At 43.3% G+C, this 56880-nt stretch carries 60 protein-coding genes, 6 tRNA genes, 4 rRNA genes and 1 riboswitch (2 of these 71 running past the window's edge); of the genes, 58 read left to right on the top strand and 12 right to left on the bottom strand.

Annotated features, from left to right (window positions below):
- Both cytR and priA read right to left on the bottom strand, forming a co-directional pair.
- Positions 1 to 217, bottom strand: partial view of a DNA-binding transcriptional regulator CytR gene (gene cytR, locus JI723_RS19265; RefSeq protein ID WP_140182916.1) — the 5' portion only. 812 nt of this gene lie to the left of the window's left edge; 217 of the gene's 1029 nt are visible here — the first part of the coding sequence; its start codon is at positions 215 to 217; its stop codon lies beyond the left edge, outside the window.
- 332 nt (positions 218 to 549) lie between these two features.
- Entirely contained in the window at positions 550 to 2748 is a 2199-nt protein-coding gene (gene priA / locus JI723_RS19260; protein ID WP_337979648.1) for a primosomal protein N', read from the bottom strand.
- A 353-nt stretch (positions 2749 to 3101) separates the two neighbouring features.
- On the opposite strand from priA, the gene rpmE reads away from it, so the two are divergent.
- Complete coding sequence (gene rpmE, locus JI723_RS19255) at positions 3102 to 3317, top strand: 50S ribosomal protein L31 (RefSeq protein ID WP_004265313.1); 216 nt, start codon at positions 3102 to 3104, stop codon at positions 3315 to 3317.
- A 232-nt stretch (positions 3318 to 3549) separates the two neighbouring features.
- Here rpmE and JI723_RS19250 read toward each other — a convergent pair whose 3' ends face one another.
- Positions 3550 to 4293, bottom strand: coding sequence for a hypothetical protein (locus JI723_RS19250; RefSeq protein ID WP_337979647.1), 744 nt, complete (start codon positions 4291 to 4293; stop codon positions 3550 to 3552).
- Positions 4294 to 4612: 319 nt separating this feature from the next.
- Positions 4613 to 4930, bottom strand: a complete 318-nt coding sequence (metJ, locus tag JI723_RS19245) for a met regulon transcriptional regulator MetJ (protein ID WP_004265315.1) — start codon at positions 4928 to 4930, stop codon at positions 4613 to 4615.
- Positions 4931 to 5244: 314 nt separating this feature from the next.
- On the opposite strand from metJ, the gene metB reads away from it, so the two are divergent.
- From metB to ppc, 3 genes are all read left to right on the top strand, one after another.
- Positions 5245 to 6405: a cystathionine gamma-synthase gene (metB, locus tag JI723_RS19240; protein ID WP_070927446.1), complete on the top strand. Its 1161-nt coding sequence runs from the start codon at positions 5245 to 5247 to the stop codon at positions 6403 to 6405.
- A gap of 11 nt (positions 6406 to 6416) precedes the next feature.
- Positions 6417 to 8858, top strand: a complete 2442-nt coding sequence (locus JI723_RS19235) for a bifunctional aspartate kinase/homoserine dehydrogenase II (RefSeq protein ID WP_337979646.1) — start codon at positions 6417 to 6419, stop codon at positions 8856 to 8858.
- Positions 8859 to 9246: 388 nt separating this feature from the next.
- A complete protein-coding gene (ppc, locus tag JI723_RS19230; RefSeq protein ID WP_272580753.1) occupies positions 9247 to 11886 on the top strand; it encodes a phosphoenolpyruvate carboxylase in 2640 nt (879 codons plus the stop codon).
- Between the two features lie 326 nt (positions 11887 to 12212).
- On the opposite strand, the gene metF is transcribed toward ppc, so the two are convergent.
- Together metF and argE are read right to left on the bottom strand one after the other, a co-directional pair.
- Positions 12213 to 13097 carry a methylenetetrahydrofolate reductase gene (metF, locus tag JI723_RS19225; RefSeq protein WP_070927454.1) on the bottom strand — a complete coding sequence of 295 codons (885 nt, stop codon included), beginning with the start codon at positions 13095 to 13097 and terminating at the stop codon, positions 12213 to 12215.
- 226 nt (positions 13098 to 13323) lie between these two features.
- Positions 13324 to 14478 carry an acetylornithine deacetylase gene (gene argE, locus JI723_RS19220; protein WP_140183097.1) on the bottom strand — a complete coding sequence of 385 codons (1155 nt, stop codon included), beginning with the start codon at positions 14476 to 14478 and terminating at the stop codon, positions 13324 to 13326.
- A gap of 102 nt (positions 14479 to 14580) precedes the next feature.
- On the opposite strand from argE, the gene argC reads away from it, so the two are divergent.
- From argC to argH, 4 genes are all read left to right on the top strand, one after another.
- Positions 14581 to 15585, top strand: coding sequence for an N-acetyl-gamma-glutamyl-phosphate reductase (argC, locus tag JI723_RS19215; protein WP_140183098.1), 1005 nt, complete (start codon positions 14581 to 14583; stop codon positions 15583 to 15585).
- Positions 15586 to 15623: 38 nt separating this feature from the next.
- A complete protein-coding gene (gene argB / locus JI723_RS19210; RefSeq protein ID WP_070927458.1) occupies positions 15624 to 16400 on the top strand; it encodes an acetylglutamate kinase in 777 nt (258 codons plus the stop codon).
- 78 nt (positions 16401 to 16478) lie between these two features.
- Entirely contained in the window at positions 16479 to 17699 is a 1221-nt protein-coding gene (locus JI723_RS19205; RefSeq protein ID WP_070927460.1) for an argininosuccinate synthase, read from the top strand.
- Between the two features lie 135 nt (positions 17700 to 17834).
- Positions 17835 to 19211: an argininosuccinate lyase gene (gene argH / locus JI723_RS19200; RefSeq protein WP_272580752.1), complete on the top strand. Its 1377-nt coding sequence runs from the start codon at positions 17835 to 17837 to the stop codon at positions 19209 to 19211.
- 169 nt (positions 19212 to 19380) lie between these two features.
- On the opposite strand, the gene JI723_RS19195 is transcribed toward argH, so the two are convergent.
- Positions 19381 to 19713 (bottom strand): fimbrial protein, encoded by a 333-nt coding sequence (locus tag JI723_RS19195; RefSeq protein ID WP_272580751.1) that lies wholly within the window; start codon positions 19711 to 19713, stop codon positions 19381 to 19383.
- Between the two features lie 797 nt (positions 19714 to 20510).
- On the opposite strand from JI723_RS19195, the gene oxyR reads away from it, so the two are divergent.
- Positions 20511 to 21416 (top strand): DNA-binding transcriptional regulator OxyR, encoded by a 906-nt coding sequence (oxyR, locus tag JI723_RS19190; RefSeq protein ID WP_070927466.1) that lies wholly within the window; start codon positions 20511 to 20513, stop codon positions 21414 to 21416.
- A gap of 57 nt (positions 21417 to 21473) precedes the next feature.
- Here the strand turns inward: oxyR and sthA are convergent, their stop codons facing one another.
- On the bottom strand, positions 21474 to 22871 hold the full coding sequence (gene sthA, locus JI723_RS19185) for a Si-specific NAD(P)(+) transhydrogenase (RefSeq protein ID WP_272580750.1): 1398 nt from the start codon (positions 22869 to 22871) through the stop codon (positions 21474 to 21476).
- A gap of 504 nt (positions 22872 to 23375) precedes the next feature.
- Between sthA and fabR the strand changes: the two genes are divergently transcribed.
- On the top strand, positions 23376 to 24032 hold the full coding sequence (gene fabR, locus JI723_RS19180) for an HTH-type transcriptional repressor FabR (protein WP_070927470.1): 657 nt from the start codon (positions 23376 to 23378) through the stop codon (positions 24030 to 24032).
- 15 nt (positions 24033 to 24047) lie between these two features.
- Positions 24048 to 24437 carry a YijD family membrane protein gene (locus JI723_RS19175; protein ID WP_140183100.1) on the top strand — a complete coding sequence of 130 codons (390 nt, stop codon included), beginning with the start codon at positions 24048 to 24050 and terminating at the stop codon, positions 24435 to 24437.
- A 131-nt stretch (positions 24438 to 24568) separates the two neighbouring features.
- On the opposite strand, the gene trmA is transcribed toward JI723_RS19175, so the two are convergent.
- Positions 24569 to 25666 (bottom strand): tRNA (uridine(54)-C5)-methyltransferase TrmA, encoded by a 1098-nt coding sequence (trmA, locus tag JI723_RS19170; RefSeq protein WP_272580749.1) that lies wholly within the window; start codon positions 25664 to 25666, stop codon positions 24569 to 24571.
- A 209-nt stretch (positions 25667 to 25875) separates the two neighbouring features.
- A riboswitch (cobalamin riboswitch) is annotated at positions 25876 to 25997 on the top strand.
- A 77-nt stretch (positions 25998 to 26074) separates the two neighbouring features.
- Here trmA and btuB point away from each other — a divergent pair.
- From btuB to birA, 10 genes are all read left to right on the top strand, one after another.
- Positions 26075 to 27955: a TonB-dependent vitamin B12 receptor BtuB gene (gene btuB / locus JI723_RS19165; protein WP_272580748.1), complete on the top strand. Its 1881-nt coding sequence runs from the start codon at positions 26075 to 26077 to the stop codon at positions 27953 to 27955.
- Positions 27900 to 28766: a glutamate racemase gene (gene murI / locus JI723_RS19160; RefSeq protein ID WP_337979978.1), complete on the top strand. Its 867-nt coding sequence runs from the start codon at positions 27900 to 27902 to the stop codon at positions 28764 to 28766. The genes btuB and murI overlap by 56 nt, the downstream gene beginning before the upstream one ends.
- A gap of 463 nt (positions 28767 to 29229) precedes the next feature.
- Positions 29230 to 30769: ribosomal RNA gene (locus tag JI723_RS19155) — 16S ribosomal RNA — on the top strand.
- 85 nt (positions 30770 to 30854) lie between these two features.
- Positions 30855 to 30930, top strand: a tRNA-Glu gene (locus tag JI723_RS19150).
- 356 nt (positions 30931 to 31286) lie between these two features.
- Positions 31287 to 34191, top strand: a 23S ribosomal RNA gene (locus JI723_RS19145).
- Positions 34192 to 34330: 139 nt separating this feature from the next.
- Positions 34331 to 34446, top strand: a 5S ribosomal RNA gene (rrf, locus tag JI723_RS19140).
- A 45-nt stretch (positions 34447 to 34491) separates the two neighbouring features.
- Positions 34492 to 34567, top strand: a tRNA-Thr gene (locus JI723_RS19135).
- 28 nt (positions 34568 to 34595) lie between these two features.
- Positions 34596 to 34711: ribosomal RNA gene (rrf, locus tag JI723_RS19130) — 5S ribosomal RNA — on the top strand.
- The 16S, 23S and 5S rRNA genes sit together here with 2 tRNA genes alongside, the layout of an rRNA operon.
- 180 nt (positions 34712 to 34891) lie before the next feature.
- Complete coding sequence (gene murB / locus JI723_RS19125) at positions 34892 to 35926, top strand: UDP-N-acetylmuramate dehydrogenase (RefSeq protein WP_272581403.1); 1035 nt, start codon at positions 34892 to 34894, stop codon at positions 35924 to 35926.
- Positions 35923 to 36897, top strand: a complete 975-nt coding sequence (birA, locus tag JI723_RS19120) for a bifunctional biotin--[acetyl-CoA-carboxylase] ligase/biotin operon repressor BirA (protein WP_070929312.1) — start codon at positions 35923 to 35925, stop codon at positions 36895 to 36897. Before murB ends, birA begins: the two co-directional genes overlap by 4 nt.
- Before the next feature lie 39 nt (positions 36898 to 36936).
- Here birA and coaA read toward each other — a convergent pair whose 3' ends face one another.
- On the bottom strand, positions 36937 to 37887 hold the full coding sequence (coaA, locus tag JI723_RS19115; RefSeq protein WP_070929311.1) for a type I pantothenate kinase: 951 nt from the start codon (positions 37885 to 37887) through the stop codon (positions 36937 to 36939).
- Between the two features lie 438 nt (positions 37888 to 38325).
- Here coaA and JI723_RS19110 point away from each other — a divergent pair.
- From JI723_RS19110 to JI723_RS18930, 37 genes are all read left to right on the top strand, one after another.
- Positions 38326 to 38401 (top strand) — tRNA-Thr (locus JI723_RS19110).
- Between the two features lie 16 nt (positions 38402 to 38417).
- Positions 38418 to 38502, top strand: a tRNA-Tyr gene (locus JI723_RS19105).
- 76 nt (positions 38503 to 38578) lie between these two features.
- Positions 38579 to 38653, top strand: a tRNA-Gly gene (locus JI723_RS19100).
- Between the two features lie 6 nt (positions 38654 to 38659).
- A tRNA-Thr gene (locus tag JI723_RS19095) sits at positions 38660 to 38735 on the top strand.
- A gap of 120 nt (positions 38736 to 38855) precedes the next feature.
- A complete protein-coding gene (tuf, locus tag JI723_RS19090; RefSeq protein WP_337979645.1) occupies positions 38856 to 40040 on the top strand; it encodes an elongation factor Tu in 1185 nt (394 codons plus the stop codon).
- 335 nt (positions 40041 to 40375) lie between these two features.
- On the top strand, positions 40376 to 40576 hold the full coding sequence (gene bfd / locus JI723_RS19085) for a bacterioferritin-associated ferredoxin (RefSeq protein WP_319069182.1): 201 nt from the start codon (positions 40376 to 40378) through the stop codon (positions 40574 to 40576).
- A gap of 128 nt (positions 40577 to 40704) precedes the next feature.
- The gene (bfr, locus tag JI723_RS19080) at positions 40705 to 41178 is read left to right on the top strand and encodes a bacterioferritin (RefSeq protein WP_140183080.1); all 474 of its coding nucleotides are present in this window, start codon (positions 40705 to 40707) and stop codon (positions 41176 to 41178) included.
- Between the two features lie 337 nt (positions 41179 to 41515).
- Positions 41516 to 41827, top strand: coding sequence for a 30S ribosomal protein S10 (rpsJ, locus tag JI723_RS19075; protein WP_001181005.1), 312 nt, complete (start codon positions 41516 to 41518; stop codon positions 41825 to 41827).
- A gap of 32 nt (positions 41828 to 41859) precedes the next feature.
- Positions 41860 to 42489 carry a 50S ribosomal protein L3 gene (gene rplC / locus JI723_RS19070; protein ID WP_070928795.1) on the top strand — a complete coding sequence of 210 codons (630 nt, stop codon included), beginning with the start codon at positions 41860 to 41862 and terminating at the stop codon, positions 42487 to 42489.
- A 16-nt stretch (positions 42490 to 42505) separates the two neighbouring features.
- Positions 42506 to 43111, top strand: a complete 606-nt coding sequence (gene rplD / locus JI723_RS19065; RefSeq protein ID WP_004926458.1) for a 50S ribosomal protein L4 — start codon at positions 42506 to 42508, stop codon at positions 43109 to 43111.
- Positions 43108 to 43410: a 50S ribosomal protein L23 gene (gene rplW / locus JI723_RS19060; protein WP_004926456.1), complete on the top strand. Its 303-nt coding sequence runs from the start codon at positions 43108 to 43110 to the stop codon at positions 43408 to 43410. Before rplD ends, rplW begins: the two co-directional genes overlap by 4 nt.
- A 19-nt stretch (positions 43411 to 43429) precedes the next feature.
- Positions 43430 to 44254 carry a 50S ribosomal protein L2 gene (gene rplB / locus JI723_RS19055; RefSeq protein ID WP_070928794.1) on the top strand — a complete coding sequence of 275 codons (825 nt, stop codon included), beginning with the start codon at positions 43430 to 43432 and terminating at the stop codon, positions 44252 to 44254.
- Between the two features lie 14 nt (positions 44255 to 44268).
- A complete protein-coding gene (rpsS, locus tag JI723_RS19050; RefSeq protein WP_004265426.1) occupies positions 44269 to 44547 on the top strand; it encodes a 30S ribosomal protein S19 in 279 nt (92 codons plus the stop codon).
- Between the two features lie 15 nt (positions 44548 to 44562).
- Complete coding sequence (gene rplV / locus JI723_RS19045; RefSeq protein WP_004265430.1) at positions 44563 to 44895, top strand: 50S ribosomal protein L22; 333 nt, start codon at positions 44563 to 44565, stop codon at positions 44893 to 44895.
- Positions 44896 to 44912: 17 nt separating this feature from the next.
- Positions 44913 to 45614 (top strand): 30S ribosomal protein S3, encoded by a 702-nt coding sequence (rpsC, locus tag JI723_RS19040; protein ID WP_004265433.1) that lies wholly within the window; start codon positions 44913 to 44915, stop codon positions 45612 to 45614.
- An 11-nt stretch (positions 45615 to 45625) separates the two neighbouring features.
- On the top strand, positions 45626 to 46036 hold the full coding sequence (gene rplP / locus JI723_RS19035) for a 50S ribosomal protein L16 (protein WP_004926449.1): 411 nt from the start codon (positions 45626 to 45628) through the stop codon (positions 46034 to 46036).
- Positions 46036 to 46227 (top strand): 50S ribosomal protein L29, encoded by a 192-nt coding sequence (gene rpmC, locus JI723_RS19030; protein ID WP_008913885.1) that lies wholly within the window; start codon positions 46036 to 46038, stop codon positions 46225 to 46227. Before rplP ends, rpmC begins: the two co-directional genes overlap by 1 nt.
- Positions 46227 to 46481 (top strand): 30S ribosomal protein S17, encoded by a 255-nt coding sequence (gene rpsQ / locus JI723_RS19025; RefSeq protein ID WP_070928793.1) that lies wholly within the window; start codon positions 46227 to 46229, stop codon positions 46479 to 46481. The genes rpmC and rpsQ overlap by 1 nt, the downstream gene beginning before the upstream one ends.
- A gap of 177 nt (positions 46482 to 46658) precedes the next feature.
- Positions 46659 to 47030 (top strand): 50S ribosomal protein L14, encoded by a 372-nt coding sequence (rplN, locus tag JI723_RS19020; protein ID WP_008913887.1) that lies wholly within the window; start codon positions 46659 to 46661, stop codon positions 47028 to 47030.
- An 11-nt stretch (positions 47031 to 47041) separates the two neighbouring features.
- The gene (rplX, locus tag JI723_RS19015) at positions 47042 to 47356 is read left to right on the top strand and encodes a 50S ribosomal protein L24 (RefSeq protein WP_070928792.1); all 315 of its coding nucleotides are present in this window, start codon (positions 47042 to 47044) and stop codon (positions 47354 to 47356) included.
- Between the two features lie 15 nt (positions 47357 to 47371).
- Entirely contained in the window at positions 47372 to 47911 is a 540-nt protein-coding gene (rplE, locus tag JI723_RS19010; RefSeq protein ID WP_070928791.1) for a 50S ribosomal protein L5, read from the top strand.
- A 12-nt stretch (positions 47912 to 47923) separates the two neighbouring features.
- Complete coding sequence (gene rpsN / locus JI723_RS19005; RefSeq protein WP_004926440.1) at positions 47924 to 48229, top strand: 30S ribosomal protein S14; 306 nt, start codon at positions 47924 to 47926, stop codon at positions 48227 to 48229.
- A 34-nt stretch (positions 48230 to 48263) separates the two neighbouring features.
- Complete coding sequence (gene rpsH, locus JI723_RS19000; protein WP_004907134.1) at positions 48264 to 48656, top strand: 30S ribosomal protein S8; 393 nt, start codon at positions 48264 to 48266, stop codon at positions 48654 to 48656.
- Positions 48657 to 48670: 14 nt separating this feature from the next.
- Complete coding sequence (rplF, locus tag JI723_RS18995; RefSeq protein WP_070928790.1) at positions 48671 to 49204, top strand: 50S ribosomal protein L6; 534 nt, start codon at positions 48671 to 48673, stop codon at positions 49202 to 49204.
- A 9-nt stretch (positions 49205 to 49213) separates the two neighbouring features.
- Entirely contained in the window at positions 49214 to 49567 is a 354-nt protein-coding gene (gene rplR, locus JI723_RS18990; protein ID WP_070928789.1) for a 50S ribosomal protein L18, read from the top strand.
- A gap of 14 nt (positions 49568 to 49581) precedes the next feature.
- The gene (gene rpsE / locus JI723_RS18985) at positions 49582 to 50082 is read left to right on the top strand and encodes a 30S ribosomal protein S5 (protein WP_004265471.1); all 501 of its coding nucleotides are present in this window, start codon (positions 49582 to 49584) and stop codon (positions 50080 to 50082) included.
- Positions 50083 to 50088: 6 nt separating this feature from the next.
- Positions 50089 to 50268, top strand: coding sequence for a 50S ribosomal protein L30 (gene rpmD, locus JI723_RS18980; protein WP_004926432.1), 180 nt, complete (start codon positions 50089 to 50091; stop codon positions 50266 to 50268).
- Positions 50269 to 50271: 3 nt separating this feature from the next.
- Entirely contained in the window at positions 50272 to 50706 is a 435-nt protein-coding gene (gene rplO / locus JI723_RS18975) for a 50S ribosomal protein L15 (protein ID WP_070928788.1), read from the top strand.
- Between the two features lie 7 nt (positions 50707 to 50713).
- Positions 50714 to 52039, top strand: a complete 1326-nt coding sequence (gene secY / locus JI723_RS18970; RefSeq protein WP_070928787.1) for a preprotein translocase subunit SecY — start codon at positions 50714 to 50716, stop codon at positions 52037 to 52039.
- A 47-nt stretch (positions 52040 to 52086) separates the two neighbouring features.
- Positions 52087 to 52203: a 50S ribosomal protein L36 gene (rpmJ, locus tag JI723_RS18965; RefSeq protein ID WP_004265484.1), complete on the top strand. Its 117-nt coding sequence runs from the start codon at positions 52087 to 52089 to the stop codon at positions 52201 to 52203.
- 145 nt (positions 52204 to 52348) lie between these two features.
- Positions 52349 to 52705: a 30S ribosomal protein S13 gene (gene rpsM, locus JI723_RS18960; RefSeq protein ID WP_004907144.1), complete on the top strand. Its 357-nt coding sequence runs from the start codon at positions 52349 to 52351 to the stop codon at positions 52703 to 52705.
- A 16-nt stretch (positions 52706 to 52721) separates the two neighbouring features.
- The gene (rpsK, locus tag JI723_RS18955) at positions 52722 to 53111 is read left to right on the top strand and encodes a 30S ribosomal protein S11 (RefSeq protein WP_002919257.1); all 390 of its coding nucleotides are present in this window, start codon (positions 52722 to 52724) and stop codon (positions 53109 to 53111) included.
- 37 nt (positions 53112 to 53148) lie between these two features.
- Entirely contained in the window at positions 53149 to 53769 is a 621-nt protein-coding gene (gene rpsD, locus JI723_RS18950; RefSeq protein ID WP_004265487.1) for a 30S ribosomal protein S4, read from the top strand.
- Positions 53770 to 53794: 25 nt separating this feature from the next.
- Positions 53795 to 54784: a DNA-directed RNA polymerase subunit alpha gene (locus JI723_RS18945; RefSeq protein WP_004926425.1), complete on the top strand. Its 990-nt coding sequence runs from the start codon at positions 53795 to 53797 to the stop codon at positions 54782 to 54784.
- A 37-nt stretch (positions 54785 to 54821) separates the two neighbouring features.
- Positions 54822 to 55208, top strand: a complete 387-nt coding sequence (gene rplQ / locus JI723_RS18940; protein WP_004907152.1) for a 50S ribosomal protein L17 — start codon at positions 54822 to 54824, stop codon at positions 55206 to 55208.
- Between the two features lie 140 nt (positions 55209 to 55348).
- Positions 55349 to 55765 carry a Zn(2+)-responsive transcriptional regulator gene (zntR, locus tag JI723_RS18935; protein WP_070928797.1) on the top strand — a complete coding sequence of 139 codons (417 nt, stop codon included), beginning with the start codon at positions 55349 to 55351 and terminating at the stop codon, positions 55763 to 55765.
- A 17-nt stretch (positions 55766 to 55782) separates the two neighbouring features.
- A complete protein-coding gene (locus JI723_RS18930; protein WP_070928785.1) occupies positions 55783 to 55983 on the top strand; it encodes an alternative ribosome-rescue factor A in 201 nt (66 codons plus the stop codon).
- A gap of 3 nt (positions 55984 to 55986) precedes the next feature.
- On the opposite strand, the gene mscL is transcribed toward JI723_RS18930, so the two are convergent.
- Entirely contained in the window at positions 55987 to 56397 is a 411-nt protein-coding gene (gene mscL, locus JI723_RS18925) for a large-conductance mechanosensitive channel protein MscL (RefSeq protein WP_070928784.1), read from the bottom strand.
- Positions 56398 to 56506: 109 nt separating this feature from the next.
- Positions 56507 to 56880, bottom strand: partial view of a Trk system potassium transporter TrkA gene (gene trkA, locus JI723_RS18920; protein WP_070928783.1) — the 3' end only. The gene runs 1003 nt beyond the window's last position; 374 of the gene's 1377 nt are visible here — the last part of the coding sequence; its start codon lies off the right edge, out of view; it ends in the stop codon at positions 56507 to 56509.

Raw genomic sequence — 56880 nt, 5'->3', positions numbered from 1 at the left:
TCGCCAAAATGGTTTTTGATTCATTGCGTTTATAGCTTCTTGCAAGGTTATGTGGATAGTAACCAACATCCATCACCGCCTGTTCCACTTTCTGGCGTGTCTGCAAGGAAACTTTTTCAGGGTTCATTAAAGTTCTGGAAACGGTTGCCGTTGATACGCCTGCTGCATTAGCAACATCTTTCATGGTTGCAGTACCATTTTGTTGTTTTTGTTCCACAACGCCTTCCTTACGTTAGTTAATCGTTTGCTTTTTTTGCATGGCGTAAAGACGTCATCGCATCAAGTTACGAGTTATTCTAATTGGTTTAATAATAATATCTGTTACCTAGTTTACATAAAAACTGTGACTTGAGTCATTTTTTAGAGCTGCTTCGCAAATATTGAAAATAATTCACAAGGCAACCGTTTTTAGCTTATTTAATGATAAATATTTGGCTCTATAGCGGTGAGTTGTTTGCGCTATTTGATTTAGTTACGATATTTTTACTCTCATAAAAAGAAATATGATACGTAAACATGTTTTGAGTGATTTATCTTTGATAGATAAGGCTAGCCATCAGTAGGATCGACATCAATATTCCATTTCACTTTGCGACTTTCTGGCTGGCTTTGTAGCTCAGGTAGAAGTTGCGCCGTAAATTTTTGCAAATAGCCACGAGAAGGGTGTTGTAGTAACAGTTGCCAGCGGAAGCGGCCACCGCGTTTAGCTTGAATTGCTGGAGCGGGTCCTAAGATCCATAATCGAGGATCACTTTGTGGGTGTTCAGAAATATAATGGCGTACTTTCTGTAGAAACTGCTTTGAATCTTGGTTGTTGTGATCTTCTGAACGGATCAAAATATGGCTAGAAAAAGGAGGAAGCATGGCAATTTGGCGTTCTTCCATCGCTTCTTTAGTGAATGCATCATAACCACTTTCTAATAATGTCTGTAGTAATGGATGTTCCGGATGGTGAGTTTGTAAAAACACCTCACCTTGCTTGCCCGCGCGGCCAGCTCGTCCAGACACTTGCACGTAAAGCTGAGCAAAGCGTTCAGCGGCTCTGAAATCACTCGAAAACAGCGCTCCATCAACATCAAGTAGCGCAACTAAGGTGACATCTGGAAAGTGGTGTCCTTTGGCCAACATCTGTGTGCCAATCAAAATACGTGCACCACCCGCATGGACTTCATTTAAATGTTGTTCTAATTCACCTTTACGGCTAGTGGTATCACGATCAATACGTGTTACCGGAACGTTAGGGAATAATTCAGTGATCCCTTCTTCGAGCTGTTCGGTTCCCATCCCCACAGGAACGAGGTGTGTGGAGCCACAATGTGGGCATTGTTTAGGAACCGGACGTTGGCTATCACAATGGTGGCAACGTAGCTGATGAAAGTTCTGATGCAAAGTATAGTAGTGATCGCAACGTTGGCATTCGGCTATCCAACCACATTCATGGCAAATCAGTGCAGGGGCATAGCCGCGACGGTTTAAAAATAAGATCACTTGGTTGTTTTGTGCTAAGTGCTCTTGAATATGTTTAACCAATAAATGTGATAAGCCAAACTTGAGTGGTTGGCCTTTAAGGTCGATAAGATGTTGAGTTGCAGGGCGTGCGTTTCCTGCGCGTAGTGTTAAGTTCAGTTGGCGATATTTCTTTTGCTGAACATTAAATAATGTTTCTAGAGAAGGCGTAGCCGTTCCCATAATAATAGGAATGTTTTCCTTTTTTGCACGGAAAACTGCGAGGTCGCGTGCATGGTAGCGCCAGCCATCCTGTTGCTTGTAGGAACTATCATGCTCTTCATCGATAATGATAATGCCCAAGCGAGAAAAGGGAGTAAATAGTGCAGAGCGTGTACCAATGACAATGGCATTCGAACCCTGTTTTGCGCGTAACCAGACAGCAAGGCGTTCGCTGTCATTTAGCCCTGAATGCAGCACATCAACAGGGGCGTTGAAACGTTCGCGAAAACGACTAATTGTTTGCGGTGTTAAACCGATTTCAGGCACTAAAACTAATGCCTGTTTACCTTGCGCTAAAATATTTTCTAATACACTGAGGTACACTTCGGTTTTACCAGAACCAGTGATACCCGCAAGGAGCCAAGGTGAAAAAGTATCATCTTCAGCACGGATGGCACCGACGGCGGTAGCTTGTTCGCTATTGAGGCGTAAGCGTTCTCCACTGACAGAAAATTGAGATTGCCATTTTTCTGCTATTGGCTGAACAGGGTACAGGTTAATGTAATCTTTCTTTTTCAGCGACTGAAGCGCGCTTTCGCTCAATTCCAGTTCATTGACTTGGTGGCGATAAATTGCACCACGACGCAATAAAGCCAGAGCTTGTTGCTGTTTTGGCGAACGTTTTAATTCGTTAAGATCGACACTTTCGCCAAGTGCAGTTACCTGCCATTGCCAAATTGGCGAAAACTCAGCGGCCTTGCCTTGACGTAATAGAATAGGTAACGCATGAAAGAGAACTTCACCAATGGGGTAGTGATAGTACTGCGCTGACCATAATAGCAATTGCCATAGGTCGTCAGGGAAGAGGGTTTCATTATCAAGCACAAGCTCAACGGATTTCAGTTGGTCTTCGGGGAGTTCGCTAGTATAGCTGTGGTTAACCACAATGCCTAGAGCTTGCCGTTTACCAAAAGGCACCATGACACGACCGCCAATTGGAGGGATCGGCATATTGTCATCTAAGCAATAATCAAAAGCGCGATTTAAAGGAACAGGTAAAGCCACCTGAACGACGATCATATCTAGTATTCCGTCTAGTTTTTGTGCGATAATAGTAAGATTGTCTGGTTAGAGTATCATAAAAAACTCTACTCTAAATAATTCGAGATGTAGATAAGCGACAAGTGAAAGACCAGTAAGACAGACGGGGAGCATAGACAAACTATGTGGCTCGGCTCGCTGAGGTTAGTCGATACCTCTGCATCTTAAAGTATGGCGAGTATATGCAGTTTTCATTGCGCGATAAACATATTTTCTGTATGATCCGCCGCCTTTGGTATCTAATTTTGCCAATAAACATTCTTAATCAACACGACGTGTGGTGTCCGGCGTTAGGGCTGGAATGGCGACACGGCCTTAATAGAGGTTCTCCCATGAAAAAAGGTATTCACCCTAAATACGAAGAAGTTACTGCTACTTGTTCTTGCGGTAATGTTATGAAAATCAATTCAACTGCGGGTCACTCACTGAACCTGGACGTTTGTGGTAACTGCCACCCGTTCTATACTGGTAAACAGCGTGACGTTGCGACTGGTGGTCGTGTTGATCGCTTTAACCAACGTTTCAGCATCCCAGGTTCTAAGAAGTAATAAAACCTACAGATGCAAAAAAGGGAAAATACGTTTTCCCTTTTTTTATGGAAGAAATAAACCGTTAGAGACGGTCACCCACACCAAACACATACCATTGTTTCTGCTCTTCGCGTTTGATTTTACCATGTCGATATCGGTTTTATCGGTCACTTGCCCACATCTAAATAGCGATAGCTGGAGCACAGTACAGATAGAAGCGCACTCTCTAAAGAATACGCATTAATCACATTTAGCGTTTTTTACATGGCGCTGGGGCATATTGTGCATTTGCGGGAAAAGGATTAGCTTCACAGTCAGGGAGCTGTTCACGAACTTCAAACATTGCAAAACCAATGACACCAATATTACGTTCATCACCTTGAATATTTTGATTTACATAAGAATTCTCAGGGGTAGCAAAGCGGAAAGCTGCGACGTGATCTTGGCTTTTACGGAATCCTTCAATGGTTACCTCACTCTTTGGGCGGATCAGATAACCACTATTTTGATATGAGCCTGCACGGCCATTGAGTACATCGATACCATCAACCGTTGTGACCACTTCATAAGTTCTATTTCTATCGGTATTGGCGATGGTTAATTGATAACGCTGTCCCTCTTTGGCGGGTAAAATATACTGGCCTTGATGATTACGGTAGGTTGGCATTTTATAGCCACGTTGGTCAGTGACTTTGATTTCCAATGGAGATAGTGCGATGTAATTCATGGTTTGAATGTGCGATGGTATTGATTCTCCGCGGTAATAGATAGTGGCAGTATCAAAAGGTGAGTTGGTTAAACGTGATGCATTCACGGTTGTTACAGCAGAATTAACATCTTCACCCCATTGAGTACCTAATTTTTTGGCTGAAGATTGAATATCAGCGGTTTCTCGGTACTTTTGTGAGTTTATGGCGGAATAGTTTGTGCATCCAGCGGTAATGAGTAACGCAGTACCAATTAGCCCCATCAAAGCCTGATTATATCGATTCATTACATTACCCTTCATGATTTTTGTTATTCGTTGTGAGTAGGAAATAATGCAGGGAGTGTAAAATTACGGATCGTGTAAAGCTTGAGGGAGATTCTGAATTGCGAATAATTCAGAGGAATCTAAACCGAAGTATATCTCCAAAACCCTTCAAGTTGCAGTGTTGGTTGACTGTACTCAGTTAGCCGGATCATAGAGTTTATCTATGCTCTTCGTCTACCTTCGTTTGTCGCCTAACTGCAACTCGAATTGTTTAGAGTGGAAAAAAACGCTACGTCATCAGTGAGTGGCGTAGTTGAAACCAGAGATGAAGTAGCAGCAATCAGTATTCCCAAGTTTCAGGGTCAATGCCGAGTTCGCGCATGATCTCTTTAGCGGCCTCTGGGATTTCATCATTACGCTCTTTGCGTAAATCCTCATCATTTGGCAGCGGCTGGCCAGTAAAGGCGTGCAAAAAAGCTTCACACAGTAATTCACTGTTGGTTGCATGACGTAAATTATTGATTTGTCTGCGGGTACGCTCATCAGTTAAAATTTTCAGTACCTTCAATGGAATTGATACTGTAATTTTTTTTACTTGCTCACTTTTTTTGCCATGCTCAGCATACGGACTGACATATTCACCGTTCCATTCAGCCATGAGTTACCTTGGTTATTTTCATTAATAATAAAAAATAATACATCAGTTATCTTTCAAATCACAAAATATTCATGGTCTAAGATATTTAACTGACATATAAGTTAAAATACTAGCAACATAAAACGTCATAATTTCTTTTTGAAATTAATGAGTTGATATGTTTTGCATAAATTACAATCAATTTACGCATAATCATTAAGGATGATTATTCCATTACTTGATATAAACGTAAAGAAGTTTAGCCGTCTAGATATGTTGACGTCTATACTTCTAGTGGGTATTATTTGGCTTACCGTCTATCAGGAGAAGCGTTTATGTCCCTTAAACCGTCGACTATCGCCATTCATAATGGGTTAAACGAAGATTCGCAGTTTGGCTGCGTTGTTCCGCCCATTTATTTATCCAGTACTTATAATTTTACTGAGTTTAATGAGCCTCGTGTTCATGATTATTCACGTCGGGGCAATCCTGGGCGTGATATCGTGCAAAGAACAATCGCACAGCTTGAAGGCGGTAGCGGAGCAGTGATGACAAACAGTGGGATGTCCGCGTTACATCTTTTATGTACTGTTTTTCTGCAACCAGGGGATCTACTTGTCGCTCCTCATGATTGTTACGGCGGAAGTTATCGTCTGTTTAATAGTCAGCATCAACGCGGTGCTTATCAAGTGCAATTTGTTGATCAAAATAACCAAACTCAATTACTCGCTGCCCTAGCTAAAAAACCTAAATTGGTGTTGATTGAAACGCCAAGTAATCCACTACTAACTATTTATGATATTGAAACAATTACAAAACTAGCTCACGATGCAGGGGCTTTAGTCATTGTTGATAACACTTTTTTAAGTCCTATATTGCAGCAACCGATTTCGTTAGGTGCTGATTTTGTTGTGCACTCTTGTACAAAATATCTTAATGGTCATTCAGATATTATTGCAGGAGCCGTTATTGCCAAAGAGGAAAAGTGGGCAATAGAATTAGCATGGTGGGCGAATAATATCGGTGTTACAGGGGGAGCCTTCGATAGCTATTTATTGCTCAGGGGGATCAGAACGTTATCACCACGCATAAAGCAGCAACAAAGTAATGCTCATGAGATAGTAAATTATCTTAAAACTCAGAAGTTAGTGAAGAAATTATATTATCCTGAATTAACAGAGCATGCAGGCCACAAGGTCGCCGTAAAACAGCAGAAAGGTTTTGGTGCAATGTTGAGCTTCGAATTTAATGGTGATGAATCACAGTTACGTCGTTTTCTAAGCTCACTCACACTTTTTACACTTGCGGAGTCATTAGGGGGCGTTGAAACCTTAATATCACATACTGCGACGATGACACATGCAGGAATGTCAGCGGAGGCACGAGCGGCGGCGGGTATTACTGATAGCTTATTACGGATTTCTGTCGGGATCGAAGATAGCCAAGATCTGATCGCGGATTTAGAAAATGCATTTAAAGTAGCAGCACAACGTTAGCGGAGTATTTGATGAGTGCACTGACAGCAGTTGAGGCGGGTCCACATCACCGCCAGTTACATAAATTTGGAGGGAGTAGTTTAGCTGATGCGAAATGTTATCAGCGGGTCGCCAATATTATGGCTAACTATAGCCAATCCGGTGACTTAATGGTGGTTTCAGCTGCGGGTAGTACAACAAATCAGTTAATTAATTGGCTAAAATTAAGTCAAAGTGATCGTATTTCTGCTCATCAAGTTCAGCAATACTTACGTCGTTACCAGCAAGATTTAATTAATGGGCTATTGCCAGAAGAGAAGGCCAGCAAACTAACTCGTTTATTTATCGAAGATTTAGAGCGCTTAAGTGCTTTACTGGATAAACCGATTAATGATGCTTCTTACGCCGAAGTCGTTGGTCACGGTGAAATATGGTCAGCACGCCTGATGTCTGAGGTGTTGCAAGAATCAGGCATGCAAAGTGTTTGGTTAGATGCTCGGGCGTTTTTGCGTGCAGAAAGAGCAGCTCAGCCGCAGGTTGATGAGCCACAATCACGCCAATTATTACAGCAAATTTTAGCGCAGTATCCTAAACATCGTTTGGTTGTGACAGGGTTTATTTCCCGTAACCAAGCGGGTGAAACGGTTCTTCTAGGGCGTAATGGTAGCGATTATTCGGCAACACAAGTCGGCGCATTAGCAGATGCTGAAAAAGTTACTATTTGGAGCGATGTAGCAGGGGTATATAGCGCTGACCCACGTAAAATTAAAGACGCCTGTTTATTGCCTTTATTGCGTTTAGATGAAGCCAGCGAACTCGCTCGTCTTGCTGCACCGGTACTACATACACGTACCTTACAACCCGTTTCTGTGAGTAATATCGACCTGCAATTAAGATGCAGCTATCAGCCTGAGCAAGGTTCAACAAAAATTGAACGTGTCTTAGCATCAGGAACTGGCGCAAAAATTGTGACGAGTCATGATGATGTATGTTTAATTGAACTCAGAATTGCACAAGGGCGTGATTTTAATCAGATCTATAAGGATATCGATTCACTATTGAAGCGTACTCAGCTACGTCCACTCGCGCATGGTATTCATCCTGATAGGAATTTACTGCAATTTTGTTATACCTCTGAAATTGTTGAAAGTGCCTTGAATATTTTAGAAGAAGCCGCGCTTCCGGGAACGTTATCACTACGTGAAGGTTTTTCATTGGTGGCATTAGTGGGGGCAGGGGTATGTAAAAACCCACTGCATAGTCATCGCTTCTACGCAGAATTGAAAGAGCAGCCTGTTGAATTTGTTTGGCATTCGGAAGATGGGATCAGCTTAGTTGCGGTATTGCGTTCAAACCAGACTGAACATTTAATTCAAGGCATGCATCAAAGTCTGTTCCGAGCCGAAAAACGTATTGGATTAGTTTTATTTGGTAAAGGCAATATAGGTGCTCGTTGGTTAGAGCTATTTGCCGCTGAACAACCGAATATTTCTGCGCGTAGTGATTTTGATTTTGTGCTTGCTGGTGTCGTTGATAGCCGCCGCAGTTTGCTTAATTACCAAGGTATTGATCCTAGTCGTGCCTTAGCCTTTTTCGATGATGATGCAATAGAACATCAGGACGATAATCTGTTTTTATGGATGCGCTCCCACCCATATGATGATCTCGTTGTGCTTGATGTAACAGCGAGCGTGGAGCTGGCGAATAGCTATATTGATTTTGCCAGTTATGGCTTCCATGTTATCAGCGCTAATAAAATTGCGGGGGCAGCAGAAACACAGCAGTATCGCCAAATTCGTGATGCATTCAGTAAAACTGGGCGTCATTGGTTGTATAACGCCACGGTAGGGGCAGGTTTACCAATCAATCATACTGTGCGTGATCTCAAAGAAAGTGGCGATGCTATTTTAGCCATCAGCGGTATTTTTTCCGGCACTTTGTCATGGCTTTTTTTACAGTTTGATGGCTCTGTACCTTTCAGCGAATTAGTTGAACAAGCATGGCAACAAGGTTTGACGGAACCTGATCCACGAATTGACCTCTCGGGGCAAGATGTCATGCGTAAATTGATTATTTTAGCTCGCGAAGCAGGTTATGAAATTGAACCTACGGATGTCCGTGTTGAATCATTGGTTCCTCCGCAAGCAGAAGCCGGCTCATTAGATGAGTTTTTTGAAAATAGCGCAGTGATTAATGAACAGATGCAACAACGCTTAGAAGCAGCCCAAGAAATGGGGATGGTTTTGCGCTATGTTGCGCGATTTGATGCGGTGAAAGGGCGTGCTCGTGTTGGTGTCGAAGCGGTTAAACCTGATCATCCTCTATCTTCATTACTACCGGGCGATAATGTTTTTGCCATCGAAAGTCGTTGGTACCGCGATAATCCATTAGTGATCCGCGGGCCCGGTGCGGGTCGTGATGTAACTGCGGGGGCTATCCAATCAGATCTTAATCGTCTTTCTCAGCTGCTATAACGTATTTTTAAGGTAGGTATTATTTTTTTAATGCCTACCTCCTTACAATTAATCCTATCTATTTTTGCGTTTTTGTTCTGATGATTTAATTCTTAAGCAATATTCATGTCTTAAAAGTGCTGAATCGACAATATATTGCGCTAAAGCAAGACATGAATAAGAAAAACTAATAAAAATATCGCTGTAATTAAATTTCAGAAAAATCCCCCAAATTGCTTTTTTTCTGATATCTATATAGAGGCAAGGGTAAAATTTGGTGGCTGCATCACAAAACTACAACTCCAGCGCAGCTTGCTGAAATTTAATTACAGGAAATTGGACGCAGTTGCTAACCGTTAACTAACCTAGAACGGACCGCATTCTGCCAGAAGCACAAGGTTAAAGTCTCATGAATCAGCAATATTCTGCAATGCGTAGTAATGTCAGTATGTTGGGTAAGCTACTCGGCGACACAATTAAGGAAGCTTTAGGTGAGGACATCCTCGATAAAGTGGAATCCATCCGTAAATTGTCAAAATCATCTCGTGCTGGTAATGAAGTACAGCGCCAAAAACTGTTAATGACATTACAAAACCTCTCTAATGATGAACTACTACCAGTTGCGAGGGCATTTAACCAGTTTTTAAACCTGACTAACGTTGCTGAGCAATATCACAGCATCTCACCACATGGTGAAGCAGCGAGTAATCCTGTTGCACTCAAAAACTTATTCAGCCGCTTAAAAGATAAAAGTTTTACTGATGGCGATATTCATAAAGCGGTTAACCAGCTCTCAATCGAATTGGTTTTAACGGCTCATCCCACAGAGATAGCACGTCGTACCCTGATCCATAAACTGGTTGAAGTAAATACCTGTTTATCACAACTCGATCATGATGATTTGGCCGATTACGAGCGCAACAATATCATGCGTCGCTTGCGTCAATTAGTCGCGCAATCGTGGCATACCGATGAAATTCGTAAAATTCGCCCAACGCCTATCGATGAAGCAAAATGGGGATTTGCAGTTGTAGAAAACTCATTGTGGGAAGCGGTACCTGCATTTTTACGTGAGTTTAATGAACAGCTTGAAGAATCTATCGGTACAGTGTTACCGGTTGAAGCCAACCCAATTCGCTTTACCTCATGGATGGGTGGGGATCGTGATGGCAACCCAAATGTAACTTCAGAAGTTACGCGTCATGTATTATTGCTCAGTCGTTGGAAAGCGGCGGATTTATTCTTAAAAGATATTCAAGTTCTGGTCTCCGAACTATCGATGACCGAAGCAACCCCAGAACTGCGTGCATTAGCAGGAGGTGATGATGTTGATGAGCCTTATCGACAAATAGCTAAAAACCTGCGAGGCCAGCTATTTTCCACTTTGGAATATTTAGAGCGCCGAGTCAAAGGTGAGCAAGTACTGCCACCTGCTGATTTATTGACCGACAATGCACAATTGTGGGAACCGTTGTACGCATGCTATCAATCACTCATGGCATGTGGGATGAGTATCATTGCGAATGGACAACTACTGGATACATTACGTCGTGTACGTAGCTTCGGTTTGCAACTCGTCCGTATCGATGTTCGCCAAGAAAGTACGCGTCATACGGAAGCTCTGTCTGAGTTAACACAGTATTTAGGTTTAGGTGACTATGCCACTTGGTCTGAAGAAGAGAAGCAAGACTTCTTATTAACGGAATTGCAATCGCGTCGTCCGTTGATCCCGCGTAGTTGGCAACCAAGTGCTGAAACAGCAGAAGTCTTCGAAACCTGTCGTGTGATTGCGGAATCTAAGAATGATTCTGTCGCGGCCTATGTCATTTCCATGGCAAAAGTGCCTTCTGATGTACTTGCGGTTAAGCTATTACTCAAAGAAGCCGGCGCTTCAGTGCGTTTACCTGTTGCACCACTATTTGAAACACTTGAAGACTTAAACAACGCTGAAAGCGTGATGAAAAAGCTGCTAAGTATCGAATGGTATCGTGAGCTAATTGATGATCGTCAGATGGTCATGATTGGTTATTCTGACTCAGCAAAAGATGCGGGGGTTATGGCTGCTTCTTGGGCACAATACCGCGCACAAGATGCTCTAATTAAGTTATGTGATAAAGAAGGCGTCACATTAACACTCTTCCATGGCCGTGGCGGCACAATTGGCCGAGGTGGTGCACCTGCTCATTCTGCACTGCTCTCTCAACCGCCGGGAAGCTTACGAGGTGGTTTACGTGTCACTGAACAAGGTGAGATGATCCGCTTTAAGTTTGGTTTACCACAGGTGGCGATCAGTAGCTTAGCGTTATACGCGAGTGCTATTTTAGAAGCGAACTTACTGCCACCACCTGAGCCAAAACAAGAGTGGAAATCTGTAATGGATTCTCTATCTGATGTTTCTTGTGCTATGTATCGTGACTATGTCCGCGAACAGCCTGACTTTGTGCCTTACTTCCGCGCTGCAACACCTGAGCTTGAATTAGGTAAATTACCACTAGGCTCACGTCCTGCAAAACGTCGCCCAACGGGGGGGGTTGAAACTTTACGTGCTATCCCATGGATTTTTGCGTGGACTCAGAACCGTTTAATGCTCCCTGCATGGTTAGGGGCAGGCGCTGCACTGAAGCATGTGATTGAACAAGAAGGCAAACAAGCTGTATTGGATGAAATGTGGCAGCAATGGCCTTTCTTCAACACACGTATTGCTATGTTAGAAATGGTGTATGCGAAAGCGGACTTATGGCTCGCTGAATATTACGACCACCGTTTGGTGGAAGAGCGCCTTTGGCCTCTTGGCTTGAAACTACGTGAACAGCTTTCTGAAGATATCAAAAGTGTGTTAGCTGTTTCGAAAGATGAGGCACTGATGGCTGATTTGCCATGGATTGCTGAATCAATTGCCTTACGTAATGTTTACACAGATCCATTAAACGTTTTACAGGCAGAATTACTACACCGCTCTCGCCAGCAAGAGCAGCCAGATCCGCGCGTTGAGCAAGCATTGATGGTGACCATTGCCGGTGTTGCCGCGGGTATGCGTAATACGGGTTAATATAATTATATCTATATAAAGATAAAGGCTACTATATTATTGGTAGCCTTTATTGCTTATAAATCAGTAAATTGATAATGATAAAAGTAATTAATCATCTAAAAATTGTTCTAGAGTTGTCGTGTTTTCACTATTCTTAAATTGTGTAATTATTGTTCTATAGATTTTAGCTTTGTTTCGACTTCGTTATAATTTTATATTTCAAATGGTTAGATTTTTTAGTTGCAGAACTAATCAAAGTAATAACTTGAATAATATAGAGTATTAGCTTAGGTGATGGAGTTAGGACCACATCAATTGCAGTCCTAATAAATGATCGGCGAGTCTTACGGTCTTACCCCTAACGTATGGCAAATAGCATAAGTTAGTTCAGAGCGGTTCAACGTATAAAAATGGAAATCCTTCACACCTTCTCGGCTTAAAATTTTCACCATATCCATCGCAATCGATGCACCAACTAAATTGCGGCTTTCGGGGTCATTATCTAACCCTTCATACATTTTGCTCATCCATGATGGAATACGTACGTTGGTGAGCTTGGCAAAACGCTCTAGCTGGCGGAAATTTGAAACAGGCAAAATACCCGGTACGATTTCCACATCAATGCCTGTTGCGACACAACGGTCGCGAAAGCGTAAATAGCTTTCAACATCAAAAAAGAATTGGGTGATCGCGCGGTTAGCACCTGCATCAATTTTCTTTTTTAAGCTAATTAAGTCTGCCTGAGCGCTTTTCGCTTCAGGATGGACTTCAGGGTAAGCAGCAACAGAAATATCAAAGTCGGCTTCGGTTTTCAGTAATTCGACTAAATCCGCTGCATACATATCGGGTTTGCTACTGTTATCGGGTAAATCACCACGCAGTGCCACGATTTGACGAATTCCACTATTCCAATAATCACGTGCGATCTCTTTTAATTCATCGCGTGATGCATCGATACAAGTCAAATGAGGAGCCGCGATGAGACCCGTTTTTTCTTTAATGTCTTTAATAATGCTATGGGTTCTATCACGTTCGCCTGAATTTGCGCCGTAGGTCACAGAGACAAACTTAGGTTTAAGATTCTTTAACCGATCAATCGATTTCCAGAGAGTTTGTTCCATCTCTTCAGTACGCGGCGGAAAAAATTCAAAGGAGACATTAATCTGCCCATCTAACTCTGCCAAATTTTGGTTTAGCGCCTCGCGCTGATTTGCGTGAAAAAAACTCATACCCTGCCTCTCGTGACATTAAGTCTTGCAATCGTAATTGTATCGATAGTTTATTATATCCATTTACGCGTCTATACGTTTAGACGTCTAAATAGAGATTACCGAATATTTAAATAGAGTCAACACTTAAATGAAATAGTCACAGTGAGAGTTTTTCAGAGGCAATAGGAAAAAAATTCAAGTTGAAGGAAGCGCAACAGCAAGATGTTATTGCGCTTATCAAATTTTATTCAGTCAGACAAAAATGTTCAATCAGCTGACCAATCAGTTGGCGGGTGGGTTCAATAAATGCGATATCGATAAACTCATCAGGCTGATGAGCTTGTTCAATTGAGCCGGGGCCAAGAACTAAAGTAGGGCAGAGCTCTTGAATAAAAGGGGCTTCCGTACAGTAATTAACAGTATCTGCTTTTTGACCGAGAAGTTGTTCAATCACAGCGACCATTTTATGATCAGTTGGGCATTCATAACCTGGGATAGGAGGATGCAGCGCTTCAATGTCTAAACGACCCGGCCATTTTGCTTTGACTGGTTCAAGGGTTTCATTCAATAGCTCATCGAGATCTTGTAAGGTTAGACCCGGTAAAGGACGAATATCCATGTGTAATTCACAGCAACCACAAATGCGGTTCGCGGCATCACCACCATGAATATGACCGAAATTCATCGTTGGGTAGGGGATCACGAACGCAGGGTTGTTATAACGTTCTTTTAATGTATTACGTAGCGTCATCAAATGGCTAATCGACTCATGCATTAATTCAATTGCATTAACACCTCGGGCTGGATCACTTGAGTGCCCCGACTGACCGGTAATACGAATGGCATTTGAAAGGTGTCCTTTATGCGCACGTATTGGCTGTAACGAGGTAGGTTCACCAATAATGGCAAAGTCAGGGCGTAGTTGAGTACTCGCCGCAAAATAACGTGCCCCCGCCATTGAGGTCTCTTCATCGGCAGTTGCAAGAATATGCAGCGGACGAGTAAATTTGCTCGTATCAATATCACGCAGCGCATCAACAATAAAAGCAAAAAAGCCTTTCATGTCGGCGGTACCTAAGCCATAGAGCTTACCGTCGTGTTCTGTTAATGCAAAAGGATCTTTACTCCAACGGCCTTCATCAAAGGGGACGGTATCTGTGTGGCCACACAACATTAGGCCACCACTGCCTTCACCAATTGATGCTAATAGATTGTATTTATCACGGGTATCCGGTACGGGTTGGATATTAACCGTAAATCCAAGTGTTTCTAGCCAGCCTCCCAGCAATTCAACCAGTGCTTTATTGCTCTGATCGAGTTGTGCATCAGTTGCACTGATGGATGGAGTGGCAATTAATTGACGATAAATCTCAATAAATGCAGGTAATTTAATATTCACTGTTGACAGCCTTTATCCATAATAGTATCAATATTCATGCACTTTATTTGAATAAAAATACACATTAAACTGTTTGGGTCACGAGTACAAGGTAGAAAGTATATGTTGAACACACTCATTATCGGGGCCAGTGGCTATACTGGAGCGGAATTAGCGGCTTATCTGCAACGTCATCCTGAAATAAATCTTCAAGGGTTGATGGTGTCAGCGCAGAGTGCTGATGCAGGTAAATGCTTCTCTGATTTACATCCCCAGTATAAAGGCATCATCGATATTCCAGTGCAACCATTGACCGATGTTGCAGCAGTAGCACAAGGCGTTGATGTCGTATTTCTTGCAACGGCTCATGAAGTGAGCCATGACATCGCCCCTCAATTTTTAGAAGCGGGTTGTGTCGTGTTTGATTTATCAGGCGCCTATCGTGTTCAAGATGCTGCTTTCTATCCACAATACTATGGTTTTGAACATACAAACAGTAAATGGTTAGATCAAGCCGTTTACGGCCTTGCAGAATGGCAGGCTGATAAAATTCGTCAAGCCCAGTTGATTGCGGTACCGGGGTGCTATCCAACTGTTTCTCAGTTAGCGCTTAAACCACTGATTGAGGCTAAATTACTTGATGAACAAATGTGGCCCGTCATTAATGCAACCAGTGGTGTTTCAGGTGCTGGGCGTAAAGCTTCCATGACTAATAGTTTTTGTGAGGTGAGTTTGCAGCCTTATGGCATTTTTACTCACCGTCACCAACCCGAAATTGCAACGCATTTAGGCCGTGAAGTCATTTTCACTCCACATTTAGGCAATTTTGCTCGCGGTATCCTTGCCACGATCACTTGCAAGGTGAAAGCAGGGGTAACTGATGAGCAAATTCGTCAAGTATTTAAAGATGCCTATCAAAGTAAACCGTTGGTGCGTTTATATGACAAAGGCGTTCCGGCACTAAAATCTGTGGTTGGTACACCATTTTGTGATATCGGCTTTGTGCTAAAAGGTGAACATCTGATATTAGTGGGTACAGAAGACAATTTATTAAAAGGCGCAGCTGCACAGGCAGTGCAATGCATGAATATTCGTTTCGATTTTAATGAAACACAATCATTATTTTAGTGCCATCACGGTCAATGAACTTATTAAGGATCAACCCCATGCAACCATTAGTGATTAAATTGGGTGGTGTATTACTCGACAGCGAAGAAGCGCTAGAGAGGCTGTTTACGGCATTGCAAACTTATCGTCAGTCACATCAAAGACCATTAGTCATTGTGCATGGTGGTGGCTGCTTAGTTGATGAATTAATGCAGAAATTGCAATTACCGGTAGTTAAAAAGCAAGGGCTACGCGTCACTCCAGCAGATCAAATTGACATCATTACTGGGGCATTAGCGGGGACTGCTAATAAAACATTATTGGCGTGGGCAACTAAATACCAGCTACAAGCGGTTGGTCTATCATTAGGTGATGGGCAAAGTGCGGTAGTGACTCAACTTAATGATGAACTAGGTCATGTTGGCAGTGCGAAACCGGGCAATGCGAAATTACTGCAATTACTATTAGATGCAGATTATTTACCAATTATCAGTTCAATTGGTGTGACATCGGATGGTTTATTAATGAACGTCAATGCAGACCAAGCGGCTACAGCGATTGCACAGGCATTGAATGCAGATTTAGTTCTATTGTCTGATGTGAGCGGCATTCTTGATGGTAAAGGCCAAAAAATTGATGAAATGACGACGGAGAAAGCTCAGAAATTAATTGAACAAGGCATTATTACCGACGGCATGATTGTAAAAGTCAATGCGGCACTTGATGCAGCAACCACCTTACAGCGACCCGTTGATATTGCGAGTTGGCGTCATGCGGAGCAATTACCCGCACTATTTAATGGTACCTCCATCGGAACTCGAATTTTAGCATCGTAAGTGAGATGCATGCGGTTAGCTTTGCTAATCAAATAAACAAATGAACTCTTAATTAAGCGGAATCGGGATAGATAAGTTATGAAAAAGGGCATCAAAAAAATTGTATTAGCGTACTCAGGTGGTTTAGATACATCAGCAATTATTCCATGGTTAAAAGAAAACTATGATGATTGTGAAGTAGTTGCATTCGTTGCTGATGTTGGGCAAGACAGAGAAGATCTGGTTGGTGTTGAACAAAAAGCGCTGCAATCAGGGGCATCTGAATGCTATGTCGTCGATCTGCGCGAAGAATTTATCAAAGAATATATTTACCCAGTATTAAAAACAGGCGCTCTTTATGAAGGTAGCTACCTATTAGGGACGTCAATGGCGCGCCCAATTATTGCTAAAGCGCAAGTTGAAATTGCATTGAAAGTGGGTGCTGATGCTGTTGCTCATGGCGCAACAGGTAAAGGCAACGACCAAGTTCGTTTTGAAAGTACATACACTGCGTTAGCACCTCAATTAAAAGTGGTTGCGCCATGGCGTGAGTGGGATTTACGTTCTCGTGAAGCGCTTCTTGATTACTTAAAAGAGCGTAATATCCCAACGACAGCAAGCCTTGAGAAAATTTATAGCCGTGATGAAAACGCATGGCACATCTCAACGGAAGGGGGTGTATTAGAAAGCACATGGAATGCGGCTAATCAGGACTGCTGGGTGTGGACGGTTGATCCAAAAGATGCACCAGATGAAGCTGAATTAGTCACCGTTGGTGTGAAACAAGGTGAAGTCGTTTCTGTTAATGGTAAAGCGCTGTCACCACTGGGTTGCCTTGAGACTCTGAACGTACTGGGTGCGAAGCATGGTGTGGGCCGTATTGATATTGTTGAAAACCGTTTAGTCGGCATGAAATCACGTGGTTGTTATGAAACCCCAGGGGGAACCATCATGATGGCTGCTCTGCGTGGCATTGAGCAGCTGGTTCTGGATCGCGATAGCTTTAAATGGCGTGAGCAATTAGGTCTAGAAATGTCTTATGTGGTTTATGACGGTCGTTGGTTTGCACCTTTACGTCAATCTCTACAAGCTGCGGCAGAATCTTTAGCGCAAGATGTGACGGGTGAAGTGGTATTGAAATTGTATAAAGGGCAAGTGACGGCAATTCAGAAGAAAGCGGATAAGAGCCTGTATTCTGAAGAGTTCGCTACATTCGGTGAAGATGAAGTTTATGATCACAGCCATGCTGGTGGTTTTATCCGTCTATATTCACTGTCTTCACGTATTCGTGCGTTGAAGGAACAGAATAAAGCGAAATAGTTTTAGTATTTTCCCGGCAGCGGTAGGCTGCCGGGTACGACATATATACTCTAAATAATTCAAGTTGCAGGTAGTCAACATCCCTGTAGCTTAATGGATGAAGAGTATATTTTATCAATCAGATAGGGATCAATTATGGCACTTTGGGGTGGACGTTTTAGTCAAGAAGCCGATCAGCGGTTTAAACAATTTAATGATTCATTGCGCTTTGATTATCGCTTAGCACAGCAAGACATTATTGGTTCGGTTGCATGGTCAAAAGCGTTGGTCACTGTTGGAGTGTTATCAGCGGCGGAGCAGCAATCTTTAGAACAGGCATTGAATGAATTATTGCAAGAAGTTCAAGATAACCCTGAAAGTATTCTGCAAAGTGACGCTGAAGATATTCATAGCTGGGTCGAAGGAAAACTGATTGATAAAGTCGGTGATTTAGGAAAAAAACTGCATACCGGCCGTAGTCGCAACGACCAAGTAGCAACCGATTTAAAACTGTGGTGTAAAGATCAGGTTGCTTTGTTATTAGAGGCGGTTTCGGAGCTGCAAAAAGCCTTGGTTATCACGGCTGAAAATAATCAAGATGCGGTGATGCCTGGATACACTCATTTGCAACGTGCACAGCCAGTCACTTTTGCACATTGGTGCTTAGCTTACAGTGAGATGCTTGCGCGTGATGAAAGCCGTTTAAAAGATACATTGAAACGTTTAGATGTGAGCCCATTAGGTTGTGGCGCATTAGCTGGCACTGCTTATGATATCGATCGCGAACAGCTAGCGGGTTGGTTAGGATTCTCTGCTGCTACGCGCAATAGTCTCGATACGGTATCCGATAGGGATCATGTCCTTGAACTATTATCTGATGCCAGTATTGGCATGGTGCATTTATCGCGTTTTGCTGAAGATTTAATCTTCTTTAACAGTGGCGAAGCAGCTTTTGTCGAATTATCAGATAAAGTCACCTCAGGCTCTTCATTGATGCCGCAAAAGAAAAACCCAGATGCCTTAGAATTGATCCGCGGTAAATGTGGACGTGTACAGGGTGCATTAACAGGCATGATGATGACCCTTAAAGGCCTACCACTGGCATACAATAAAGATATGCAAGAGGATAAAGAAGGCCTCTTTGATGCACTTGATACATGGTTAGATTGTATGCATATGGCAGTTTTAGTGCTTGATGGCATTCAAATTCGTCGTAGGCGTTGTGAAGATGCGGCAAAACAAGGTTATGCAAATGCGACAGAGCTCGCTGATTATCTTGTTGCAAAAGGTGTTCCATTCCGCGAGGCGCATCATATTGTTGGTGAAGCGGTGGTTGCAGCTATCGCTCAAGGTAAGGCACTAGAAGAGATGGCTTTGAGTGATTTGCAAAAATTCAGTGACACCATCCAATTGGATGTCTATGAAATTTTATCATTGCAATCATGCCTAGATAAACGGCTTGCAAAAGGTGGGGTTTCTAAGGGACAAGTCCAAAAGGCAATTACAGAAGCTAAAATTCGTTTAGGGTTATAATGTTATTTTGGCATTGAATAAGTTAAACATGGGGGGGGAGAGAATTCTGCCCCCAATTCCACGAGTATACGCGTTAACGTTTAAATATATTTCATTTTATCTGTTTTCCACAAGACAATCTCGCTGTTGATTTATAATGACTCATCACATTCTGCATTTTCAGTGTTTTTTAAAGGTATTCTACTGAGAGCATTGCTAAATTTTTTGCTTTGTTTATCCATTGAAATTGATAAATCCCTCTATTATTCTCAAGTTGTTGCCAGCCAGTTGGTTGACTCTTTTGGATATTATGAATATTTGACGTTTTTATGGTGCTTGTACCGCTATCAAAGCAATTCAAATTAGCGCCGTTATTAGCAACGTTATAGCTGCATGGAGGAAATACAATAGTCGCTTTAAATGTAATTTTTCCATGACCTGTATTTGCTTGTACGTTTGTAGAAAATAATGATGTTGTTAACAAAATAAATGACAAAGCGGAAATGGTTTTTTTCTTATTCATAATATTAGACCTATATATTTTTCTGTAATGGGGATTTGTATTATTCCTTCAGTATTTGACGAAATGGATTATATAGATATAAATTTATTTTGAGTGTTAACTAACTTTAAAAAGAAAATGTGAGTAAATATATTAAAGAAAGATTCGTTATGTTTGTATTTAAGCATTCCCTCTATTAAGCATTATTTGGATTATGGTTCTAAAAATAACGCTTACATATATGCCTATGGCGTTACATGTTGACATCAATATGCCTTTGGGTGGTTTTATTTGCTGTTATTTTCGAACCTCTATACGGCTTGTTTAATTCGTTTAGCTAGGGTGAATATAACTGTTGCCAATTTGTTTTTAATGAAAACTAATAAATCAATGAATAAGATAAACATAATTTATCTGAATGTTACATTGGTTTTTTCATTATTAAATTTAAACTATGTCCTATAGCCTCATTTGTTTATTTAGGAATTGGAAGATATTTTAATTATCGATAATATAAAAATATGTTTATGTTATCGATAAGTAGTTATTACTATTTAGATATAAATAAAAGATGCCGCGTGTTCTATGTGTATATTATTTTGCCATGAATTTTAATATATTCGCTATACTTCTTGTTACCGTACCTTTCACCAAGGTATGATGACTATGCTAATTCATATAAAAAGTAGGCCTATTGTCGACGTAACGTACTAATTACGAGGTAATTTCGAACATTTAACTCTAATTGATAGTTAAAAGCATCAGAAACCTGCTATACTGATTGGCAGTTTATATTAATAAAAGATAAGGGCTGCAAAATGAACATTCGCGATCTGGAATATCTAGTGGCATTGGCTGAACATAAACATTTTCGCCGTGCAGCTGACTCTTGCCACGTGAGCCAACCAACATTGAGTGGCCAAATACGTAAGCTAGAAGAAGAACTTGGCGTCATGTTGTTGGAAAGAACCAGTCGTAAAGTTTTATTCACTCAGCAAGGTTTATTGCTTGTTGAGCAAGCCAGAACGATTTTAAGAGAAATTAAAGTCTTACAAGAAATGGCTGCTTTACAAGGAGAGAGCATGTCGGGGCCTTTGCATATTGGTTTGATCCCAACAATTGCTCCATATTTACTGCCATTAATTATTCCTGAGTTACATAAATTATTTCCTAAACTGGAAATTTATTTACATGAAGCACAAACCCAACAGTTATTAGCTCAGCTTGATAGCGGTAAACTTGATTGCGCAATTTTGGCTCAAGTCAAAGAAACTGATCCTTTTATTGTTGTGCCATTATTTGAAGAGCCGATGAAACTTGCCATTTATGAAGGACACTCATGGCGTGATCGTAATACTATTGATATGAGCGAGTTATCGGGTGAAAAATTATTAATGTTGGAAGATGGGCATTGTCTGCGTGACCAAGCGATGGGCTTTTGCTTTCAAGCAGGCGCTAAAGAAGATACACATTTCCGTGCTACCAGCTTAGAAACATTGAGGAATATGGTTGCAGCAGGCAGTGGAATAACATTATTGCCTGATTTAGCTGTACCCAACGAGGCATGTCGTGACGGGGTATGCTACTTAAATTGTATCCATCCCGAGCCTAAGCGTACTGTCGTGCTTGTTTATCGCCCTGGCTCGCCTTTACGTGGCCGTTATGAGCAGCTAGCAGAAGCTATTTATAATCTAATGAATAGTTATTATAGAAAGAAAATGTAATTGGCTTGGCGTATTGACATATTGCTGGGAGATCCCCAGCAATATGGTAGTTGAAGTTTAGAAAAGACGATTTAAACCATTCAATGCAGCTACACGGAAGGCTTCCGCCATTGTCGGGTAGTTGAACGTAGTGTTCACAAAATACTCAATCGTATTTCCTTCCCCTTTTTGCTCCATAATAGCTTGCCCAATGTGAATAATTTCTGCGGCTCTTTCACCAAAGCAGTGAATACCCAAAATTTGCAAAGTTTCTCGATGGAATAGAATTTTCAAACTACCCACATTCATACCTGCAATTTGTGCGCGTGCTAAATGTTTAAATTGAGCACGGCCCACTTCGTATGGGATCTTCATTGCAGTTAATTGCTGTTCTGTTTTACCAACAGAGCTAATTTCAGGAATGGTATAAATGCCAGTTGGTATATCTTCAACGAGGTGAGCATTGCCTAAGCCTTCAGTGATTGCTCGCGCAGCGATGCGTCCTTGGTCATAAGCCGCAGAAGCAAGACTTGGATAGCCGATAACATCACCAACTGCATAAATATGTTCATTGGAAGTTCGGTAAGCTTTATCAACTTTGATCAGCCCACGGCCATCTGCTTCGATACCAACATTGGCTAAGCCGAGTGTATCAGTATTACCTGTTCGTCCGTTGGCATACAGCAAACAGTCAGCTTTCACCTTTTTACCTGATTTCAAGTGAACAATAACGCCATCAGGAACACCTTCAATTTTCTCATATTCTTCATTATGGCGAATAACGACACCACTATTCCAGAAGTGATAAGAAAGCGCATCTGACATTTCTTGATCTAAGAAAGCAAGTAGGTGATCACGTGTATTAATTAAATCAACTTTGACACCTAAGCCTCGAAAGATAGAGGCGTATTCACAACCGATCACGCCAGCACCATAGATAATTACATGGCGCGGTTCGTGAGTTAAATTCAGGATCGTGTCGCTGTTGTAGATACGTGAGTGATTGAAATCAACATCAGATGGGCAATAAGGACGAGAGCCTGTTGCGATCACGATATTGTCTGCACTAAGAACATCACAGCTACCATCGGCGTAGCGTACGCTAACATGTTTTTCATCAATGAATGTTGCTTCGCCAGAGAACATTTGGCAACCATTACGTTCATAAAAACCTTGGCGCATACGTGTTTGTTGACTAATGACACTTTCAGCATGCTGAAGAATTTCAGAGAACGAGGAACGTAAGGAGCGTGAATTATCACTGTAGAGTGGATTTTGGTTAAATTCGATAATTCGGCTAACGGCGTGGCGAAGTGCTTTTGAAGGGATAGTTCCCCAGTGGGTACAACCACCGCCTACACTGTTATAGCGTTCAATGACGGCGACGTTTTTCCCTTGTTTCACTAGCCCCATGGCGGCGCCTTCTCCGCCAGGTCCGGAACCAATGACAATTGCATCAAAATGGATGTGTTGCATGAGGTAAGACCTGCTCTAAAAACAAAATGACAACATGATGTTAGCATATCCGTCGATTATTTACTCGCTTTACCGCTCACCTTTGAAATTATGCTGATTTAAATGTTAAATAACTTTAAGTTTTTTGGGGACATGTCTTACAAATTCAACCGTAGTAAAACAAAACACAGTTAATTGATAAAAAAGTAAAAAATTGCCGAAAAATGATTTGGTCAAAGTCTGAAAAACAGTAATCTGTAGGTCAAATCGCCTTTTCACTCAAACAGGCTAATAAATTTCAGGTATGCTAAATGGTAGTGGAGCTGAAGTTTTATTATTTTGATATACTCGCCATATAATTCAAGTTGTAGTGCTTTTTGTGAAGATAGGGTGAACGGTGTTCACTCGCTACTGATTATAGCCTTATATATGATCCTAGCGATTCATTCACTGATCACGTAGCTGCACTTTGAATTATTTAGAGTGTATCAATGGCTGTTTAATGACATAGAAATCAGGATCACCGTGAGCAATATTATTGGCGTTAGAGCAAAACAGAAAGAAAAAACTCGTCGTTCGCTCATTGAAGCCGCATTTAGCCAATTAAGTGCAGAACGTAGTTTTACAAGCCTAAGCTTGCGTGAAGTTGCACGTGAGGCTGGTATCGCACCCACTTCATTTTATCGCCATTTCAAAGATGTTGATGAATTAGGGCTGACGATGGTTGATGAAAGTGGCTTGATGTTACGTCAACTCATGCGCCAAGCGCGTCAACGCATTGCAAAAGGCGGTAGTGTGATCCGCACATCAATCTCGACTTTTATGGAGTTTATAGGTAATAACCCTAATGCGTTTAGGTTATTATTACGTGAACGCTCTGGAACCTCTGCTGAGTTTCGTGCAGCGGTGGCACGGGAAATCCAACACTTTATCGCAGAACTTGCCGATTACCTTGAACAAGAAAGCCGTATGCCACGACATTTTACTGAGCTACAAGCAGAATCCATGGTCACTATCGTTTTTAGCGCAGGTGCTGAAGCTCTAGATATCGATGAGGAAAAAAGACAGCATCTGGAAGAACGGTTAGTGTTACAGCTACGTATGATCGCGAAAGGCGCATATTACTGGTACCGCCGTGAACAAGAAAAACAAAATCAAACTGACCCCGACCTCACTAAATAATATAAAGGAGAATCAATGACGGAACACAATCGCTATGAGAAAAGCACATTACTACTCGCACTAGTGGTTGGCTTATCGACTCACGGAACTTTCTCTGCTCTGTTTAACTCCTTAGTAGAGTTTTCTATATTTCCGATTATTACTTTAATATTAGCAGTTTATAGCCTACATCAGCGTTACTTACATCATGCAATGCCAATGGGGTTACCTAAATTTGTCGTGGGTAACTTCTTTTTAGGTTTATTTGCGTACGCTGCGATCCTGCGTGTGCAGCACCCAGAAGTGGGTTCTAACTTTATTCCTGCAACCATTATTGTTGCACTAGCTTTGTGGTTATATACAAGCTGGAAAACACGCAAAAAAGAACAGCAGGAACTGGCTGCTGAAAATGAAGCTGAAGTTTAATTTGGTTAAAAAATTAGCTTAATAGAGAACGCCGTAATGTAAAACATTGCGGCGTTTGTTTATCTATACTCGTTATATTTCACATGACTGCCTTACGACAGCTTGAATTTTTTAGAGTATAAATTAAACAATTAACGGCGAGTCAGTAAAACACCGCTTTCCATATGATGGGTGTAAGGAAATTGATCAAACAACGCTAGCTTTTTCACTACATGAGTTTCATTTAAAACAGCTAAATTGTCGCACAAGGTTTCTGGGTTGCAGGAAATATAGAGAATATTGTCATATTCTTGTACTAATTTGACCGTTTTGTCATCTAAACCACTGCGCGGAGGATCAACAAAAATTGTATTACATTGGTAATCTCTAATATTGATACCGTCAAGTCGTTTGAATTCACGTACACCGCGCATGGCTTGGGTAAAATCTTCAGCTGACATTCGGATAATTTGTACATTATTAATGTGGTTAGCTGCGATATTGTATTGCGCTGCTGTGACAGAAGGCTTGGCAATTTCAGTGGCAAGTACCCGTTCAAAGTTTTGCGCTAACGCTAATGAAAAATTACCATTACCACAATAAAGCTCTAGTAGATCACCCGTCGAATTTTTTGTCGCAGCAATAGCCCACTCTAGCATCTTAACGTTCACTTGTGCATTCGGTTGAGTAAAACTATTTTCTACTTGGCGATAAATCATATTGCGACCGTTTATTGTCAAACACTCATCAACATAATCATTATCTAACATAATTTTTGTTTTTGATGCACGGCCGATAAGCTGAAGATCGAAACCTTCATTAGTGAGTTTTTCTTTTAATTGCTTAGCTGCTTCAATCCATTCATCGCCTAATTTCTTATGATATAGCAAAGAAACGATAAGTTTATTGCTTAGTGTTGAAAGGTAATCAATCTGAAATAATTTATGGCGTAGCAGCTCATTTTCTTTTATTAGTGGCAAGATTTTTGCCATAACATGATTAATGAGCTGACTTGCGACAGGAAATTGATCAATTCGAATGCGCTCTTTTGTTTCTTTATCAAACATGATGTGAAACAGGTCATCACCGTCATGCCACACTCGAAACTCTGCACGCATTCGGTAATGGGATTTTGGCGATGAAAAAATTTCAGGTTCAGGTGCGTTAAAAGGAGCCATCATAGCCTTTAAACGATCAGTTTTTTCTGCGAGTTGCTGCTCGTAGTTTTCAATATGTAAGGAGTTTGACATGTTTGGCTCCATATACTCGTTATACTTCAAGTTGCAGGGTTGTTGACTACGCTACGCTCGCCGAGTCATAGAGTTTATCTATGCTCCTGGTCTATCTTCACTTGTCGCCTACCTGCACCTCGAATTATTTAGAGTATAAAATAGTAAAATTCAGATCAGGAGCGAAATTGTAGGGAATGCGCTGCAGATGTCCAGTTTTCATTATCCATCCGTAGACACCAATTGCGATTCCTCATAGGATAATATGTAGAGTGAACAGGGAATTTGGTGTGAGTCCAAAACTGACGCGCAACGGTAAAAGTCCGATACCTGTCCACAACCTTTACCTCGCTTTGTTGAATATTTGCGCGGATCTTATATTCAGCCTCGCGGAATTTTAATTTAATTGATTTTCCGGGTGTTATCATAATGAATAATAATAAGTTGCTGCCGTTTTCGGTTGCTGCTGTGGCAGTGTTGTGTGGTATTTCTTCTCTGGCAAATGCAAAAAATCAATCTGACGAAATGGTGGTGACAGCTAACCGTTTTGAACAACCAATTTCATCGATATTAGCGCCTGTAACTGTAGTCACACGTGAAGAAATTGATCATTGGCAATCTAATACCGTGGTCGATGTATTGAAACGACTACCCGGTGTTGATATCTCACAAAGTGGTGGTATGGGACAACAAAGTTCTTTATTTATCAGGGGAACAGAATCCCGCCATGTTTTGGTTTTAATTGATGGTGTACGGTTAAACCAAGCAGGAATATCTGGGTCATCTGATCTTAGCCAAATTCCTATCTCATTAGTCCAAAAAATTGAATATATTCGCGGTGCGAGATCTGCCGTTTATGGTTCAGATGCTGTTGGTGGTGTGGTGAATATTATTACTCGCCGTGATAATGATGGAACAACATTGAATGCTGGAGCCGGTTCATATGGTTATCAAAATTATAACGGTTCAACTCAACAGAAAATTGGCGACAATACAACTGTAACCGCAGCGGGTGCTTATACCCACACAACAGGGTTTGATGTAGAAGCTAGAGGGATGACTGGCATGCATCCACAGCCTGATAAAGATGGTTTTCTTAATAAAACATTATGGTTAGGAGTGGAGCATCAGTTTTCATCTGAGGTATTAGCTTACGCGCGTGCTTATGGTTACGATAATAGAGCAAACTATGATAGTTATGACGATGGGGTATCACTTGTTGATACGCGTAAGCTTTATAGCCGTACCTATGAAACCGGCGTAAAATATCAACAGGGTAATTACTCCAGCTCTTTAATGGGAAACTATAGTCGGGTGAAAGACTATAATTATGACCCGCGTCATGGACAATATAGTCAATTTTCCAGCTTAGATGAATCCCAGCAATATAATTTGCAATGGGGTAATAGCTATCGCTTAGATAAAGGAAATATTAGTGGTGGTGTTGATTATCAATATCAAAATATTGAACCAGGCACTGCTATGGCGAATAAAAAAGAATCGGTAAAGACAACAGGGTTATATTTAACCGGCCAATATGCTCCAATTAACTCTGTTACAGCTGAAGCAGCGGTACGCGCAGACCATCATTCTGAATTTGATTGGCACACGACATGGCAATCAGGACTCAGCTGGGAATTTTATGATGGATATAAAATTATTGGTTCTTATGCCACAGCGTATAAAGCACCTAATCTAGGGCAGTTGTATGCGAACTCCTCCTCGGAATGGGGAACGACACTTGGTAATCCAAATCTTAAACCAGAAAAAAGCCAACAATGGGAAATGGGTTTAGAAGGCGTAACGGGCCCACTATTATGGCAATTCAATGCTTATCATAATGATATTGATAATCTAATTACATATAAATATGGTTACCCAATTTCTACCTACGAAAATATAGATAAAGCGAAAATCAAAGGAATTGAATGGATTGGGGAAATAGAAACGGGCATTTTCCAACATCAGTTAACTTACCAATATATTGACCCTAGAAATAAAGATACGGATCAAGTTTTGCTAAGAAGAGCAAAGCAGCAAGTAAAATATCAGCTTGATTGGACTATGTATCAGATGAATATGGGAATTACTTATCAATATGTGGGACAGCGTTATGATGTTGATGCATTAGGAAATCGTTTAAAAGTAGGCGGATATAGCGTTTGGGATATCACAGCTGCATATCCGATCACTTCACATCTCACAATTCGTGGTAAAATAGCTAACATGTTCGATAAAGACTATGAGACCGCGTATGGTTATCGCACCGCTGGAAGAGAATATTTCCTTACTGGAAGCTACAACTTCTAATCACAATCTATCTATTCGCCCGACCATTCTTGTGTTCGACTCAGGAGTGGGCGGGTTATCTGTTTACCGTGAAGTTAAAAAATTACTTCCTAATGCTCACTATATATATGTATTCGATAATGAAGCATTTCCTTATGGTGAAAAAAGTGAAGAGTTTATTATCGACAGGGTGTATCAGATTGTAGATGCCGTGGCAAAGAAACATGCTTTGACGATCACCATCATTGCTTGTAATACGGCGAGTACGGTCGGTTTACCAAACTTAAGAGCCCATTTTTCCTTTCCAATTGTGGGGGTAGTGCCAGCGATTAAGCCTGCAACTAAGTTAACCCGAAATGGTGTCGTAGGGCTGTTGGCAACAAAAGGCACGGTGAATCGTGAGTATACAAAAGAGTTAATAGCGCGATTTGCAACGGATTGTAAGGTAATTTCACTTGGTTCATCAGATCTTGTACAACTAGCAGAAAGAAAACTCCATGGTGAAAAAATACCATTAACTGAAGTTGCAAATGCAGTGAAACCATGGCTAAGAATGCCGGAACCACCTGATACCGTAATTTTAGGGTGCACTCATTTCCCATTACTTGTTGAAGAACTTGAACAGGTGTTAGCGAGTGGGACAAGATTTATTGATTCAGGAGCTGCAATTGCAAGGCGTACAGTTTGGTTGATCAGCAATCAAGCAGACGAGACAACTTCAAGTGAAGAAAAAGACTTTGCATATTGCTTATTAATGAACGATGAAGCGCAAGCATTACAGCCAGTATTAGCTGGTGAAGGGTTTGATTCGCTGGAAAAACTAGCGATTTAACTCAAATTTGATGGAATGCTGAGCAAACAGAAAAAAAATGCAAAAAAGGGGTTGCGTGATTTTCCTGACTCCCTATAATGCGCCTCCACTGACCGACGATGAGCCGACACGAAATGTGATGGCAAGCCCAAAGGGGATAACCCAAAAGGCATTACGAAGGCAGCGAGAGATTCTGAAAAGAATAAGCGAAAAAAAAGCTTGACTCTCGATGAGGAAAGCGTATTATACGCCACCTCGCGACAACGACCTAAACGGTTAATATCGAAAAATAAAGTCGCAACGCTCTTTAACAATTTATCAGACAATCTGTGTGGGCACTCACAAGACACTATCAAAAAATATTTGATTTTAAAGTCTTGAAGAGTGACTAACACGTTAATTCATATACATATGAACTAATAGGTAATCTGGTTTCTTCGGAAATCAGGCGACAGTAAAACATTCTTTGAGCATCAAACACTTTTAATTGAAGAGTTTGATCATGGCTCAGATTGAACGCTGGCGGCAGGCCTAACACATGCAAGTCGAGCGGTAACAGGGGAAGCTTGCTTCCCGCTGACGAGCGGCGGACGGGTGAGTAATGTATGGGGATCTGCCCGATAGAGGGGGATAACTACTGGAAACGGTGGCTAATACCGCATAATCTCTTAGGAGCAAAGCAGGGGAACTTCGGTCCTTGCGCTATCGGATGAACCCATATGGGATTAGCTAGTAGGTGGGGTAATGGCTCACCTAGGCGACGATCCCTAGCTGGTCTGAGAGGATGATCAGCCACACTGGGACTGAGACACGGCCCAGACTCCTACGGGAGGCAGCAGTGGGGAATATTGCACAATGGGCGCAAGCCTGATGCAGCCATGCCGCGTGTATGAAGAAGGCCCTAGGGTTGTAAAGTACTTTCAGTCGGGAGGAAGGCGTTGATGCTAATATCATCAACGATTGACGTTACCGACAGAAGAAGCACCGGCTAACTCCGTGCCAGCAGCCGCGGTAATACGGAGGGTGCAAGCGTTAATCGGAATTACTGGGCGTAAAGCGCACGCAGGCGGTTGATTAAGTTAGATGTGAAATCCCCGGGCTTAACCTGGGAATGGCATCTAAGACTGGTCAGCTAGAGTCTTGTAGAGGGGGGTAGAATTCCATGTGTAGCGGTGAAATGCGTAGAGATGTGGAGGAATACCGGTGGCGAAGGCGGCCCCCTGGACAAAGACTGACGCTCAGGTGCGAAAGCGTGGGGAGCAAACAGGATTAGATACCCTGGTAGTCCACGCTGTAAACGATGTCGATTTGGAGGTTGTGCCCTTGAGGTGTGGCTTCCGGAGCTAACGCGTTAAATCGACCGCCTGGGGAGTACGGCCGCAAGGTTAAAACTCAAATGAATTGACGGGGGCCCGCACAAGCGGTGGAGCATGTGGTTTAATTCGATGCAACGCGAAGAACCTTACCTACTCTTGACATCCAGAGAACTTAGCAGAGATGCTTTGGTGCCTTCGGGAACTCTGAGACAGGTGCTGCATGGCTGTCGTCAGCTCGTGTTGTGAAATGTTGGGTTAAGTCCCGCAACGAGCGCAACCCTTATCCTTTGTTGCCAGCGATTCGGTCGGGAACTCAAAGGAGACTGCCGGTGATAAACCGGAGGAAGGTGGGGATGACGTCAAGTCATCATGGCCCTTACGAGTAGGGCTACACACGTGCTACAATGGCGTATACAAAGAGAAGCGACCTCGCGAGAGCAAGCGGAACTCATAAAGTACGTCGTAGTCCGGATTGGAGTCTGCAACTCGACTCCATGAAGTCGGAATCGCTAGTAATCGTAGATCAGAATGCTACGGTGAATACGTTCCCGGGCCTTGTACACACCGCCCGTCACACCATGGGAGTGGGTTGCAAAAGAAGTAGGTAGCTTAACCTTCGGGAGGGCGCTTACCACTTTGTGATTCATGACTGGGGTGAAGTCGTAACAAGGTAACCGTAGGGGAACCTGCGGTTGGATCACCTCCTTACCATTGAAGTGTTTTTGTGAAGTGCTCACACAGATTGTCTGATAGAAAGTAGAGCAGCAAGCGCGTCTGCGAAGCAGAGACTGATGTCCCCTTCGTCTAGAGGCCTAGGACACCGCCCTTTCACGGCGGTAACAGGGGTTCGAATCCCCTAGGGGACGCCAATGCGCCGGTCATCGAGTGAAAGGCGATACCCCAATAATGATTAAGCCCATTACAGTGTAGTGGGTTTAACAATTATGCTCTTTAACAATCTGGAACAAGCTGAAAATTGAAAACAACGCACATTGTTTATCGCTTAAACAATGTGAGAGTCTCTCAAAAATCTCAACGTGAAGGTTTTCTTCAAAACGAACCGCGAGTGGCATGAGCGAGCAGTGTGAAATTCAAGGCGGACAGCGCACAGCTAGCGCAGCGTACATAGGTACGTGAGCATAGCGAGCACTGCCCAACGCAGAAGTTCACCACGCACAGCCATGACGCCTAAGTTCGTCTGAAACGAAACACTTTCGGGTTGTGAGGTTAAGCGACTAAGCGTACACGGTGGATGCCTAGGCAATCAGAGGCGATGAAGGACGTGCTAATCTGCGATAAGCGTCGGTAAGGTGATATGAACCGTTATACCCGACGATTTCCGAATGGGGAAACCCAGTGCAATCCGTTGCACTATCGTTTGATGAATACATAGTCAAACGAAGCGAACCGGGGGAACTGAAACATCTCAGTACCCCGAGGAAAAGAAATCAACCGAGATTCCCCTAGTAGCGGCGAGCGAACGGGGAGCAGCCCAGAGTCTTAATCAGCATCAGCATCAGGAGAACGGTCTGGAAAGTCCGGCAGTAAAGGGTGATAGCCCCGTATCCGAAGGTGTTGGTGTTGTGAACTCGACGAGTAGGGCGGGACACGTGTTATCCTGTCTGAATATGGGGGGACCATCCTCCAAGGCTAAATACTCCTGATTGACCGATAGTGAACCAGTACCGTGAGGGAAAGGCGAAAAGAACCCCGGCGAGGGGAGTGAAATAGAACCTGAAACCGTGTACGTACAAGCAGTGGGAGCACCTTTGGGTGTGACTGCGTACCTTTTGTATAATGGGTCAGCGACTTATATTCTGTAGCAAGGTTAACCGTATAGGGGAGCCGTAGGGAAACCGAGTCTTAACTGGGCGAATGAGTTGCAGGGTATAGACCCGAAACCCGGTGATCTAGCCATGGGCAGGTTGAAGGTTGGGTAACACTAACTGGAGGACCGAACCGACTAATGTTGAAAAATTAGCGGATGACTTGTGGCTGGGGGTGAAAGGCCAATCAAACCGGGAGATAGCTGGTTCTCCCCGAAAGCTATTTAGGTAGCGCCTCGTGAACTCATCTTCGGGGGTAGAGCACTGTTTCGACTAGGGGGTCATCCCGACTTACCAACTCGATGCAAACTACGAATACCGAAGAATGTTATCACGGGAGACACACGGCGGGTGCTAACGTTCGTCGTGAAGAGGGAAACAACCCAGACCGCCAGCTAAGGTCCCAAAGTCATGGTTAAGTGGGAAACGAAGTGGGAAGGCTCAGACAGCCAGGATGTTGGCTTAGAAGCAGCCATCATTTAAAGAAAGCGTAATAGCTCACTGGTCGAGTCGGCCTGCGCGGAAGATGTAACGGGGCTAAACCATGCACCGAAGCTGCGGCAGCGACATTTAGATGTTGTTGGGTAGGGGAGCGTTCTGTAAGCCTGCGAAGGTGTACTGTGAGGTATGCTGGAGGTATCAGAAGTGCGAATGCTGACATAAGTAACGATAATGCGGGTGAAAAACCCGCACGCCGGAAGACCAAGGGTTCCTGTCCAACGTTAATCGGGGCAGGGTGAGTCGACCCCTAAGGCGAGGCAGAAATGCGTAGTCGATGGGAAACAGGTTAATATTCCTGTACTGGTGATAATTGCGATGGGGGGACGGAGAAGGCTAGGCTATCCGGGCGACGGTTGTCCCGGTTTAAGGATGTAGGCAGGTGAATTAGGCAAATCCGGTTCACTCCATGCTGAGGTCTGATGACGAATCACTACGGTGATGAAGTAGCTCATGCCCCGCTTCCAGGAAAAGCCTCTAAGCTCTAGATTATCATTAATCGTACCCCAAACCGACACAGGTGGTCAGGTAGAGAATACTCAGGCGCTTGAGAGAACTCGGGTGAAGGAACTAGGCAAAATGGTGCCGTAACTTCGGGAGAAGGCACGCTGGCGCTAGGTGAAGTGGTTTACCCATGGAGCTGAAGCCAGTCGCAGATACCAGCTGGCTGCAACTGTTTATTAAAAACACAGCACTGTGCAAACACGAAAGTGGACGTATACGGTGTGACGCCTGCCCGGTGCTGGAAGGTTAATTGATGGGGTTATCCGTAAGGAGAAGCTCTTGATCGAAGCCCCAGTAAACGGCGGCCGTAACTATAACGGTCCTAAGGTAGCGAAATTCCTTGTCGGGTAAGTTCCGACCTGCACGAATGGCGTAATGATGGCCAGGCTGTCTCCACCCGAGACTCAGTGAAATTGAACTCGCTGTGAAGATGCAGTGTACCCGCGGCAAGACGGAAAGACCCCGTGAACCTTTACTATAGCTTGACACTGAACATTGAGCCTTGATGTGTAGGATAGGTGGGAGGCTTTGAAGTGTGGACGCCAGTCTGCATGGAGCCAACCTTGAAATACCACCCTTTAATGTTTGATGTTCTAACGTTGCCCCGTAATCCGGGGTGCGGACAGTGTCTGGTGGGTAGTTTGACTGGGGCGGTCTCCTCCCAAAGAGTAACGGAGGAGCACGAAGGTTGGCTAAGCATGGTCGGACATCATGCGGTTAGTGCAAAGGCATAAGCCAGCTTGACTGCGAGAGTGACGGCTCGAGCAGGTACGAAAGTAGGTCTTAGTGATCCGGTGGTTCTGAATGGAAGGGCCATCGCTCAACGGATAAAAGGTACTCCGGGGATAACAGGCTGATACCGCCCAAGAGTTCATATCGACGGCGGTGTTTGGCACCTCGATGTCGGCTCATCACATCCTGGGGCTGAAGTAGGTCCCAAGGGTATGGCTGTTCGCCATTTAAAGTGGTACGCGAGCTGGGTTTAGAACGTCGTGAGACAGTTCGGTCCCTATCTGCCGTGGGCGTTGGAAGATTGAAAGGGGCTGCTCCTAGTACGAGAGGACCGGAGTGGACGCACCACTGGTGTTCGGGTTGTCATGCCAATGGCATTGCCCGGTAGCTAAGTGCGGAAGAGATAACCGCTGAAAGCATCTAAGCGGGAAACTTGCCTTGAGATGAGTCTTCCCTGACTCTTTAAGGGTCCTAAAGGAACGTTTAAGACTAAGACGTTGATAGGCTGGGTGTGTAAGCGTAGCGATACGTTGAGCTAACCAGTACTAATGAACCGTGAGGCTTAACCTGACAACACCGAAGGTGTTTTAGAGAGATTGAGTTGTTTTTGAGTAGTGAGAAGCCGAAAGGTGAAGGACACGCAGCTTGTTTGAGATTGAGGTTCTGGTTTGCGTTGAGATAACTGCAAACGGGAACGAAACAGAATTTGTCTGGCGGCAATAGCGCGGTGGTCCCACCTGACCCCATGCCGAACTCAGTAGTGAAACGCCGTAGCGCCGATGGTAGTGTGGGGTCTCCCCATGTGAGAGTAGGGAACTGCCAGACATTAATTTTAAAGGTTGTGTCAGTACTGACTGACCGCACCATATTGCTGATATGGCTCAGTTGGTAGAGCACACCCTTGGTAAGGGTGAGGTCCCCAGTTCGAATCTGGGTATCAGCACCAGAAATTATCGGCATTTAAAAAGAATTTACCTAGCGGCAATAGCGCGGTGGTCCCACCTGACCCCATGCCGAACTCAGCAGTGAAACGCCGTAGCGCCGATGGTAGTGTGGGGTCTCCCCATGTGAGAGTAGGGAACTGCTAGGTTTCAAATATAAAAAGCCACCTTAGGGTGGCTTTTTGCTATCTAGCTTTTATAAAGCACATCATTACATACGTTTCATACCTTCCATGCAATCTTCTACTGTAACTCTATTATTTAATGATTCTCTTCAATCAGCCTGTTAGACTTATCTAATCTTTATTTGTTATGTGCTGAAGGCAACAATGAACTCATCCCTTGAATTAAAACAATTTAATAGCTTTGCGCTGGAAGCAAAAGCAAAGTCAATTTATCTTGCAGGATCGGCAGAGCTTATTTATCAGCTATGGTGTGATGCAAGAAAACAGCAATTACCAGTTTTAATTCTTGGCGGTGGAAGCAACGTTCTCTTTATTGATGATTTTGATGGTGTAGTCATTCTTAATAGAATAATGGGGGTGACGACCACTGAGCAGGCTGATTTTTGGCATGTATATGCAGGCGCTGGAGAAAATTGGCATCAATTAATAGAATCTTTACTAAATCAGGGGATCTATGGTGCCGAAAATCTGGCGTTAATACCTGGGTGTGTGGGTTCTGCTCCGATTCAAAATATAGGGGCTTATGGCATAGAGCTCAAAGATCTTTGTGAGTATGTGGATACCCTTGATTTAACGACTGGAAAGCCATCAAGACTCTTGGCAGAAGAATGCCGCTTTGGCTATCGGGATAGTATCTTTAAGCATGAATATCAACACACACACGTTATTGTGGGAGTTGGTTTAAAATTACCTAAGCAATGGTCTCCTAAGCTTACATATGGGGATTTGGCATTGTTAGACCCACAAACGGTAACGCCACAGCAAGTTTTTAATTCAGTATGTAATACGCGTAAAATGAAATTACCGGATCCTTCTGTTACAGGTAATGCAGGTAGTTTTTTTAAAAATCCGATTATTTCGGCTGATAAAGCAGAACAATTGAGGCAACAATATCCGTCATGCCCACAATATTTACAGGATGATGGTTCCATTAAAGTTGCGGCTGGCTGGTTAATTGATCAATGCGGTTTAAAAGGCTACGAATTAGGTGGTGCGGGAGTACATACTAAGCAAGCACTTGTACTGATTAACAAAGGTCATGCTACCGGATGGGATATCGTCAATTTAGCTAAATATGTTAGTCAAACGGTTTATAAGCGCTTTGGTATTATGCTTGAGCCAGAAGTTAGATTTATTGGAAAATATGGTGAAATTAACCCAATGGACTGTATTTTATGAAAGAAACCAGTATTCCTCTACAGTTAATAGATATTCTGTCTGATGCTCAAATTCATTCAGGGCAACAGTTGGGTGATATTTTAGGGATGACGAGAGCAGGCATTAATAAACATATTAAAACACTGCGTTCTTGGGGGCTTGATATACAGACTATTTCCGGAAAAGGTTATAAGCTTCCCTACTCTATCAACCTTCTGAATGCTCAAGCCATTATGCAGCATACTCAAGGTAGTAATATTATCGTTGAGCCGGTTATTGATTCAACCAATCAGTATATGTTGGAAAGGATACCTAGCTTAAAATCTGGCGATGCATGTTTAGCTGAGTACCAAAGTGCGGGAAGAGGGCGACGTGGTCGTCAGTGGATTTCTCCTTTTGGTTGTAATTTATATTTATCAATGTATTGGAAGTTAGATCAAGGTCCCGCAGCCGCTGTAGGACTTAGCTTAGTGGTTGGTATTATCATTGCTGAAACATTGAATAAAATAAGCAAATCAAAAGTTAAAGTTAAATGGCCTAATGATCTTTATTTAAATGATAAAAAATTAGCAGGTATTCTTGTTGAGCTAACTGGTAAGACAGGCGATGCAGCCCATATTATTATCGGAATTGGCATTAATATTGGGATGGGTAAAAATAATATAAATAAAGATAAGGAAATTAATCAAGAGTGGTCATCACTTGCTGATGAAGTTGATTATATTGAGAGGAATGAGTTATCTGCAAATATTATAAATGCACTAAAAGATGCTTTAGTATTATTTGAAAAGGAAGGTTTGTTGCCATTTCTATCTCGTTGGTTTGAATTAGATAATTTCTTGGGGCGAGATGTTAAGCTATTGATTGGAGAGAAGATTATAACTGGTATTGAAATGGGGATTAATCAGCAAGGTGCTTTATTATTACGCCAAAATAATGGGGAGGTAATCCCTTATATAGGTGGTGAAATATCATTACGCTCTAATGAATAATAATTAAATATATGCCGGATAATTACCGGCATATAAAATTTACTTTCTTATTCTAACACTCTGAATAGAATGATTATCGCCCTTTGTCATTATTAAGCTAGCGCGCTCTTTGGTTGGCAAAATATTTTCTTCTAAGTTTAATCCATTAATTTCATCCCAAATAGAACTTGCTATATTAATAGCTTCCTCTTCGCTCAATTTAGAGTAGTTATGGAAGTAAGAATCAGGATCTGAGAAAGCACCTTGTCGGAATTTCAAAAAGCGGCCAACATACCACTGTTTTAATAGCTCAGGAGCGGCATCGACATAGATAGAGAAATCTACAAAGTCGGAGACAAACACGTGGTGAGGGTCATGTGGATAATCCATATCGCTTTGTAGGACATTGAGGCCTTCTAAGATGAGTATATCCGGCTGATCAATAACTTGCTGCTGATCTGGTACAATGTCATAAGTGAGATGCGAATAAACAGGGGCGACGACATTACGGGCACCCGATTTAATTTGAGAAACAAAATTGACTAGTTTCCTCATATCATATGATTGAGGAAAACCTTTTTTCTTCATGATGTCGCGATCTTTTAACACTTGATTTGGATATAAGAAACCATCTGTTGTAATCAAATCAACTTTTCTATGTTCTGGCCAACGAGTTAATAGCGCTTGTAATAAACGTGCTGTTGTACTTTTACCAACGGCAACGCTGCCAGCAATACCAATAATGTAAGGTACCTTTGCTCCATTTGTCCCTAAAAATTGTTCAAGGACAGCTTGGCGCCGTAAATTGGAGCTAATATAAAAATTGAGTAAACGCGATAATGGTAGATAAATTTCAATAACATCTTCCATCGAGAGCTCTTCATTAATACCTTTTAACTCTAGAAGCTCACTAGAAGTTAGTGTCAAAGGGACTGAATCTCGCAATGTTGCCCAATGTTCTCTATCAAACTCTAAATATGGTGTAGTAATAAAATTCTCTGTCTGTTTCATAAACCAACATCTGCCTATTCTATGCAGGTTGGACAGGTTGCCTAAACACCCGTATCCGTAAAATTAAGTTGCATCATAGCGAGTGAAAGATAGTTGGCGTAGAACTTTTTATGTTTTATGTGAATTTTTTTTGACGAAGGCAGTAAAAACGGCATTGATTGTTGAAAAAAACAACAGTGGACAATCAATAGTTTTGAACCTTATAGTCACTTTTGGACTTAATAAACAATGAAGATTATTTTTTAGCAGCGAGAGAACACTTTACGGACTAAATAATAATGGATTATAGTTGCGGTCTGCTGTAGATGTTTTAATCTGAATATAGCGAAAAAAACAGCAAAATCACAAAAAACGAATAAAATGTGAGCAAGTAAACAAAAAATTAAATTTTTTTGTTGCAAGTCTCGCTCACTCTTCCTAGAATGCGCAGCACTTGATGCCGGCATAGCTCAGTTGGTAGAGCAACTGACTTGTAATCAGTAGGTCCCGAGTTCGACTCTTGGTGCCGGCACCAATTAACAATTTGGATAGGTGGGATACCCAAGCGGCCAAAGGGAGCAGACTGTAAATCTGCCGTCATCGACTTCGAAGGTTCGAATCCTTCTCCCACCACCATCTCCTGAAGGGTCTTATAATAAGATTTATTCAGGTAACAGTTTAACAGCTGATAACTCAGGTAGCCGAGTTCATTGCGGGCATCGTATAATGGCTATTACCTCAGCCTTCCAAGCTGATGATGCGGGTTCGATTCCCGCTGCCCGCTCCAAGATGTGCTGATATAGCTCAGTTGGTAGAGCACACCCTTGGTAAGGGTGAGGTCGGCAGTTCGAATCTGCCTATCAGCACCACTCCTCATATGTTCTCATTCATCTCCCTGATTTGTCTCCTGTAAAAAACAAGCAAATAAATTTTAACTGCTTGGTTGATGTGGTGTAACCACCGATTCCGTGTCTTAGAGGGACAATCTAATGTCTAAAGAAAAATTTGAACGTTCAAAACCGCACGTTAACGTTGGTACAATCGGCCACGTTGACCACGGTAAAACTACCCTGACAGCAGCAATCACTACTGTTCTGGCAAAAACTTACGGCGGTAGCGCTCGTGCATTCGATCAAATCGATAACGCACCAGAAGAAAAAGCGCGTGGTATCACCATTTCTACTTCTCACGTAGAATACGATACTCCTACTCGTCACTACGCACACGTAGACTGCCCAGGACACGCCGACTATGTTAAAAACATGATCACTGGTGCTGCTCAGATGGACGGTGCAATCCTAGTTGTTGCTGCTACTGATGGTCCTATGCCACAAACTCGTGAGCACATCCTGTTAGGTCGTCAGGTTGGTGTTCCTTACATCATCGTTTTCCTGAACAAATGTGACATGGTAGACGACGAAGAGCTGCTGGAACTGGTAGAAATGGAAGTTCGTGAGCTTCTGTCTCAGTACGATTTCCCAGGCGATGACACTCCAGTTATCCGTGGTTCAGCTCTGAAAGCGCTGGAAGGCAACCCAGAGTGGGAAGCGAAAATTGTTGAATTAGCAGAAGCACTGGATAGCTACATCCCAGAGCCAGAGCGTGCAATTGACAAGCCATTCCTGCTGCCAATCGAAGACGTATTCTCAATCTCAGGTCGTGGTACAGTAGTAACAGGCCGTGTTGAGCGTGGTATCATCAAAGTTGGTGAAGAAGTTGAAATCGTTGGTATCCAAGCAACGGCTAAAACAACTTGTACTGGCGTTGAAATGTTCCGTAAATTGCTGGACGAAGGTCGTGCGGGTGAGAACGTAGGTGTTCTGCTGCGTGGTACTAAGCGTGAAGAAATTCAACGTGGTCAAGTACTGGCAAAACCAGGTTCAATCAAGCCACACACTCAGTTCGAGTCAGAAGTTTATATCCTGAGCAAAGATGAAGGTGGTCGTCATACTCCATTCTTCAAAGGTTACCGTCCACAGTTCTACTTCCGTACAACTGACGTAACCGGTACTATCGAACTGCCAGAAGGCGTAGAGATGGTAATGCCAGGTGATAACATCAACATGATCGTTACCCTGATCCACCCAATCGCGATGGATGACGGTTTGCGTTTCGCAATCCGTGAAGGTGGCCGTACAGTAGGTGCGGGTGTTGTTGCAAAAATTATTGCATAATCACAACCCACTTTAGTGAAAAGGGCATCTATAAGATGCCCTTTTGTATTTCACGCTTTGAACAACCAATAAGTACATCAATCACCATCTTATTCAACATCATCGAGTTTTATCGAATTGACTGAATAACGATTTTTCAAGCCATAATCAAGCAACAGCGCCGATAATACCTCTAAGTCAACGTATAATACGCCTTTATTTGCTGTGGACATCAACCTTTAATGAAAGATGTTTACTGCTTAGTAAAAAGCTAATGTAAATTAATAGTAACGATAATTGAAATGGTAATCATTTTTATTTAAACTGCCTGTATGTGATTTATACAGGTAGCTATTATGTATGTATGTCTCTGTGAAGCAGTCACCGATAAACAAATTAGGAATGTTGCTCGTAAGTACCAAGTGACATCACTGAAAGGGTTGCGTCAGATCCTCCCAGTAGGTCGTGAATGCGGTAAATGTATTCGACAAACGCGTGAAATTTTAGATGAAGAGCTAGCATTACTTGAAGATCTTTGTATTGCAGATGTAGCATAATCGAAATAATAATCATTTAACTTATTCATTAATAAGTAACTTTCATTCTAAATCTTATGGATAAAATTACTCATATATCAAATTTCAGTACTACACTTTAAATACTGGAAGCGATGGAGAGTAAAAAAATGAAAGGTGATAAAAAAATGATAGCCCACCTAAATAAGTTGTTGGGCAATGAATTAGTTGCAATCAATCAATATTTTTTGCATGCACGTATGTTCAAAAATTGGGGGCTTACTCGTCTTAATGAAGTCGAATACCATGAATCAATTGATGAAATGAAGCATGCTGATAAATATATCGAACGTATCCTTTTCCTTGAAGGCCTGCCTAACTTACAAGATCTGGGTAAACTGAATATTGGTGAAGATGTCGAAGAAATGCTCGCTTCAGATCTTAAGCTGGAGCTTGATGGTGCTAAAAACCTGAAAGATGCGATTAGCTACGCAGACTCAATTCATGATTACGTAAGTCGCGATTTAATGATTGAAATCTTAGCTGATGAAGAGAACCACATTGATTGGATAGAAACTCAGCTAGATTTAATCAAACGTATGGGTATTCAGAATTATACTCAAGCGCAAATTATTGAAGAGTAAAACGTGTTGATGGAATAAAATAGTGATGCCTTACCCTCTTAGTGGGTGAGGCATTTTTACTTTAGAGCCCGTAAAGTAAAAAAATCAGAAAAGTTTGCACATATTTTCCCCGATTACTTGCGTTTCACATTCAGTTGCGTATAATGCGCGAGCTTACTGATTAGTAAGCCCTAGATTTTAGGACTTAAAGATCAGTATTGAGTCAACGATTTGTTGCTCATTTAGACAATACTCCCGATTTGGGGGTTACATAAAGAACGATTACACTCCCCCATCAATCGAAATGGGTGCGAGGAGTAATCATTTACGTTTATAAAATAGTTGGAGCTCTGGTCTCATGCAGAACCAAAGAATCCGTATCCGCCTGAAAGCTTTTGATCATCGTTTAATCGATCAATCAACTGCGGAAATCGTAGAGACTGCTAAGCGCACTGGTGCGCAGGTACGTGGTCCTATCCCGCTGCCGACACGTAAAGAGCGTTTTACCGTTCTGATTTCTCCGCACGTTAACAAAGATGCGCGTGATCAGTACGAAATTCGCACTCACAAACGTCTGGTTGACATCGTTGAGCCAACCGAGAAAACCGTTGATGCTCTGATGCGTCTGGACCTGGCTGCCGGCGTTGACGTGCAGATCAGCCTGGGTTAATCAGGTCGTCGAACGATTGAGAGGTTGAAACAATGATTGGTTTAGTCGGTAAGAAAGTGGGAATGACTCGTATCTTCACTGAAGATGGCGTTTCTATCCCTGTAACTGTTATCGAAATCGAAAATAACCGCGTTACTCAGGTTAAAACTGCAGAAACTGACGGTTACAATGCAATTCAGGTGACTACTGGTAGCAAAAAAGCGAACCGTGTATCTAAGCCTGAAGCAGGTCATTTCGCTAAAGCTGGCGTTGAAGCTGGCCGTATTCTACGTGAATTCCGTACTGAAGAAGGTACTGAGTTTAACGTAGGTCAAAGTATTAGCGTTGAAATTTTCGCTGACGTTAAAAAAGTCGACGTTACTGGTACATCTAAAGGTAAAGGTTTTGCCGGCACAGTTAAGCGCTGGAATTTCCGTACTCAAGATGCTACTCACGGTAACTCCTTGTCACACCGTGTTCCGGGTTCTATCGGTCAAAACCAGACTCCGGGCAAAGTGTTCAAAGGCAAGAAAATGGCAGGCCAACTAGGTAATGAGCGTGTAACCGTTCAAAGCTTAGATGTAGTACGTGTTGACGCTGAGCGCAACCTGCTGCTGGTCAAAGGTGCTGTTCCAGGAGCAACTGGTAGCAACCTGATCGTAAAACCGGCTGTCAAGGCTTAACGTCGAGGAGATAGGAATGGAATTGGTAATGAAAGACGCGCAAAGCGCGCTGACTGTTTCCGAAACTACCTTCGGGCGTGATTTCAATGAAGCGCTTGTTCACCAAGTAGTTGTTGCGTATGCAGCTGGTGCTCGTCAAGGTACTCGTGCTCAGAAAACTCGTGCTGAAGTTTCTGGTTCAGGTAAAAAACCATGGCGTCAAAAAGGCACAGGCCGCGCACGTTCTGGTTCTATCAAGAGCCCAATTTGGCGCTCTGGTGGTGTTAGCTTTGCTGCTAAACCACAGGACCACAGTCAAAAAGTTAATAAGAAGATGTACCGTGGTGCTCTGAAAAGCATCCTATCTGAACTGGTACGTCAAGATCGTCTGATCGTTGTCGAGAAGTTCTCTGTTGAAGCACCTAAAACTAAGTTGCTAGCACAGAAACTGAAAGATATGGCTCTGGAAGATGTGCTGATCATCACTGCTGAATTAGATGAAAATCTGTTCTTAGCAGCGCGTAACCTGTACAAGGTTGACGTTCGTGATGCAGCGGGTATCGACCCAGTTAGCTTAATCGCCTTCGACAAAGTGGTTATGACTGCTGATGCTGTGAAGCAAGTTGAGGAGATGCTGGCATGATCCGTGAAGAACGTCTGCTAAAAGTACTGCGCGCGCCGCACGTATCTGAAAAAGCTTCTACAGCGATGGAAAAAAGCAATACCATCGTTCTCAAAGTTGCGAAAGACGCGACTAAAGCAGAAATCAAAGCTGCTGTGCAGAAACTGTTTGAAGTCGAAGTTGAAGGTGTTAACACTTTGCTGGTTAAAGGCAAAACTAAACGCCACGGTCAGCGTTTCGGTCGTCGTAGCGACTGGAAAAAAGCTTACGTTACGCTGAAAGAAGGCCAGAATCTGGACTTCATTGGCGGCGCAGAGTAAGTCGGAGGAGTAAAGAACAATGGCAATTGTTAAATGTAAACCTACGTCTCCGGGCCGTCGCCACGTAGTTAAAGTGGTTAACCCTGAGCTGCATAAGGGCAAACCTTATGCTCCGCTGTTAGAAAAAAACAGCAAATCCGGTGGTCGTAACAACAATGGCCGTATCACCACTCGTCACATTGGTGGTGGCCATAAGCAACATTACCGTCTGGTTGATTTTAAACGCAACAAAGATGGTATTCCTGCTGTTGTTGAACGTTTGGAATATGATCCAAACCGTTCTGCGAACATTGCACTGGTTCTATATAAAGACGGTGAACGTCGTTATATTCTTGCACCAAAAGGCCTGAAAGCTGGCGACCAGATCCAATCTGGTGTTGATTCAGCAATCAAAGCGGGTAACGCACTGCCTATGCGCAACATCCCTGTTGGTTCTACAGTTCATAATATCGAACTGAAACCAGGTAAAGGTGGTCAGTTAGCGCGTTCAGCAGGTACTTACGCTCAGATCGTTGCTCGTGATGGTGCTTATGTCACCCTGCGTCTGCGTTCTGGTGAAATGCGTAAAGTTTTGGCTGATTGCCGTGCAACTTTAGGTGAAGTTGGTAACGCTGAGCATATGTTACGTGTTCTGGGTAAAGCTGGTGCTAGCCGCTGGCGTGGTATTCGTCCTACCGTTCGTGGTACGGCGATGAACCCAGTTGATCACCCACATGGTGGTGGTGAAGGTCGTAACTTTGGTAAACACCCTGTAACACCATGGGGCGTTCAAACCAAAGGTAAGAAAACTCGTAGCAACAAGCGTACTGATCAATTCATCGTACGTCATCGTTCTAAAAAATAATTAGAGGATAAGCCATGCCACGTTCTCTCAAGAAAGGTCCTTTTATTGACCTGCACTTGCTGAAGAAGGTAGAGAAAGCGGTGGAAAGCGGAGACAAGAAGCCTCTCAAGACTTGGTCCCGTCGTTCAACGATCTTTCCTAATATGATCGGATTGACCATCGCTGTCCATAATGGTCGTCAGCATGTTCCAGTTTTTGTTACCGACGAAATGGTTGGTCATAAGCTGGGTGAATTCGCACCGACTCGCACTTATCGCGGCCACGCGGCAGATAAGAAAGCTAAGAAACGTTAAGGATAGGAGGAAGAGATGGAAACTTTAGCTATGCATCGCCACGCTCGTTCTTCTGCCCAGAAGGTTCGCTTAGTTGCCGACCTGATTCGCGGTAAGAAAGTGTCGCAAGCTCTGGAAATTCTGACCTATACCAACAAGAAAGCTGCTGGTTTAGTGAAGAAAGTACTTGAATCTGCAATTGCTAACGCAGAGCAAAACGATGGCGCTGACATTGATGACCTGAAAGTTGCGAAGATTTTCGTTGACGAAGGTCCAACCATGAAACGCATCATGCCGCGTGCGAAAGGCCGTGCAGATCGTATTCTTAAGCGCACCAGCCACATTACTGTGGTTGTGTCCGATCGCTGAGACTCTGGAGACTAGCAATGGGTCAGAAAGTACATCCTAATGGTATTCGCCTGGGTATTGTCAAACCTTGGAACTCTACTTGGTACGCGAATACTAATGAATTCGCTGACAACCTAGACAGCGATTATAAAGTACGCCAGTACTTGAATAAAGAATTGGCAAAAGCGTCAATTTCACGCATCGTTATCGAGCGTCCTGCAAAAAGCATCCGTGTGACTATTCACACTGCTCGCCCAGGTATCGTTATCGGTAAGAAAGGTGAAGACGTAGAAAAACTGCGTAAAACAGTAGCGGATATCGCTGGTGTTCCTGCGCAAATCAATATCGCCGAAGTTCGTAAACCAGAACTAGACGCTAAATTGGTTGCTGACAGCATCTCTTCACAGCTGGAACGTCGTGTTATGTTCCGTCGTGCGATGAAGCGTGCAGTACAGAACGCAATGCGTCTGGGCGCTAAAGGTATTAAAGTTGAAGTCAGTGGCCGTTTAGGCGGTGCTGAAATCGCTCGTACCGAGTGGTATCGTGAAGGCCGTGTGCCACTGCACACATTACGTGCTGACATCGATTACAACACTTCAGAAGCGCACACCACTTACGGTGTTCTCGGCGTTAAGGTATGGATCTTCAAAGGTGAGATTCTGGGTGGTATGGCTGCTGTTGAACAAGCTGAGAAACCAGCTGCTCAACCTAAAAAGCAGCAGCGTAAAGGCCGCAAGTAAGGAGCGTCGCTATGTTACAACCAAAGCGTACAAAATTCCGTAAGGTGCACAAAGGCCGCAACCGTGGTCTGGCGCAAGGTACGGATGTTAGCTTCGGCACTTTCGGTCTTAAAGCTGTTGGCCGTGGTCGTCTGACTGCACGTCAGATCGAAGCGGCTCGTCGTGCTATGACCCGTGCTGTTAAGCGTCAAGGTAAAATCTGGATCCGTGTGTTCCCAGACAAGCCAATCACTGAAAAGCCACTCGAAGTTCGTATGGGTAAAGGTAAAGGTAACGTAGAGTATTGGGTTGCCTTGATCCAGCCTGGTAAAGTCCTATATGAAATGGACGGTGTGCCTGAAGAGCTGGCTCGTGAAGCATTCTCTCTGGCAGCAGCGAAACTGCCTATCAAAACCACCTTTGTAACTAAGACGGTGATGTAATGAAAGCACAAGAGCTGCGCGAAAAAAGCGTTGAAGAGCTGAACTCTGAACTGCTAAACCTGTTACGTGAGCAATTTAATCTTCGTATGCAGGCGGCAAGTGGTCAGCTACAACAGTCTCATCTGTTGAAACAAGTGCGTCGCGATATCGCACGTGTGAAGACTTTACTGACTGAGAAGGCAGGTGCGTAATGAGCGATAAAATCCGTACTCTGCAAGGTCGTGTAGTTAGCGATAAAATGGAGAAATCTATTGTTGTTGCTATCGAGCGTATGGTGAAACACCCTCTGTATGGTAAATTCATCCGTCGTACGACTAAATTGCACGTACATGACGAGAACAATGAATGTGGAATCGGTGACGTGGTAGAAATCCGCCAAACTCGTCCACTGTCTAAGACTAAGTCTTGGGCCTTAGTTCGCGTTATTGAAAAAGCTGTTCTGTAATCGAATAGTCTTTTACAATGAATAAACGGCTCTTTTTTTACTGAGCCGTTTATTTTTTTCTGTCCATAACGAAGATGTGGTGTTATAATGCCGCGCCCTCGTATTATGGGGTATATTGAACGGTCTCTTCAATAATGAAGTGGCTCAGTAGTAGTTGACATTTAGCGGAGCACTAAAATGATCCAAGAACAGACTATGCTGAACGTGGCCGACAACTCCGGTGCACGTCGCGTAATGTGTATCAAGGTTCTAGGTGGCTCGCACCGTCGCTACGCAGGCGTCGGCGACATCATTAAAATTACTGTTAAAGAAGCAATTCCACGCGGTAAAGTGAAAAAAGGTGATGTCCTGAAGGCGGTAGTGGTGCGCACCAAGAAGGGTGTACGTCGCCCGGACGGTTCTGTCATTCGCTTCGATAGTAATGCATGCGTTATTCTAAACAATAACAGCGAGCAGGTAGTCGGTACGCGTATTTTTGGGCCGGTAACTCGTGAACTTCGTAATGAGAAGTTTATGAAAATTATCTCACTGGCACCTGAAGTACTCTAAGGAGCGGAACTATGGCAGCGAAAATCCGTCGTGATGACGAAGTTATCGTGCTAACTGGTAAAGATAAAGGTAAGCGCGGTAAAGTAAAGCAGGTTATTTCTTCTAGTAAAGTTATCGTTGAAGGTATCAATCTGGTTAAAAAACATCAGAAGCCTGTCCCGGCTCTGAACCAACCAGGTGGCATCGTTGAAAAAGAAACTGCTATTCAAGTTTCTAACGTTGCAATCTTTAACGCGGCAACTGGTAAGGCTGACCGTGTAGGCTTTAGATTCGAAGACGGCAAAAAAGTCCGTTTCTTCAAATCTAACAGTGAAACTATCAAGTAATTTTTGGAGTATACGATGGCGAAACTGCATGATTACTACAAAGACGAAGTAACTAAACAACTGATGACTCAGTTTGGTTACAATTCTGTCATGCAAGTCCCTCGGGTCGAGAAGATCACCCTGAATATGGGTGTTGGTGAAGCTATTGCTGACAAAAAACTGCTGGATAACGCAGCAGCTGACCTGGCAGCAATCTCTGGTCAAAAACCATTGATCACCAAAGCACGCAAATCTGTTGCAGGCTTCAAAATCCGTCAGGGCTATCCAATCGGCTGTAAAGTGACCCTGCGTGGCGAACGCATGTGGGAGTTCCTTGAGCGTCTGATTTCTATTGCTGTACCACGTATTCGTGACTTCCGTGGCTTGTCCGCTAAGTCATTTGATGGTCGCGGTAACTACAGCATGGGTGTACGTGAACAAATCATCTTCCCTGAAATCGATTACGATAAAGTGGATCGTGTACGTGGTTTAGATATTACTATCACCACTACTGCGAAATCAGATGACGAAGGTCGCGCACTGTTAGCAGCGTTCAACTTCCCGTTCCGCAAGTAAGGCAGGGTACTCATGGCTAAGAAATCTATGAAAGCGCGTGATGTTAAGCGTGCTAAATTAGCTGAGAAGTTCTTCGCAAAACGCGTTGAATTGAAAGCTATCATCTCTGATGTAAACGCATCTGATGAAGATCGCTGGGACGCTGTTCTCAAGCTGCAAACACTGCCACGTGATTCAAGTCCTTCTCGTCAGCGTAACCGCTGCCGTCAAACTGGGCGTCCGCACGGTTTCCTGCGGAAATTTGGTCTGAGCCGTATTAAAGTCCGTGAAGCCGCTATGCGCGGTGAAATCCCGGGCCTTAAAAAGGCTAGTTGGTAATTGTCACCATTTTGAATCACGGGAGTAAAGACAGATGAGCATGCAAGATCCCATCGCGGATATGCTGACCCGTATCCGTAACGGTCAGGCCGCGAACAAAGTTGCGGTCACCATGCCTTCCTCCAAGCTGAAAGTGGCGATTGCCAAAGTGCTGAAGGAAGAAGGTTATATTGAAGATTTTAAAATTGAAGGCGACATCAAGCCAGAATTGGAACTGACTCTGCGTTATTTCCAAGGTAAGGCTGTTGTAGAAAGCATTCAGCGTGTAAGCCGCCCAAGTCTGCGCATCTATAAGAAAAAAGATGAGCTGCCACAAGTTATGGCTGGTTTAGGTATCGCTGTTGTTTCTACCTCTAAAGGTGTCATGACTGATCGTGCAGCTCGCCAAGCTGGTCTTGGTGGCGAGATTCTCTGCTACGTAGCTTAATTCGGGAGGAAAGAATGTCTCGTGTGGCAAAAGCACCCGTCGTCATTCCTGCCGGCGTAGAGGTAAAACTCAACGGTCAGGTTATTTCGATTAAGGGTAAAAACGGCGAGCTTACTCGTACTATCCATAATGCAGTTGAAGTTAAACATGAAGATGGCCACCTAACTTTCGCTCCACGCGAAGGTTTTGATGATGCATGGGCACAAGCGGGTACAACTCGTTCACTGTGTAATGCAATGGTTGTTGGTGTTACCGAAGGCTTCACTAAAAAACTTCAGCTAGTCGGTGTTGGTTACCGTGCAGCAATCAAAGGCAATGCAGTTAGCTTGTCTTTAGGTTTCTCGCATCCGGTTGAACACGCACTGCCAGCAGGCATTACTGCTGAATGCCCAACACAAACTGAAATCGTACTGAAAGGTGCGGATAAGCAAGTGATTGGTCAAGTAGCGGCAGAACTGCGTGCTTACCGTCGTCCTGAGCCTTACAAAGGCAAGGGTGTTCGTTACGCCGATGAAATCGTGCGTACTAAAGAGGCTAAGAAGAAGTAAGGTAACACTATGGATAAGAAAGCAGCTCGTATCCGTCGTGCGACCCGCGCACGCCGCAAGATCCAAGAGTTGGGTGCGACTCGCCTGGTGGTACATCGTACTCCACGCCATATTTATGCGCAGGTTATCGCTCCGAACGGTTCTGAAACGTTGGTGGCCGCTTCTACTACAGAAAAAGCTATCAATGAGCAAGTGAAATTCACTGGAAACAAAGACGCAGCAGCAGTTGTTGGTAAAATTATTGCTGAACGCGCACTGGAAAAAGGCATCACTGTTGTTGCTTTTGACCGTTCTGGTTTCCAATATCATGGTAGAGTCCAGGCACTGGCAGATGCTGCCCGTGAAGCTGGCCTTCAGTTCTAAGGTAGAGGTGTAAGATGGCTCACATCGAGAAACAAGCTGGCGAACTGCAGGAAAAGCTGATCGCGGTAAACCGCGTAGCAAAAACCGTTAAAGGTGGCCGTATTTTCAGCTTTACAGCACTGACAGTAGTTGGTGATGGTAACGGTCGCGTTGGTTTTGGCTACGGCAAAGCGCGCGAAGTTCCGGCAGCAATCCAGAAAGCGATGGAAAAAGCCCGTCGCAGCATGAAAACCGTTGCTCTAAACAACGGCACTCTGTTCCACCCTGTGAAAGGTACACACACCGGTTCTCGCGTGTTTATGCAACCTGCTCACGAAGGTACCGGTATCATTGCCGGTGGTGCAATGCGTGCTGTTTTAGAAGTAGCTGGAGTTCGCAACGTACTGGCTAAAACCTATGGTTCCACAAACCCAATCAACGTGGTTCGTGCAACACTGGATGCTTTAGACAGCATGAAGTCTCCAGAAATGGTCGCAGCTAAGCGTGGAAAATCCGTCGAAGAAATTCTGGGGTAATCAGCCATGGCTAAGACTATTAAAATTACACAAGTTCGCAGTTCAATCGGTCGCCTGCCTAAGCATAAGGCAACTTTGATCGGTTTAGGTCTGCGTCGCATTGGTCATACAGTAGAACGTGAGGACACTCCTGCTGTTCGCGGTATGGTCAACTTGGTTTCCTACATGGTTAAAGTTGAGGAGTAAGAGATGCGTTTAAATACTCTATCTCCGGCTGAAGGTGCCAAGCACGCGCCTAAGCGCTTAGGTCGTGGTATCGGTTCTGGTCTGGGTAAAACCGGCGGACGTGGTCACAAAGGTCAGAAGTCTCGTTCTGGCGGTGGCGTACGTCGTGGTTTCGAAGGCGGCCAGATGCCTTTATATCGTCGTCTACCAAAATTTGGTTTTACTTCACGTAAAGCAATGATCACAGCAGAGATTCGTCTGTCTGATTTTGCTGCTGTTGAAGGCGATGTTATTGATCTGAACGCACTAAAAGCCGCGAATGTTGTTGGCATCCAGATTGAATACGCGAAAGTGATTCTGTCTGGCGAAGTGAATCGTGCAGTTACTGTACGTGGCCTTCGTGTTACTAAAGGTGCTCGCGCTGCGATTGAAGCTGCCGGCGGTAAAATTGAGGAATAAGTGACAGATGGCTAAACAACCAGGATTAGATTTTCAAAGTGCCAAGGGTGGTGTTGGTGAACTGAAGCGCAGACTTTTGTTTGTTATCGGTGCACTGATCGTTTTCCGAATTGGTTCTTTTATTCCGATTCCTGGTATTGATGCCACTGTGCTTGCCAAATTGCTCGAACAGCAACAAGGCACCATCATTGACATGTTTAACATGTTCTCTGGTGGTGCTCTTAGCCGAGCTTCTATCTTTGCTTTGGGTATTATGCCGTATATCTCGGCTTCAATTATTATCCAACTATTGTCAGTGGTTAACCCACGACTAGCAGAGATTAAGAAAGAAGGTGAAGCAGGTCGTCGGAAGATAAGCCAATATACCCGTTGGGGTACTTTGGTATTAGCAATATTCCAATCTGTGGGTATTGCAATGGGTCTTCCGAATATGCCAGGGATGCAAGGGCTAGTTATTGATCCGGGTCTCCCGTTCTACTTCACGGCTGTTGTTAGCTTAGTTACAGGAACTATGTTCTTGATGTGGCTAGGTGAGCAGATAACTGAACGAGGTATTGGTAACGGTATCTCAATCATTATCTTCGCTGGTATCGTTGCGGGTCTTCCGCCGGCTATTGGCCATACTATCGAGCAAGCTCGGCAAGGCGATCTGCACTTCCTCCTGTTGCTGTTGGTTGCAGTGCTCGTATTCGCGGTAACTTTCTTTGTTGTGTTCATGGAGCGTGGTCAACGTCGTATCGTCGTTAACTATGCAAAACGCCAACAAGGACGCCGTGTTTATGCGGCACAAAGCACACATTTACCACTAAAAGTGAATATGGCGGGTGTAATTCCTGCAATTTTTGCTTCCAGTATCATACTGTTCCCGGGTACAATAGCGTCTTGGTTCGGTGATGGAACTGGCTGGGACTGGCTGACAACTATTTCTATGTATTTGCAGCCTGGTCAACCATTGTATGTGTTGCTTTATGCTTCTGCGATCATCTTCTTCTGTTTCTTCTATACGGCGTTGGTTTTCAACCCAAGAGAAACAGCAGATAACCTGAAGAAGTCCGGTGCATTTGTACCAGGAATTCGTCCGGGAGAGCAAACGGCCAAGTACATTGATAAGGTAATGACTCGCTTAACTTTAGTTGGTGCATTATACATTACCTTCATCTGCCTAATCCCGGAGTTCATGCGTGACGCAATGAAAGTACCTTTCTACTTTGGTGGTACTTCCCTCTTAATCGTGGTTGTCGTTATCATGGACTTTATGGCTCAAGTGCAAACTCTGATGATGTCAAGTCAGTATGAGTCTGCATTGAAGAAAGCAAATCTCAAAGGTAAGTAATCACTCTGTGTGATTATGGTTTGCTTAAGAAGTTACGGAGAGTAAAAATGAAAGTTCGTGCTTCCGTCAAGAAATTATGCCGTAACTGTAAAATTATCCGTCGCAATGGTAGCGTTCGTGTAATTTGCAGTGTTGAACCAAGACATAAACAACGTCAAGGTTAAGAAAAAGCATTTTTTTCTTGCAAAGTTGGGTTGAGCTGGCTAAATTAGCCAGCCAATCTTTTTTATCGAAGATACATTATTGTTTGAGTATCCTGAAAACGGGCTTTTCAGCACAGTAATGTATATTTTAACTTAGGAGTGCATAGTGGCCCGTATAGCAGGCATTAACATTCCTGATCATAAACATACCGTAATCGCTTTAACATCGATTTTCGGAATCGGCAAAACACGTTCACAGGCTATCTGTGAAGCAACTGGTATTGCTGAAAATGTTAAGATCAGTGAGCTGTCTGAAGAACAAATCGACAAGCTGCGTGACGAAGTTGCCAAGTATGTGGTAGAAGGTGACCTACGTCGTGAAATTACCCTGAGCATCAAGCGTCTGATGGACCTTGGATGTTACCGTGGTTTACGTCATCGTCGTGGTCTTCCTGTGCGCGGACAGCGTACTAAGACTAACGCTCGTACCCGCAAGGGTCCGCGTAAGCCGATCAAGAAATAAGTCGGGGTACTGAATAATGGCAAAGGCACCAATTCGTGCACGTAAGCGTGTAAGAAAACAAGTCTCAGACGGTGTGGCTCATATCCATGCTTCTTTCAACAACACAATCGTTACTATTACTGATCGTCAGGGTAACGCATTAGGTTGGGCAACTGCCGGTGGTTCCGGTTTCCGTGGTTCTCGCAAATCCACTCCGTTTGCAGCTCAGGTTGCAGCAGAGCGTTGCGCAGAAGCCGTGAAAGAATACGGTATCAAGAACCTAGAAGTTATGGTTAAGGGACCGGGTCCAGGTCGCGAATCAACAATTCGTGCTCTGAACGCCGCAGGTTTCCGCATCACTAATATTACTGATGTGACTCCTATCCCTCATAACGGTTGTCGCCCACCGAAAAAACGCCGCGTTTAATACGTTTCGTTTTTTTTAGGACTGTTGGAGAAAGAAAATGGCTAGATATTTGGGTCCTAAGCTCAAGCTGAGCCGTCGCGAAGGAACAGACCTCTTCCTGAAGTCTGGTGTTCGCGCGATTGACACCAAGTGTAAATTAGAACAGGCACCTGGCCAGCACGGAGCGCGTAAACCGCGTCTGTCTGACTACGGTGTTCAGTTACGTGAGAAACAAAAAGTTCGTCGTATTTACGGTGTTCTGGAACGTCAATTCCGTAACTATTACAAAGAAGCAACACGTCTGAAAGGCAACACAGGTGAAAACCTGCTGACTTTGCTGGAAGGCCGTCTTGATAACGTCGTTTATCGTATGGGCTTTGGCGCAACTCGCGCAGAAGCACGTCAAATGGTTAGCCATAAAGCTATCATGGTAAATGGCCGTGTAGTTAACATCGCTTCTTATCAGGTTTCCCCGAATGACGTTATCAGCGTTCGTGAGAAAGCGAAAAAACAGTCTCGTATCAAGGCTGCTTTAGAGCTGGCTGAACAGCGTGAGAAGCCAACTTGGCTGGAAGTTGATGCTGCTAAGATGGAAGGTGTGTTCAAACGTATTCCTGAACGTACTGACCTGTCTGCGGACATTAACGAACACCTGATCGTCGAGCTTTACTCTAAGTAAAGCTTAGCACCAAAGAGAGGACACAATGCAGGGTTCTGTGACAGAGTTTCTAAAACCGCGCCTGGTAGATATCGAGCAAGTGAGTTCGACGCACGCCAAGGTGACCCTTGAGCCTTTAGAGCGTGGCTTCGGTCATACTCTTGGTAACGCACTGCGCCGTATTCTGCTTTCGTCTATGCCGGGTTGTGCGGTGACAGAGGTTGAGATTGATGGTGTACTGCACGAGTACAGCACCAAAGAAGGTGTACAGGAAGATATCCTGGAGATTCTCCTCAACCTGAAAGGGCTGGCGGTAAAAGTTCAGGGTAAAGATGAAGTTATTCTAACCTTGAATAAATCTGGCATTGGCCCTGTGACCGCAGCCGACATCGTCCATGATGGCGATGTCGAAATCGTCAAGCCGCAGCACGTTATCTGCCACCTGACTGACGAAAGCGCATCAATTAATATGCGTATCAAAGTTCAGCGTGGTCGTGGTTATGTGCCGGCTTCTGCCCGAGTACATTCGGAAGAAGATGAGCGCCCAATCGGTCGTTTGCTGGTCGATGCTTGCTATAGCCCTGTAGAGCGTATTGCCTATAATGTTGAAGCAGCTCGTGTTGAGCAACGTACGGACTTGGATAAGTTAGTTATCGAAATGGAAACTAACGGTACAATCGATCCTGAAGAGGCGATTCGCCGTGCAGCGACTATTCTGGCTGAACAGCTTGAAGCTTTTGTTGACTTACGTGATGTTCGTCAGCCAGAAGTTAAAGAAGAGAAACCAGAGTTCGATCCTATCTTACTGCGCCCAGTTGACGATCTGGAATTGACTGTCCGCTCTGCTAACTGCCTTAAAGCAGAAGCTATCCACTACATCGGTGATCTGGTACAGCGTACTGAAGTTGAGTTGCTTAAAACGCCTAACCTTGGTAAGAAATCTCTTACTGAAATTAAGGACGTCTTGGCATCTCGTGGTCTTTCTCTGGGCATGCGCTTAGAAAATTGGCCACCAGCAAGTATTGCTGATGATTAGGATCACAGGTTAAGGTTTTACTGAGAAGGATAAGGTCATGCGCCATCGTAAGAGTGGTCGTCAATTGAACCGCAACAGCAGCCACCGCCAAGCTATGTTCCGTAACATGGCAGGTTCTTTAGTTCGTCATGAAATCATCAAGACGACTCTGCCTAAAGCGAAAGAACTGCGTCGCGTCGTTGAGCCGCTGATTACTCTTGCCAAGACCGACAGCGTAGCTAATCGTCGTCTGGCATTCGCCCGTACTCGTGATAACGAGATCGTGGCAAAATTGTTTAATGAACTGGGACCTCGCTTTGCAGCTCGTGCGGGCGGTTACACTCGTATTCTTAAGTGTGGCTACCGTACAGGTGACAATGCTCCGATGGCTTACATCGAGCTTGTTGACCGTGCTGTTGAGTCTCAAGAAGCAGCAGCAGAGTAATCTGCCTGCTTTCAAGAAAACCGGGTATATTTGCCCGGTTTTTTTGTACCTGCTATTCTATCCTTGATTATATTCCCCTTAACTTGAATTTTTTCATTTAAACCCTATTTACTCTATGAGTGGAGTATGACTTTATGAATATGTATAAAATAGGCCAAATAGCACGCCTTGCTGATGTGACCCCGGATACAATTCGTTTTTATGAAAAACAAGGATTGATGGGGCATAAAGTAAGAACAGAAGGTGGTTATAGATTGTTTACTGACCAAGATTTACAGCGTCTCAGGTTTATTCGTTATGCGAAGCAGTTGGGATTTACTTTAGAGGCAATAACCGAGCTGTTGTCTATAAGAGTCGATCCTGAACACCATACTTGCCAAGAGTCGAAACAAATTGTTGATCTACGATTAGCAGAGGTAGAAAGGAGGATCCAAGAACTGATTATTATGCGTGATTCATTAAAAATGTTGAGTTCGGCTTGCTGTGGTGAAGAGCATACATCGACATATTGTTCTATAATGGAAATCCTTGAAAAAGGTGCATCAAAAGTTTATTAACTTATAAAGGGTATATTATGAGCCAGTATCAACACAAACGTGGAAAAATTAAAGATAATGCGATTGAAGCATTATTGCATGATCCATTATTTAGGCAGAGAGTTGAAAAAAATAAAAAAGGTAAGGGAAGCTATAACAGAAAAGAAAAACATAATAAAGGTGGTAACTGGGAGGCCAGTGGTAAGCAGTTTTTTAACTTATTACCACTGGCTTTTTAGTTATTACTTTTTATTTTGTTCTTTCAATAAATCACGAATTTCAGAGAGCAATACTTCTTCTTTAGTTGGAGCAGGTGGAGCTTCTGGCGCAGCTTCTTTTTCGCGACGAACTTTATTCATAACTTTAATTGCCATAAAAATAGCAAAAGCGACAATTACAAAGTCAAATACAGTTTGTATAAACATACCATAATTAAGGACAACTGCCGGTATATCACCTTCTGCGGCCCTTAATATGACACTAAATTGTTTAAAGTCGACCCCACCAATTAATAAACCAAGTGGTGGCATAATAATATCTGCAACTAATGATGAGACGATTTTACCGAATGCCGCACCAATAATGATACCGACAGCCATATCGACAACATTGCCCTTCATTGCAAATTCACGAAACTCTTTTAAAAAACTCATTTGACCCCCCTAAGTAAAAATACTTTGCTAAAAAATAAATATTTAGTTAATAAATTATAGTATCTAGATCAATTAAGCTACAAATAGAACATGCTTTTTATTTTGTAATTTATAAAAAGAAAGGACTTGGCTGAAATAGTTTTTCTACATCAGGAACGTATTTTTTATCAGTGATAAACATGATTACATGATCACCTTGTTCAATAATATGGTAGTCACTAGCAATAATAACTTCATCTTCCCGAACTAATGCTCCAATAATAGTTCCTGGAGGGAGTTTTATTTCGGAAATTTTCTTTCCAACAACTTTAGATGTATTTTCGTCACCGTGAGCAATAGCTTCGATGGCTTCTGCTACACCTCTTCTTAATGAAGACACACTGACAATATCAGCTTTGCGAACGTGTCCTAAAAGGGCGGATATTGTTGCTTGTTGTGGTGAAACCGCAATATCAATAACACCACCTTGTACCAACTCAACGT

The organism is Providencia manganoxydans (genome assembly GCF_016618195.1).
Lineage (GTDB): Bacteria > Pseudomonadota > Gammaproteobacteria > Enterobacterales > Enterobacteriaceae > Providencia > Providencia manganoxydans.
Note: the sequence above shows the minus strand (reverse complement) of the source record. Positions and strands in the feature narration are given on the sequence as shown.

Coding starts and splice junctions, on each gene's coding strand:
- JI723_RS19235 (WP_337979646.1), top strand. CDS start 6,417: ATGAGTGCACTGACAGCAGTTGAGGCGGGTCCACATCACCGCCAGTTA.
- rplD (WP_004926458.1), top strand. CDS start 42,506: ATGGAATTGGTAATGAAAGACGCGCAAAGCGCGCTGACTGTTTCCGAA.
- JI723_RS18945 (WP_004926425.1), top strand. CDS start 53,795: ATGCAGGGTTCTGTGACAGAGTTTCTAAAACCGCGCCTGGTAGATATC.
- rplQ (WP_004907152.1), top strand. CDS start 54,822: ATGCGCCATCGTAAGAGTGGTCGTCAATTGAACCGCAACAGCAGCCAC.
- metJ (WP_004265315.1), bottom strand. CDS start 4,930: ATGGCTGAATGGAACGGTGAATATGTCAGTCCGTATGCTGAGCATGGC.
- rplC (WP_070928795.1), top strand. CDS start 41,860: ATGATTGGTTTAGTCGGTAAGAAAGTGGGAATGACTCGTATCTTCACT.
- metF (WP_070927454.1), bottom strand. CDS start 13,097: ATGAGTTTTTTTCACGCAAATCAGCGCGAGGCGCTAAACCAAAATTTG.
- rplW (WP_004926456.1), top strand. CDS start 43,108: ATGATCCGTGAAGAACGTCTGCTAAAAGTACTGCGCGCGCCGCACGTA.
- rpsC (WP_004265433.1), top strand. CDS start 44,913: ATGGGTCAGAAAGTACATCCTAATGGTATTCGCCTGGGTATTGTCAAA.
- rplO (WP_070928788.1), top strand. CDS start 50,272: ATGCGTTTAAATACTCTATCTCCGGCTGAAGGTGCCAAGCACGCGCCT.
- rpsQ (WP_070928793.1), top strand. CDS start 46,227: ATGAGCGATAAAATCCGTACTCTGCAAGGTCGTGTAGTTAGCGATAAA.
- rplR (WP_070928789.1), top strand. CDS start 49,214: ATGGATAAGAAAGCAGCTCGTATCCGTCGTGCGACCCGCGCACGCCGC.
- rpmJ (WP_004265484.1), top strand. CDS start 52,087: ATGAAAGTTCGTGCTTCCGTCAAGAAATTATGCCGTAACTGTAAAATT.
- rpsH (WP_004907134.1), top strand. CDS start 48,264: ATGAGCATGCAAGATCCCATCGCGGATATGCTGACCCGTATCCGTAAC.
- bfd (WP_319069182.1), top strand. CDS start 40,376: ATGTATGTATGTCTCTGTGAAGCAGTCACCGATAAACAAATTAGGAAT.
- bfr (WP_140183080.1), top strand. CDS start 40,705: ATGAAAGGTGATAAAAAAATGATAGCCCACCTAAATAAGTTGTTGGGC.
- rpsJ (WP_001181005.1), top strand. CDS start 41,516: ATGCAGAACCAAAGAATCCGTATCCGCCTGAAAGCTTTTGATCATCGT.
- rpmC (WP_008913885.1), top strand. CDS start 46,036: ATGAAAGCACAAGAGCTGCGCGAAAAAAGCGTTGAAGAGCTGAACTCT.
- trmA (WP_272580749.1), bottom strand. CDS start 25,666: ATGTCAAACTCCTTACATATTGAAAACTACGAGCAGCAACTCGCAGAA.
- rpmE (WP_004265313.1), top strand. CDS start 3,102: ATGAAAAAAGGTATTCACCCTAAATACGAAGAAGTTACTGCTACTTGT.
- JI723_RS19175 (WP_140183100.1), top strand. CDS start 24,048: ATGACGGAACACAATCGCTATGAGAAAAGCACATTACTACTCGCACTA.
- argH (WP_272580752.1), top strand. CDS start 17,835: ATGGCACTTTGGGGTGGACGTTTTAGTCAAGAAGCCGATCAGCGGTTT.
- btuB (WP_272580748.1), top strand. CDS start 26,075: ATGAATAATAATAAGTTGCTGCCGTTTTCGGTTGCTGCTGTGGCAGTG.
- rplP (WP_004926449.1), top strand. CDS start 45,626: ATGTTACAACCAAAGCGTACAAAATTCCGTAAGGTGCACAAAGGCCGC.
- rplF (WP_070928790.1), top strand. CDS start 48,671: ATGTCTCGTGTGGCAAAAGCACCCGTCGTCATTCCTGCCGGCGTAGAG.
- argC (WP_140183098.1), top strand. CDS start 14,581: ATGTTGAACACACTCATTATCGGGGCCAGTGGCTATACTGGAGCGGAA.
- oxyR (WP_070927466.1), top strand. CDS start 20,511: ATGAACATTCGCGATCTGGAATATCTAGTGGCATTGGCTGAACATAAA.
- rpmD (WP_004926432.1), top strand. CDS start 50,089: ATGGCTAAGACTATTAAAATTACACAAGTTCGCAGTTCAATCGGTCGC.
- rpsS (WP_004265426.1), top strand. CDS start 44,269: ATGCCACGTTCTCTCAAGAAAGGTCCTTTTATTGACCTGCACTTGCTG.
- murI (WP_337979978.1), top strand. CDS start 27,900: ATGGTTATCGCACCGCTGGAAGAGAATATTTCCTTACTGGAAGCTACA.
- murB (WP_272581403.1), top strand. CDS start 34,892: ATGAACTCATCCCTTGAATTAAAACAATTTAATAGCTTTGCGCTGGAA.
- rplX (WP_070928792.1), top strand. CDS start 47,042: ATGGCAGCGAAAATCCGTCGTGATGACGAAGTTATCGTGCTAACTGGT.
- rplB (WP_070928794.1), top strand. CDS start 43,430: ATGGCAATTGTTAAATGTAAACCTACGTCTCCGGGCCGTCGCCACGTA.
- ppc (WP_272580753.1), top strand. CDS start 9,247: ATGAATCAGCAATATTCTGCAATGCGTAGTAATGTCAGTATGTTGGGT.
- argB (WP_070927458.1), top strand. CDS start 15,624: ATGCAACCATTAGTGATTAAATTGGGTGGTGTATTACTCGACAGCGAA.
- rpsN (WP_004926440.1), top strand. CDS start 47,924: ATGGCTAAGAAATCTATGAAAGCGCGTGATGTTAAGCGTGCTAAATTA.
- rpsD (WP_004265487.1), top strand. CDS start 53,149: ATGGCTAGATATTTGGGTCCTAAGCTCAAGCTGAGCCGTCGCGAAGGA.
- tuf (WP_337979645.1), top strand. CDS start 38,856: ATGTCTAAAGAAAAATTTGAACGTTCAAAACCGCACGTTAACGTTGGT.
- zntR (WP_070928797.1), top strand. CDS start 55,349: ATGTATAAAATAGGCCAAATAGCACGCCTTGCTGATGTGACCCCGGAT.
- birA (WP_070929312.1), top strand. CDS start 35,923: ATGAAAGAAACCAGTATTCCTCTACAGTTAATAGATATTCTGTCTGAT.
- rplV (WP_004265430.1), top strand. CDS start 44,563: ATGGAAACTTTAGCTATGCATCGCCACGCTCGTTCTTCTGCCCAGAAG.
- mscL (WP_070928784.1), bottom strand. CDS start 56,397: ATGAGTTTTTTAAAAGAGTTTCGTGAATTTGCAATGAAGGGCAATGTT.
- rplE (WP_070928791.1), top strand. CDS start 47,372: ATGGCGAAACTGCATGATTACTACAAAGACGAAGTAACTAAACAACTG.
- sthA (WP_272580750.1), bottom strand. CDS start 22,871: ATGCAACACATCCATTTTGATGCAATTGTCATTGGTTCCGGACCTGGC.
- JI723_RS19205 (WP_070927460.1), top strand. CDS start 16,479: ATGAAAAAGGGCATCAAAAAAATTGTATTAGCGTACTCAGGTGGTTTA.
- metB (WP_070927446.1), top strand. CDS start 5,245: ATGTCCCTTAAACCGTCGACTATCGCCATTCATAATGGGTTAAACGAA.
- JI723_RS19195 (WP_272580751.1), bottom strand. CDS start 19,713: ATGAATAAGAAAAAAACCATTTCCGCTTTGTCATTTATTTTGTTAACA.
- JI723_RS18930 (WP_070928785.1), top strand. CDS start 55,783: ATGAGCCAGTATCAACACAAACGTGGAAAAATTAAAGATAATGCGATT.
- priA (WP_337979648.1), bottom strand. CDS start 2,748: ATGATCGTCGTTCAGGTGGCTTTACCTGTTCCTTTAAATCGCGCTTTT.
- JI723_RS19250 (WP_337979647.1), bottom strand. CDS start 4,293: ATGAATCGATATAATCAGGCTTTGATGGGGCTAATTGGTACTGCGTTA.
- secY (WP_070928787.1), top strand. CDS start 50,714: ATGGCTAAACAACCAGGATTAGATTTTCAAAGTGCCAAGGGTGGTGTT.
- coaA (WP_070929311.1), bottom strand. CDS start 37,887: ATGAAACAGACAGAGAATTTTATTACTACACCATATTTAGAGTTTGAT.
- rpsK (WP_002919257.1), top strand. CDS start 52,722: ATGGCAAAGGCACCAATTCGTGCACGTAAGCGTGTAAGAAAACAAGTC.
- rpsE (WP_004265471.1), top strand. CDS start 49,582: ATGGCTCACATCGAGAAACAAGCTGGCGAACTGCAGGAAAAGCTGATC.
- rplN (WP_008913887.1), top strand. CDS start 46,659: ATGATCCAAGAACAGACTATGCTGAACGTGGCCGACAACTCCGGTGCA.